Below are 56320 nucleotides of genomic sequence, written 5' to 3'. Positions count from 1 at the left end.
GCAGCGAGTTCGCGGCTTACAAGAGAGCAGAAGAACATCGCGCCAGTCTCGTTGCTGTAGCGCCAGCCGCGGCGTTCTTTGTTCCCGCGGCACTTGAAGGTTCGGCCATCCTGATGGGGTGGGTGGCAAGAGGGCTGGCGTTCACTGCCGTCGCCGACAGCATGCGGAAGCTGGTTGGCGTATTGTCTGTGGAGGGGGAGGGGACGAGCGATGCCAAGCCACCTCTCTCGGACTACAAAGACGCATTGGATAAGGTCCACGATGAGGTCGGAAAACTGCCTAAAGGGGAAGAAGGCAAATTTGGAAGCCCTCAAGCGGGCGATTCAAAGAAGGGATACCGACTAGACCCACCACACGATGGTGCTGCGCAAGGGGATGCCGAATCAAAACACCATTTCAATTGGTGGGACTACACCAACGGAAAACGAGGAAAAGGTGGGCGTAGCGGTGCCATTCCGATTGGAAACTAAATATGGAAAAGATAAAAATCGAAAACTTCTTGAAAGACCATTGCGGGAATAAGTTTCCTGAGTATGAGTCTTTGAGTAAGGTCGCTTGCTCCACTTTGGCTCAATCTATCTGCGAAAAACTTTCTTTGCCAAATTCCACGGATGGATTGACTTTGGTAAAAACCATTGACAGCATGGCAAGACCTTGTGAAGCCAAGGCAAACGCCAGCGAGAATTTCGATCTAAATGCACTGCTTGATTCTTGCGGAATCGATGCAGAGGATGCTGTATACATAAATTGGTATCGTTATGACCAAATCGACAGACTCAAGCGCAACGATGTGTCTAACAATTTTTATGATATATGGTATCCAAATGTTGACAGCATAGATATCTTTGATGATTCTCTCAGTTGGATTCTTTTGGTGAGGCATGATGGGTATATTAAGCTGCTGCGTTGAGTTGATGCGATGGACATAAATGGGGTCGCAATGAAAGTCGATGAAATTTGCGAACGCAATTCTGAAAAGAGAACGGACCTCACTATCCACCTTTTAGACGATGAAGATGGCGATCCGCCGTCTTCTGTATTGATTGAAGGCCCCGTAAGAGCATTGCGAATGCTTGCTGAACTATTGACTGCGGTAGCGGATGAGGCTGAGACCGATGGTTTCCCAATATCTCCGTTTAGTGCTGGAAAAGCTCACTTCTCAGCGGTCTCCCAATTGGGTGTCTACATCCATCGCTTACCCTAGTTCGGGTAGATGCCAGGATAAATAGGGTCAGATAAATAGGGTCAGACTCCATTTGTTCTACATGAAGACTGAAGAAATACTGCGGCTCGCTCTTGTAGATGATCTGCTTGCTATGAACGTGCCTCTCGAAGAGGCTATTCAACGACTTTCTGAAATGAAATGGGACTATGAGGGAATGGGAGTGGAGCTAACGAGGAGGCATCTTGCGAATGTGTTGCAGCGATATCTTCGAGGTGATATTCCACAGACCTCTGTTGAGCTATGGGCAAATCGGATTGAAGGGAGAGACGATGTCCGGATTGAGCTAGATTTTAAGCAAGAAATTGAGAGTTTGCTATTTGAACTTGCTAATCCGTTGCTTACTCAGTCGCTTGACTACACGCGTGCCAAACAGCTATTGGTTGATCTAAGGCAATGAAATAAGGCGCCCAATGCGATAAATAGGTCGCGGCGGAGTCAATCCCCAAGTGCAACACTAGTTTAATGAATTCAGTGCGCGAATAGATTTTTATATTTCGATGATGATCTCAAATGCAACTTCCGTTTATAAAAATGGGGTCAGATTTCATTAATGCGTATCGTAGGCAGTCCCCGCCGGTCACCTCCATCAACGGTTGTGCCTGCCTACGGTCAGCCAGGAGGTGGTACGAAAGAACGGAAGCTCCGCATAGAAGGAGAGGGGGCCTTTAGTTCGTCTATACACAGAAAACGGCAGCGTTCAGATTGATCTGAGTGCAGAGGCGGTGATATTGGAGGCCTTGACTGCATACCGGGATGATGGGGGTGGGATCCATAACCTTGGTGATTAAGCCGCAGTGTTGAGAGCAATACTTGTTGGAGTGCGCTGATGGGCAATAACTGCGAGCAATGTGGTACCCGGCTTCGTGGCATGACGCTGTTTCACGTGTCTTGTGAGGAATGCGGCGCGAGGCATCGAGCGGTGCGGAATAAAAAATACTTCTGGCTTTCTGCTCTGTATGGCTCACTTGTCTTTTTTCTTCTTCCACTGGGATTATTAGGGCCGGGGCCATTCTGGGCAAAGATATTCATCATGCCCCTTATATATATTAGGGGAGGGATTTTGGTTGCTATTGCTACACAAAAATGGGAATTGAGGAAATAAGTTTGTTTAATTCGACTCGAACGATCTCCTTGCTCAAGGACGGCAAGCTCTTCGATGACGACCTGGCTTCTCCTTTGGAAAGTGACGGGTACCACACCGCCATCGATTTCACCGAGTGGGCCGTGCGGGAGTAAAGGGGTCTTTGCGAATGAACACGGAACACCTCTTTTCGGTGCACGCCTCCAGCTCGTCTCAGCGCCTGCTCTTGCGAGACCCTTCGGGATGCCCTGGCTTGTTTGAAAGGATGCATCGCGCGTCCTTGCTTCCTACGTGGAAACCCCTGGAATTTGCCTTCCAGCCGGCCGGCAAGAAGGGGGTATCCCTGCCGGAGATCTGCACGATTTACGCGCGCGGGATTCTGGCGATGCGGAGCGACGTGAAGGATGCGCTGTTTCCGTGGGTCGCGCTGGATGCGCATTGGGAGTTTTTGCCCATCGTGGTGGCGCAGGAGCGCTGGTGGTTGTTGAATTGTCTGGTCACGGTGACGGAGATCGACGAAGAAGGCTCCGCGGCCATGCATGCTCTGAACGGGGAGGCGGTGATGATGCAAACGCTGACGGTGTGCGATCCAAAAGCCTGGCGGCATGAGCTGTTTACCCTGGCGAGGCCTTCCTGTGCGCAACAGTTGTTCGCGCGGCCCGCGTTCAAGTCGCGCGTGGAACGGTTGCGGCTCAAAGGTCTCGAGTTCAAGCGCATGGGCAGGCTGATCGCGCAGGCGGCCTGAGCAACGGTCCCCAGATCCTCGGAGCGGTTTCTCGATGCCATTGCAGCCCCTTTCCCATCGGCCCATCGGAGTCCACTTCTTGGGAGGTCTGGTGCTTTGCGCTGCAGCTGGTGCTGCGGTGCTTTTGATCACGAATGCGAGTCAGCGATGGGTGGCGCACACGCAGCGGGCACTGGCGGACACGACGCTTCAGCTTCAAGCAGACAGACTTGCCTCCCTCGAAGGCGTGAGCGATGTGCGGCTGGCCGCGACCTGGCCGGAGCGTGTTTCTGTCGAGGCCTTGACGCAAGCCATGAGCGAGCAGGCGATCGTGAACGGGCTGGTGTTGCGCACGCTGTCCTTGTCTCATGGGGCATCCTCCGAAAGGGCCTGGGGTCGGGTGAGCCTGGAGGTGGCGGCTTCGGGCCGCTATGCCGATCTGAAGAATTGGCAGGGTGGGTTGCTGGCCCGGTTTCCTTCGCTGGCGGTGCAGTCGCTGCGGCTTCAGCCGGTGGCGGGTGGTCCCATGCCGATGGGCGGTGTCGAGGCACACATGGTCTGGGTGCTGTATGTGCGGGATTGAGCGTGTGGTGCTGACGGTCGTTGGGTCGATGGTGCTGTCGCTGGCGAGCGCGGAACCTCAATACCTGCTTCAGGCAACTGCCAACGCCATGCCGCACCACCCACTTCGCGCGGACATCCGGCCGGCGCAACGCGATCCTTTCGAACTGGCGCCTGTCGCCGCGAGCGGGCCGCCGTTGCCTCCGGTGGTGCTGCAGCCGCTCGTGCTGGAGGCCGCCCCCATTCAACCGGTGATGCCACCTCCGCCCACCCTGGCGTACGTGGGTCGCATGCGCACGGCCGATGGGCGCTGGCTGGTGATGGTCCAGCTGGAGGATGGCCGCCCCGTCGCGCTGGAGGTGGGCAAGGAGCTGGGCAACGGTTACCGGGTCGAGCGCATGTCGGACCGCGTGGTGGAGTTGCTGAACCCGCAGACGCAGCACCTGATGCAACTGGCGGTGCCCGCAGCGCCCCGCTTTGAAACCTGGTAGGTCGAACAGAACCATGACGACAAGCATTGAGGGAGAGGGCGTGCCCGTGCGCGGCTGGTGGTGGTGTCAGCCGCTGGGGGTGGGGTTGTTGTTGCTGGGTCTGGGTGGCTGCGCCCAGCAACTGATCCGCGATGAGGCCACGGCGCAGTTGCGCGAGGGGCGATACGAGTCGGCCATCAAGACCTTGCAGGATGGCGTGGTGCAGTACCCGGAGAGTGTGACGTTGCGCGCCGGGCTGGTGGCCGCACGCAGCGATGCCGTGGCGCGGCTGGTGGCGCAATCGACGCAGGAGCGTCTGCGCGGCCAGCACGATGCAGCCGCAGCCACGCTGGAGCGCGCTGGGCAACTGGATCCTGGGAACATGCGCGTGGCCGACCTGCAGGCCGATCTGGTTCACGAGCGGCGCGCTCAGGGTGTGCTGCAGTCCGCGCGCGAGATGCTGGCGGCTGGCAACCGGGGGGGCGCCTTGGCCGCGTTGCAGACGGCCTTGGCGGACATGCCGCGTCACGCCGGTCTGCAGGCGCTCAAGCGGCAACTGGACGCCGAGAATCAGGCCAGTGCGGGCGATGGTTACCGGCTGGCCCTGGCCGAGACGCGGCCAATCAGCCTGGACTTTCGCAATGCGCCGCTGTCGTCGCTGCTGGAGGCCTTGCGCGACGGCAGCGGCATCAGCTTTGTGCTGGACCGTGATGTGCCGATGGACCAGCGGGCCAGCGTGTTCATCCGCACGGCACGGGTGGAAGACGCGATCGACCTGGTGCTGGGCGCCTTTCAGCTTTCTCGCCGCATCGTGAATGCGCGCACCGTGCTGATCTACCCGAACACGCCGGAGAAACACCGCCAGCATCGCGAGCAGGTAGTGCGTGTGTTCCATCTGGCGCATGCCGAGGCCAAGACCACGGCCACGCTGTTGCAGAACATGCTGCGCATCCAGCCGCCCTTCGTGGACGAGCGCGCCAACCTGATTGCGCTGCGCGAGCCGCCCGAGATCGTGGCCCTGGCCGAACGGCTGGTGGCTCTGCACGATCAGGGTGAAGCCGAGGTGATGCTGGAGGTGGAGGTGCTGGAGGTGAAGACCTCGCGCCTCACGGAACTGGGCGTCAACTTCCCCAGCAGTTTCTCGCTCACACCACTGGCCGCGCAGGGACAGACCGGGCTCACGGTGGACAGTTTTCGCAGTCTCGATTCGAGCCGCGTGGGCCTGACGGTGGCCGGGCTGATGGTGAACCTGCGGCGCGAGGTGGGTGACTTCAACACGCTGGCCAACCCACGCATCCGCACCCGCAGCAAGCAGAAGGCCACGATCCTGATTGGCGACAAGGTGCCGGTGATCACCACCACCGCTGGTGCCAACGGCTTTGTTTCGGAGAACGTGAGCTATCTGGACGTGGGTCTGAAATTCGACGTGGAGCCCACCGTGTCGCCAGACGATGAGGTCACCATCAAGCTCGGCCTGGAGGTGAGCGCGCTGGCTGGCGAAGTGCGCACCGCCGGCGGTTCGGTGGCCTACCAGATCGGCACGCGCAATGCCAACACCACGCTGCGGCTTCGTGATGGCGAAACGCAGGTGCTGGGTGGCCTCATCAGCAACGAAGACCGCGCCACCGCCAATCGTGTGCCGGGTCTCGGAGACCTGCCTCTGGCCGGGCGCCTGTTCTCCAGCCAGAAGGACGACAGCCGCCGCACCGAACTTGTATTGGCCATCACGCCGCGCATCCTGCGCAGTGCCGCGCGACCCGATGCGGACCAGGCCGTGATGTGGGTGGGCACGGAAAACTTCACCCGGCCCCGCATGGCGCCAACGCATGCCGTGGCAAGTGCCTCAGCGCCGTCGGGGTCCGTGGTCTCGACGACGGAAAGCGCGAAGCAGAAGGCAGCGGCAGTGCCCGGGACACTGAGCGTGAGCTTGAAGGGGCCTGATCAGGTCAAGGTGGGCGATGTGTTCACCGTGGCGGTTCACGCGACCTCGGGTTTGCCGCTCAAGGGCATGCCCATGGATCTGCGCTATTCGAACAAGACCTTGCAGGTGGAGGGCATTGCCGAGGGTGCTTACTTCAAGCAATCGGAAGCGGCCAGCAGCTTCACGCATGCGGTCAACACCAGCGAAGGGCGCGTCAGCGTCGGTTTGCTCAGCAACGCAGAAGGTGGCGTGACGGGCGAGGGGGATGTGGTGCTGGTGCGCTTCAAGGTGTTGGAGGCGGGCAAGGCGGAGTTGAGCTTCCAGAAGTTCGAAGCGCTGGGCGTGAATGGTGTGGTGCCGTCCACGAGCCCGCCGGTCTGGAGCGTGCAGGTTCCATGAGGGGGAAGGGCATCCAGCGCGGCTTCACCCTCATCGAACTGCTGGTGGTGATGGGCATCCTCGGCATCCTGGCTGCGGCCATCCTGCCGCTGGGCGAGAGCCAGGTGACGGCGCAGAAGGAGCGCGAACTGCGCCGCGCGCTGTGGCAGATCCGGGATGCGATCGACGAACACAAGCGATCCGTCGACCGGGGCGAGATTGCCCGCGATGGGACCGGCTCGGGATACCCGCCCACGCTGCAGTCGCTCGCACTTGGCGTGAACGACGCCCGCTCACCCGGCAGCCCACGACAGGTCTACTTCCTGCGCCAGATCCCTCGCGATCCGTTTGCCGACCCGGCGCTGCCCGCCGAGCAGACCTGGCGCCTGCGCAGCTACGCGTCCACGCCCGATCGGCCCGAGCCCGGTGCCGACGTGTTCGACGTGCGCTCGTCGTCCGATGCCATCGCCCTGGACGGAACCCCGTATGTGTCGTGGTGAGCGTTTCTTCCTCGCCCGTGGTTTCACGCTCATCGAGCTGCTGGTCGTGCTGGCCGTGCTCGCGGTGCTGGCCGCCATCGTCACGCCGCTGTACCTGGACCGTGTGGACGATGCGCGCGAGACCGTGCTGCGGCAGAACCTGGTGGGCCTGCGCCAGACCATCGACCAGTTCCACCGCGACAAGGGCCGCTACCCCACCCAGCTCGCCGAACTGGTCGAGCAGCGCTACATCCGGGCCATTCCCGAAGATCCCATCACCCAGCGGGCGGACACCTGGGTTCTGGTGCCCACCCGGCAGGGCGACGCCCGCAGCGGCGTGTTCGACGTCAGGAGCGGTGCAATGGGCCGGGCGCGGGACGGTTCCGAGTTCCAGCAATGGTGAAGACATGAGCCGCCGACACCCGCACCCGCATCCGCCCTCGGCACGCCAGCACGGTTTCACCCTGTTGGCGGTGCTGGCTGCCATGTTCCTGCTCGCGCTGGCTTCACAGCAGGTCATGAGCGTGGTCTCGCAACAGGCCCAGCGCGATCGAGAAGCCGAACTGCTGCGCATCGGCGCGGCGTACCAGGCCGCCATCGGTGCGTACCACGACCAGTCCCCCGGCAGCGTGAAGCGCTGGCCGCCTTCGCTCGAAGCCTTGCTGGACGATCGGCGCTTCGTCACGCTGCAGCGGCACCTGCGCCGGCTCTACGCAGACCCCATCACCCGCACGAACACCTGGGGGCTGGTGCCCGCGCCCGATGGCGGCATCGCCGGCATTTACAGCCTGAGCGAGGACCGCCCCATCCGCACCGGCGGCACCGAGCTGGCCCGGCTTGGCCTGGCCGAAGCCGACCGGTACAGCGAGTGGGAATTCGTTCATCGGCCCAGCGCCGAGGTGGTGCGATGACCACCGCCGCCACCTTTCACGTGCGCAGCGTGCGCCTGGGTGATGCCACGGTGTCGGAACAGACTCTGCAGGCCACGTCTGAAACGGCCCTGCGCCAGACCCTGGCCGGGCAGGGTCTGACCGTGCTCAGCGTGAAGGCCGCCAAGGCACGCGCCTCCCATGCGGCCGCGGGCGGGCGGGGTCGCTACGCGCTGTTCTGCCGCGAAGTGGGCACGCTCATCCAGGCCGGCATGACGTTGGTGGAGGCGGTCGACACGCTCTCGGCGCGCGAGCGCCTGGCCGGCCGGCACGACAGCCTGGCCGCCCAATTGCTGCAACGCCTGCAACAAGGCACCGCGCTGTCCCAGGCGCTGGCGTCGATGCCCGGTGCACCCGCCGTGCTGGTGGCGGCTGTGCGCGCGGGTGAGCGCACCAGCGACCTGGCGCAAGCCTTGAACGACTACCTGAAGTTCGACACCCTGGTCGAGCAACTGCGGCGCAAGGTGGTCAGCGCCTCGATCTACCCCGCGTTGGTCACCACGCTGGGCGTGGGCATCTCGCTGTTCCTGCTGCTGGTGGTCATGCCCAACTTCGCGCGCATGTACACCAACCTGCGCGGCGCGGCCGGGGGCGCCACAAGCTGGATGATTGGCCTGAGCCAGTGGGTGAGCGAGCACCAGGCGGCCACGCTCGCCGCCGTGGGCCTGACCCTGCTCGCGCTGGCCTGGTGGGTCTGGCGCGGCACGGCGCGCCGGCAAGTGATGGCGCTTGCCCAGCGCCTGCCCTGGATGCGCCGGCGCATCGACGACTTCCAGCTGGCCATGATGTACCAGGCCCTGGCCCTCATGCTCAAGGGCGGCTACCCGCTCACCGAAGCCCTGGCCGTGGCCAGCCGTTCTGCGCTGGATGCGCGCCTGAGCCAAGCCCTGCAGCAGGCCCTGGGCCGCATCGCCCAGGGCAGCGCGGTGGCCCCGGCGCTGGCCGATGCCGGGCTGTGCGACGAAGTGGGCCGGCGCCTGATGGCCGCGGCCGAGCGCAACGGGCAGTTCCACCTGGCCGCCGACGTCGTCTCACGCCTGCATGGCGAGCGCTTCGAGCTCTTTGTGGAGCGCCTCACCCGCATCGTGGAGCCGGTGCTGCTGATGGCGGTGGCGCTCATGGTGGGCACCATCGTCGTGATGATGTACCTGCCGGTGTTCGATATGGCGACGAGGTTGAAATGAAGATGGAGCAACACCCTCCTGCGCCGCTGCAGCCCGCCATGGCCACGCTGTCCGATGCCGAGCTGCAGGCCGCGAAGGGCAGTGCCGTGCCGCTGGCCGGCGAGCCCCCGGGCTGGCGCCTGCAGGTGGATCAGCAGACCGTGCTGCTGTACGAAGACCCGTGGAGCCCGGGAGCGACCCAGACCTTGCTGCGCCATGCGCACCTGCAGGCGCGGCTGGGTTTGGCGCGGCCAGGGCAGGTGGCCCAACTGCGCCAGGGGGCGGGTAAAGCGGTGTCTTCGAGCGCCCCATCGGCGCAGACCAGCCCCGTGGTGGCCTTCGTCGACGCGGCCATCGCGCGCGCCTATGCCGACGGCGCGAGCGACATCCACTTCGAGACCGACCGCCAGGGCGTGCAGGTGAAATACCGGCTCGACGGCGTCATGTCGCCCGGCGAACAGCTCGCCGATCCCCAGCGGGCCGAGGAAGTGATCTCGCGCATCAAGGTGATGGCACAACTCGACATCACCGAGCGGCGCCGCCCGCAGGACGGGCGCATCCACTGGCAGCCGCCGCAGGCGGCCGATCCCATCGACCTGCGCGTGTCCATCATGCCCAGCATCTTTGGCGAAGACGCGGTGCTGCGCCTGCTGGACAAGGCACAACTGCGCCACAGCGACCATGGCGTCACGCTCGACGGCCTGGGATTCGAAGGGGCCGTGGCCCAGCGCATCCGCCATCTGGCCCGGCGGCCCCACGGCATGCTGCTCATCACCGGCCCCACCGGCAGCGGCAAGACCACCACCGTCTACGCCGCACTCACCGAGGTCAACGACGGCCTGGAGAAGATCGTCACCATCGAGGACCCGGTGGAGTACGAGCTGCCCGGCGTGCTGCAGATACCGGTGAACGAACAGAAAGGGCTCACGTTCGCCAGCGGGCTGCGCTCCATCCTGCGGCACGACCCGGACAAGATCCTGGTGGGCGAGATCCGCGATGCCGAGACCGCGCAGATCGCGGTGCAGTCGTCGCTGACCGGCCACCTGGTCTTCACCACCGTGCACGCCAACAGCCTCTTCGACGTGCTGGGGCGGTTCCAGCATTTCGGCATTGAAGCCTTTGCCCTGGCCTCCGCGCTCAATGGCGTCGTGGTGCAGCGCCTGCTGCGGCAGGTGTGCCCGCACTGTGTGGGTTGGCGCGCCACCAGCGAGCCCGAGCAAGCCCAGTTGCAGGCGCTCGGTCTGCAGGTGCCCGATCGATTGCCCAGGCCCACCGGCTGCCCGCATTGCCGCCAGACCGGCTACCGCGGCCGCTTCGTGCTGGCCGAAGTGCATGTGCTGAGTGACGCAGTGCGCGACCTCATGGTGGCCAAGGCCAGCATGACCGAGTTCAAGCAGACCGTGTACGCCAACGAGAGCGAGCGGCTGCTGGTGCAGGCCATCGCATTGGTGGCGCAGGGCCGGACAACGCTGGAGGAGGTGGGCCGTGTGGTCGGGCTGGCCTGAGCGCGTGGACGTCTACCTGGGGGTCGGCACGGTGCTGGTGAAGCGCCGCTCCCATGCCCTGGTGAGCCTGCAGCCGTCCGCCACGCTGCCGCTGGGCGACGTGCTGGCGCAGGTGGACGAGGCTTGCAGTCGGGTGAAGGGCAGACCGTGGAGCCTGCATGTGGCGCTGAGCGCTGCGCTGTGCCCGCCGGTGCCGTTCACCCTGCCCCAGGGTGTGAGGCGCTGGAGCGAAGTCATGGCTTTGGCACAGGCGGCGGCAGTGCAGGCCTGGGGGCTGCCCGCTGGTCAGGCCGACGCGCTGGTGTGCGCGCTGGACACCGGGCGCGCGGGTCTGGCCGCCGCGCTCATGAAGGGAACGCAGGATCGGCTGGTGGAATGGGCAGGACGGCATCGCGGTCATCTCGTGTCGCTGGTGCCCTTGTGGGCCGCTGCCACGCAGGCGCCAGGGTGTCGAGCCAAAGAAGTTCGACAGTTCACGTTGCACGAGCCTGGAGCGATCGCGGTGGTGCAGGATGCGGTGGCGTCGGGCGTGGCACCAACCACGCCGGGCGAAGGCATCGAGGTGCGCTTCTCCCCCGAGGTGTTGCCTGTTCAGCAGCATTGGCGAGAAGGCCCTGCGGTCTGGGCCGGTCATTGGGAGCGTTTGCCATGAAGCCGGTGCAGATCCAGTTCGTGGCCCCGCGCGCCTGGAAATTCATCTGGGCGATCACGGCGGTGGTGCTGGTCGCGCTGCTGGGCCACACCGGCTGGCGCCTGTGGCAGCAGCATCAGGTCCGGTTGGGCTTGCAGGCAGAGCTGGCGCAGCTGCAGCAACAGCTCAGGGAGCGCTCGACACCGAAGCCTGCCGTGGTCGATCCTCGTCATGCGAGCGAGCAGGCGGCGCTGCGGCTGTTGCGGCGCGACTGGAACCGCGTGTTCGATGCGGTGGAAAGTCCCGAGCTGGCGCAGGTTCGCCTGGTGCAGATGAGCGTGGATGCAGAGACGGGCGAAACCCGGCTGGAATACGAGCTGGAGAGCTTTGCCTTGACGTCAATGGTGACGGCGGCATTGAATGGCCCGGGCGCTACCACGGTGTGGCAGCTTGAGCGCGTGGACGCTGGTGCGTTTCGGCAGGTCTCGAACAGCGGGAAGGCGCGGGCAGTCTGGGCGTCCAGGCAGGATTGATCAGTCCGCCCCGGTCGTGAACGTGAACGTCTTGAGAAACGACACGCCGTTGTTCCTGCCGCTCAGGGACACCCGGTAGGTGGTGTGGGCAGTCAAGGGGGCGTCGGCGGCCACGTAACCCTGGTGCGCTCCGAACGCGCCAAGAGGGTCGTTGGCGCCCGTGATGGGTGAGCGCAGCGGCACGGGGAAGCCGCTGCTGGTGTTGGTGAGGACGGTGCTGTCGATCGTGAGCGTGCGTCCTTCCTTGAGGCTGATCATGATCGAGGTGCCCAGTGGGCTGGTCGAAAGATCGCGGCCCGGCACCGGATTCGGTTCCTCGTGGTACAGGGCTCGGGTGACGTTACTGTCGCCATCGCAGGGGTAGGTGAGCACGGTGTTGTCGTCCTGCGCAGCGGCCTGGCTGCCCGCGCTTTTCTGGTAGCCGGTGTTGAAAACGATGGCCCTGCGGCCGGCCCCCGGGTGGGTGGCGTCGGGTGCGCCGGCATCGATGGCGTTGCGAATCGCCACGCCCACATCGCGGTAGCCATCGAGCAGGGCATTGGCGTGGTAGGGCGCATTGAGCAGGCCACGCGTGCCCTGAATGCCGAAGCCGATGGTGTCGTTGCCGTCGGCGCCGCTGGTGAAGTAGGCGAGTTGCTCCGACACCGCCGCTTGCGACGCGCTGGGGAGATAGCCTGCCGCGATCATCCGGTCCAGAGGACTTGCGCCAGTGAAATGCAGGGAGCCCGTGGTTTGCTCGTGGCCGAAGGTCGCGTGGTAGGTGAGCCACCGGGCGTGCCCGGCGCTGCTGAGGTCGAGCGCTGCATGCTGGGCAAGCTGGCCATGTCCACAACGGCTGCGGATCTCGTTGAGCGTGTTGAACGCCTGCAGCTCTTCCGACAGCGCGGTGTAGGTCGGCGTGGGCACGGTGAGTTGCAGCCCGGCGTTGGTGGAAGGTGTGACGCTGGTGGCGTCTTCATTGCCGCCGCCACCGCAGCCCGCGAGTGCGAAGACCAGCGCGAGTGCGGGCAGAAGTCTGTGGTTCATGGGGTTCCCTGGTTCGCGTTGCCTCGGTGGGCCACATCGCTCAAAAGGGCGAAATGATAACAAAAGTACTCATTCAATCGGACGCGTTAACCCTCTGTGCAGCCGGATTCGGTACCGGTATCCTTCATAAAAGAACGATCGTTCTTTTAACAACAATCACCGGAGACAACCCATGTTCCTGCGCACCAGTCTGGCCGCGGCGGTGGCCGCTTTGCTTCTTGTCGCTTGCGGTGGGGGCGACGATCCCGCTCCGCAGCAACCCCGAACCTCATCGGTGAAGGTGGTGGGGGACAGCCTGAACGACAGCGGTACTTTTGGCATCAAGTTCACGGTGCAGGGCAGCCCAACGACGCCCAGCCAGATCTGGACCGACCGTGTGGCCACCGCCGTCGGTGTGACGGGACTGTGCGCTCGCTACCAGGCCACAGGGCCCAGCACGGTGGTGCTGAATCCGGCCGCCACCTCTTGCACCAGCTATGGCGTGGGCGGAGGGCGCATCAACCCCAGCGGCCTGGCGGGAGACACCACGCCGTTCTCGGTGGTGCAGCAACTCCGCGACCTGCGGACGCAGCGGCCCTACAACCCGGAAGACCTTTTGCTCGTGGACGGCGGTGGCAACGACCTGGCCGACCTGACGGGGTTGTACCTGGTGGCGGGCGGCGACATGGGCGCTGCCTTCCAGGGTCTGGCGAGTGAGTTGCTGACGCCTGCGGAGATGATGGCTGCAGGCACCCTGCCGGCGATTGGAGTTGCCTACACCACACGGTTGGCCGACGTGCTGGCGAACGCGATTACCACCGAAGCCTTGAACCGCGATGCGCAGCGCGTGGTGGTGCTCACCGCGCCCGACATCACCCGCACGCCCCGGTTCCTGGCGGTGCTCGCTGGAGTGGAGTTGGCCAATGGCCCGGTCAATGGCCCGGTCGTGGCAGCCCAGATCAAGGCCCTGGTGAAGCAGTGGGTGGTGGCGTTCAACACCCAGCTGAAAACCCGCTTCGCCGGTCACAGCCGCGTGGCGGTGGTGGACTTCTACGCCGAGTTCAACAAATGGCTGGATACCCCTGCCACCTACGGCCTGACCAACGTCACGCGGCCGGCTTGTCCCGCCACCGGCGTGGACGGCCAGGGCCTGCCCACCTACGACATTGCCAGTTGCACCGTGGGCTTCCTCAGTGCGAATCCGCCGGTGGGTGAAACCGGGCCCAACTGGTGGACGAGCTACGTGTTCTCGGACAACTTCCACGGCACGCCACGCACCAACGAGCTGATGGGCAACATCGTGGTCCAGGCGCTGGAGGCCAAGGGCTGGAAGTAACGGAAGGCTGCGCAGCGGGTGTTCAGGCCGCTGCGCGCTGAAGGCGGTCGCGCACGCCGTCCCAGGCCGCGTCGGCCGGCGGCGTTTCCACCCAGATCAGGCGCACACCGGTGGCGTCGAGTTCGCGCAGCACGGCAAAGAGTTCCTGTGCGCAGCGCGCCGCGTCCAGCGGCATGCGGCGCACGGACACGCCGCGTGACGCGCGCAGCGTGCTGTGCGCGTAGATGGCGATGTGTCGCGCGTCGCTGCCGAGCACGTCGAGCGCAGCCTGCAGGGGCTGGGTGTCCATCAACCGCACCTGGGCGCGTGGCGCGTAGTGCGATTCGAGCGTGCCCGATGCGCGTGGGGCGGCCTCGTCGCGCGAGCGCACCGGCTGACCGCAGACGGCTTCGAGTTGCGCGGTGGTGATCATGCCCGGGCGCAACAGCACCGGGTGGCCGCGTGTCGCATCGACGATGGTGGACTCGATGCCCACCGGACAGGCGCCGCCGTCAAGGATCAGCAATTCGTCTTCGGTGAGGGCGGTGAACTCCTCCGCCACGTGGGCCGCGGTGGTGGGGCTCACGCGGCCGAAGCGGTTGGCGCTGGGCGCGGCCACGCCGTTCACGCCGTGCCGTGCAGCCGCCACCAGCAACGCCTGCGCCACCGGATGGCTCGGGCAACGCAGGCCCACCGAGTCCTGTCCACCGGCGGCCACGGCGGCCACTTCGCTTCGGCGCGGGAGGATGACCGTGAGCGGGCCGGGCCAGAAGGCCTGCATGAGCGCGGCGGCAAACGCCGGCATTTCGCTCGCGTAGTGGTCCACACCGGCGCGCCAGCCCGAGGCACCCGCGCCTGCGGCCACGTGCACGATCAGCGGATGGTCGCTGGGACGGCCCTTGGCCTCGAAGATGCGGTGCACCGCCGTGGCGTTGTCGGCGTCGGCCGCGAGGCCGTACACCGTTTCGGTGGGCAGGCCCACGAGCGAGCCGGCGGCCAGGCGCTGGGCCGCGGCTTCGATGGCGCGGTCGTCGCTGGCGGGCAGCAGCAGCGGCATGTGATCGATCAGGCTTCGAGCGCTGGCAGGCCGAGCAGCGTCAGCACGTTGGCCGTCGTCTCGCGCACCTGCGCCACGCTGGGCGCCGTGATGTTCAGGTGGCCCATCTTGCGGCCGGGGCGCGCGCTGAGCTTGCCGTACAGGTGCAGGTTCGTGCCCGGCAGCGCGAGCACCTGCGCCCAGGGTGGTGATGTGGGTCGCTCGCTGCGCTGCGTGCGCACGGCGTTGGGTTTGAACCAGAGGTCGCCCAGCAGATTGACCATGATGGCCGGGCTGTGCTGGCGCGGCGTGGGCAGCGGCAGGCCGGCGAGCGCGCGCACCTGTGCCTCGAACTGCGAGATGTCGCAGGCGTTCTGCGTGTAGTGGCCGCTGTTGTGCGGGCGCGGCGCCATCTCGTTGACCACGAGGTCGAGCGCGCCTTGGGCGTTCTCCACCACGAAGTACTCCACGCACAGCACCCCCACGTAGTGCAGGTGGTTGGCAATGGCCACGGTGCTGGCCTGCGCACGCTGCGCCAGCGCCGGGTCCAGCGCGCCCTCGAACACCTCGGTCAATGCAAGGATGCCGTCGTGGTGCGTGTTCTTCTGTACGGGAAAGCTCACCGTGGCGCCGTCGGCGCCGCGCGCCACGATCACCGAGCATTCGGCGCGCAGCTTGAGCATTTTTTCCAGCACGCAGGGCACCTTGTCCATGGCGTCCCAGGCGGCGGCGAGTTCCTCGCGCGTGTTCACCCTGGCCTGGCCCTTGCCGTCGTAGCCCATGCGCGCGGTCTTCAGGATGCCGGGCAGCAGGTCGGCAGGCACGGCGGCCAGCGAGGCGTCGGTGGTGATGACCGCGTGCGGGGCCGGACTCACACCGCTGAGCGCAGCGCAATCCACGAAGTGCGCCTTCTCCTTCACGCGGTCCTGCGCCACCGCCACGCAGGCGGCCGATGGCGCCACCGTGCGTTGTGCCGCCAGCGTCTGCAGCGCCGGCGCCGGCACGTTCTCGAACTCGGTGGTGATGGCATCGCAGCGTTGCGCCAGTTGCGCCAGGCCTGCTTCGTCGGCGTAGGGCGTCTTGATGTGGTGGTGGCTGATGAGGCCTGCCGGGCTGGCCGGATCGGGGTCGAGCACGGCGGTGGTGTAGCCCATGGCCTGCGCCGCCTGCACGAACATGCGGCCGAGCTGGCCGCCACCCATCACGCCCAGCGTGACCGGTTGGCCGGCGGGCGATGTTCCGCCGGGAAGAAAGGTCTTGAGGCTCATGTCGAGGGCAGGCTCATGGCGCGGGCGGCGGCGGTCTGCTGGGCGCGGAAGGCCTCCAGCTTCTCGCGCAGCGCAACGTCGTGGCTCGCCAGCATCGCCACCGCGAACAGCGCCGCGTTGGCGGCACCCGCCGCACCGATGGCGAACGTGGCCACCGGCACACCCTTGGGCATCTGCACGATGCTGTGCAGGGAGTCGACCCCGCTCAGGTGCTTGCTGGCCACCGGCACGCCGAGCACCGGCACCACCGTCTTGGCCGCCAGCATGCCCGGCAGATGGGCCGCACCGCCGGCGCCGGCAATGATGGCCTTCAGACCCCGCGCTGCGGCGGATTCGGCATAGGCGAACATGTCGTCGGGCATGCGGTGCGCCGAGACCACCCGCGCCTCGTGCTCGATGCCGAAGTCCTGCAGGATCTGCACGGCATGCTGCATGGTGTCCCAGTCGCTGCTGGAACCCATGAGCACGCCCACTTGGATGGGATTCATGAAGGTGCGCTCTCCGGTAAAGTGTCGATTTTACGTTTGGCCTGCGCCGCCTCCGCGCGCACGCTTTCCTCAGGTTCCTCCCCATGATCAACGTCACCGTCGCCAATTTCGAAGCCGAAGTCATCCAGGCTTCGCAGCACACGCCCGTGCTGGTGGATTTCTGGGCGCCCTGGTGCGGCCCCTGCAAAGTGATCGGCCCGCTGCTGGAAAAGCTGGAAGTGGATTACGCCGGCCGGTTCAAGCTGGTCAAGATCGATTCGGACCAGGAGCAGCAACTCGCTGCGGCTTTCGGCATCCGCAGCATCCCCACCTGTGTGCTGCTCATGAATGGCCAGCCGGTCGATGGGTTCATGGGCGCGCTGCCCGAAGGCCAGATCAAGGCGTTTCTCGACAAGCACCTGCCCAGCGCCGAAGAGGTCGAGGCCGAAGAGGTGGAAGCCGAGGCGCTGGATGCGCTGGCCGAGGGCGACATCGAAGGCGCGCTGGAAAAACTCCAGCAGGCCGTGCAGACCGATCCGAACAACGACGATGCACGCTTCGACCTGGTGAAGCTCCTGCTGGAACTGGGCCAGGACGACGACGCCAAGGTGGCCTTTGCGCCCGTCATTGCCAAGGCCGCGGGCGTGCGCCGGCTGGACTCCCTGCAGCGCTGGATGGCCGCGCGCGATGCGCAGGCCAGCGTGACCGACCCCGAGGCGCGCGCGGCCGAACTGCAGACCGCCATTGCCGCGAACAAACGCGACTTCGATTCGCGCTTCGCACTCGCCCAACTGCTCATGGCTTACGGACAGTGGGTGCCCGCCATGGACGAGCTGCTGGAGATCCTGATGCGCGACAAGGCCTGGAGCGAAGACCTGGCCCGCAAGACCTTCATCGCCATCCTCGACATCATCGAACCACCCAAACCCAAGGTGGCCGAAGGCCAGGTGCCGCCGGAAGACCCGACGGTAGCGACGTACCGGCGCCGCTTGTCTTCGGTGGTTTTGAGTTAGATCCGGCGCCGGGCCTCAGCCCATCAGCCGCGTCAGCGCTTCCTGGTATTTGGCGGCGGTCTTCTCGATCACATCCTTGGGCAGGCGCGGCGCGGGCGGCGTCTTGTCCCAGGGCTTGCCGCCCACCTGAGCAGATTCCAGCCAGTCGCGCAGGAACTGCTTGTCGTAGCTGGGCGGGTTCTCGCCCACCTGGTAGCTTTCGGCCGGCCAGTAGCGCGAGCTGTCCGGCGTGAGCACCTCGTCCATGAGCACCAGCTTGCCGGCCTTGTCCAGGCCGAACTCGAACTTGGTGTCGGCAATGATGATGCCCTTCTTCAACGCGATCGCCGCCGCGGCCTTGTAGAGCGCGATCGACACGTCGCGGATCTGCGCGGCCAGTTCGGGGCCGATCATCTCGACCGTGCGCTCGAAGGTGATGTTCTCGTCGTGCTCGCCCATGGCCGCCTTGGCCGCCGGCGTGTAGATCGGCTCGGGCAGCTTCGACGCGTTCTGCAGGCCTTCGGGCAGCTTCACGCCGCAGACGGAGCGGCTTTCCTGGTACTCCTTCCAGCCGCTGCCGGCCAGGTAGCCGCGCACCACGGCTTCCACGGGAATCGGCTTCAGGCGCTGCACCAGCATCGAACGGCCCTTCACCTGCGCGACTTCCTGCGCCGAGACCACGCTCTCAGGTGCATCGCCGGTGAGGTGGATCGGGCAGATGTTCAGGCCCTTGGGACCGAGCTGGTCGAACCAGAACAACGAAAGCTTCGTCAGCAGTTCGCCCTTACCAGGAATCGGCTCACCCATGATCACGTCGAACGCGCTGATGCGGTCGCTTGCCACCATGAGGATGCGGTCGTCGCCCACGGCGTAGTTGTCGCGCACCTTGCCGCGCGCCAGCAGGGGCAGGGAGGTCAGGGCCGAAGTGTGCAGGGCTGAGGTCATGGTCGGATCGGGAAATGGCAGGCACAAGAAAAAAGCCCGTTGAAGGTCCAACGGGCTTCCGGGGGATTATCGCAAGTTGGCGAGGAGATGGTCTGCCGGCCATCCCCACCCGGCGCGGGGCTACTTGGCGGCCAGGCCCAGGCGCTCGATCAGCGCCTTGTCCTTCACGAAGGTCTCGGCCGCCCACTTGCGGTAGTCGTCGCCGTTGCGGTACCACATGGCCTGGTTGAGCTGGCTCAGCACTTCGGTGTGCTTCGGATCGTCCATGGCCTTCTTGAAGGCGTCGTGCAGCGTCTTCACCACGGCCGGGTCCATGCCCTTGGGGCCGGCCAGGCCATAGGGCGATGTGGACACCACGCCATAGCCGAGTTCCTGCGCGGTGGGGACCTCGGGCCAGCGTTTGGTGCGCTGCTCGCCGAAGGTGACCAGCAGGCGCATCTCGCCGCTGTCGACGAACTTGTCCCAGCCGCTGGCGTCGCTCTGTGCCATCACATGGCCGCCGAGCAGGGCGGCCTGCAGGTCGGCGTTGCCCTTGAACGGCACGTGCGTGAGCTGCACCTTGGCGTTGCCGGCCAGTTCTTCCATCAACAGGTGGGGGCTGCTGCCGGTGCCGGTGGAGCCGTAGTTGATCGCGCCGGGCTGCTTGCGTGCGGCCTCGATGTAGTCCTTGAACGTCTTGTAGGGCGAGTCGGCTTTCACCGTCAGGCCGAAGGTGTAGCCGGAGACGCCGATGATGTAGCTGAAGTCGGTGAGCGGATCCCAGTTGGTCTTCTGCATGTGCGGCATGCGCAGCAGACCCAGCGGGAACTGGGCGATGGTGTAGCCGTCCGGCTTGGCCGTCTGTGCCATGGTGGCGGGGCCGAGCGTGCCGCCGGCACCGGGCCGGTTCTCGATCACGATGGGTTGCCCCAGGTTCTTGCTGGCGAGCTCGGCCAGGGTACGCAGATGGCGATCGGTCGAGCCACCGGCTGGCCACGGAATGATGAGTGTGATCGGCCGGCTGGGATAGGCCTGCGCCTGAGCGGCACCCCAGGGGGCCACGCTGGCGCCGGCCGTGGCGGCGGCGGCCAGCAACAACGATCGGCGGCGTTGCGATGGGGGTGGGCTTGTCGTCGTGTGTTTCATGGTGTTGTCTCCTGCGGGTGGCGAAAGATGCCGCGCCGGGGCGCAGCGCGGTTGCTCAGGGGGGATGGGGTTGTGCGTCGCGCGCGGCCTGCTGCTCCTGCAGTTCGCGCCACATGACCTTGCCGCTGCCGGAACGCGGCAACGACTCCACGAATTCCACGGTGCGGGGGCTTTTGTAGGCGGCCATGTGCCCGTGCGCCCAGTCGATCACATCCTGTTCGCTGACCTGGCCGCGCCGCTCCGGGCGCAGCACCACGAGGGCCTTGACGCTCTCGCCGCGTCGCGCATCGCGCACGCCGATCACGCAAGCCTCCTGAATGTCCGGGTGGTGGTACATGAGCGCCTCCACCTCGGCCGGCCAGACCTTGTAGCCGCTCGCGTTGATCATGCGTTTCAAGCGATCGGTCATGAAGAAATAGCCTTCGCCGTCCACGTGGCCCAGGTCGCCGGTGCGCAGGAAGCGCTGGCCATCGATGTCGACGAACACCTCCTGCGTGGCCCGCTCGTTGTGCCAGTAGCCCTGCATCACCTGCGGCCCGTGCACGAGGATCTCGCCGGTCTCGCCCGCAGGCAGTTCCCGCATCGTGGCTGGATCCACCACCCGCGCTTCCACATCGAACACCGGCAACCCGAGGCATTGCCGTTTGGGCCGGTGCATGGGGTTGATGTGGGTGGCAGCCATGGTCTCGGACATGCCGTAGCCCTCGATGTAATCCAGCCCGGTCAACGCCTTGAGCCGGGCGGCCAGCGCATCCGGCATCGCCGCTCCGCCACCGCGAATGCACGCCAGGCTGGAGAGGTCGATCTGCTCGATGCCGGGGTGGCCCAGGAAATCGATCACCATGGTGGAGATGGCCTGCCAGACCGTGACGCGGTAACGCTGCATGCAGATGGCGGCGACTTCGCGGTCCCAGCGCGAAAGCACCACCAGCGTGGCGCCGGCATAGAGTGGTCCGTTCAGGCTGCCCGAAAGGCCGGTGACGTGGAAGAAAGGCAGCACCGACAGGCAGACCGAATCCTGCGAGGTGCCGAACCAGCGCACGCCACCCACGAGCGTGCTCATCACGCTGCGGTGCGTGTGCATGCAACCCTTGGGCAGGCCGGTGGTGCCCGAGGTGTAGGGCATGGCACAGAGGTCGTCCGGCCCGGCGGTGAAAGGGCCCGGCGCCAGTGCGAGGGCGACCGCGTCGGCCCAGGCGATGAGGCCGGGTTCTTCCAGCGGTTCGCGCGCGGCCACCACGAAATCGGGCACGCGCAGATCGGTGGGCGCGCGAAGGTGGTCGCTGTAGGTGGCCACGATCGCATGGCGCAGGCCGCCCTGCGGTGCCACCAGCGGGCGCAGTTGCGGCAACAGGTCCTGGGCCACGAGTGCCACGGTGGCGCCACTGTCCTCGATGCAGTGGCGCAGTTCCTCCACGCGGTTCATGGGATTCACCGGCACCACCACCGCGCTGGCGCGCAGGATGGCGTGAAAGGCCAGCGCCCACTGCGGGCTGTTCTGCATGCACAGCAGCACCCGGTCGCCGGGTTTCACGCCACACACCTGCTGCAGGTGGCCGGCCAGATGCTCGGTCTCGCGCAGGGCTTGCGCGTAGGTGATGACGGTGTCGTAGTAGACGATGAAGGGCTTGTCAGGGTAGCGCCTGGCCGAGACCTCGAGGTTGTGGAAGACGTGGGTCTGCGGCAGCGTGAGATGACGCGGGAGGCTGGACGGCCAGTGGGCCGAATGCAAGGACGACATGTCGATCTATGAATTCCGCCAAGCGGAAAAATGAAATGGCGAATTCAATATACGGCGGGCTTTCCGGCGATGTAAATGCCCATCAGGGAAATCGAGCATGTCGATCTGTCACCTGGGGTTCATGAATTCCGACTCGCGGAATATCATTCGGCCCGCGCCGGCCTTTTATTCCGGTGTGCAGAAAAAGGAGTCCTGATGGGCCGCCAGCGCCACACATCCACCACCACCGAGGCTGAAACCGATCCGGCGCAGGACCGCCGGTTCGTCACCGCGCTCGCGCGCGGGCTTTCGCTGCTGCGCTGTTTCGGCCCGTCCGATCGCTGGCTTGCGCATCAGGAGCTGGCGCGCCGCACCGGCCTGCCGCAGGCCACGGTGTCGCGTCTGACCTTCACCCTGACGGGGCTGGGCTACCTGCGCCACCGCGCGGCCAGTGGCGAGTACGCCCTGAGCCCGGCGGTGCTCTCGCTGGGTTTCAGCGTGTTGTCCAACTTCCAGGTCGGGCGCATCGCACGGCCGTTCATGGAAACGCTGGCGGAACACACGCAGGCCGCCATATCGCTGGGTGTGCGTCACGACACCTCGGTGGTCTACGTGGCGCATTGCCGCAGCACGGCCCGCCTCATTCTGGGGCTGGACGTGGGCACCCGCCTGCCGTTTGCCGAGACGGCGATGGGGCGAGCGATCTGGTGTGCGGCCACCGAGGGCATGCAATCGCTGATGGCGCGCCGCCTGCAGGCCGAATCGCCCGAACGCTGGCCCGAACGAGAGGCCGGCTTGCGGCGCGCCCAGGCCGAGTGCGCGCAGCGCGGCTACGCGGTCTCAGCGTCGGAATGGGAGGCAGAGATCGCCGCCATCGGCGTGGGGCTGGATCTGGGGGATGGGCGCGAACCGATGTCGCTCACCGTGGGCGGGCCGGCTTCGCGATTGCACGGCGCCCTGCTCCACGAGGATTTCGGCCCGGCGCTGGTGCGCACCGGGCGCGAAATCGTGGCCGCCATCCAGGCCGCCGAATGGGAAGATTGAACCTCCATGCTCAAGAATTTCCTCAAGCTGCTGTCCGGCAAATCCTCATCCGGTGAACAGCCAGTGGGCGGGTTGTCGGCAACCCGCCCACTGGCCGAGCTCACCGCTCCAGGTGTTCCGCCCTTTGATTTCGCGGCGTCCTTGCAATTCGTCCATGGCCTGCCGGTTCCCGACTGGCCTGCTGTGAGCGCCTGGGTGGCTTCCCTCGCCGAGCCCGAAGACCAGGCCGATGCCTGGGCTGCCGCAGAGCTGGCCTGGCTGGCTCATCTGCAACAAGCACTCGGTCCGCGTTACCACCTGATATCCCATGAATCCGCGATGCTCCTGTCGCCTCTGGCGCCCAAGGTGGCCAGCGCAACCGTCGAGTTCATGACGAAGACGCTCACGCGCATCGAGAGGATGTTGGAGGGTGTGGGTGAGGCACCCGAGTGGGGCAAGGACATCATGCTGGTCTTCGAGGACGGCGACAGCTACTACCGCTATGTGTCTCGCTACTACCCCGACGACGGTGAGTTCGCATTCAGTGGTGGCATGCATGTCAATTTCGGGTGCGGCCACTTCGTGACCTTTCAAGCAGAGCTCCGTGACATGGAGCCAGTCATCGTGCATGAGATGACACACGGCTGCCTGAGCCATCTGGACATTCCCGCCTGGCTCAACGAAGGGCTGGCCGTCAACACGGAGCGCCGGCTTTCCCCGCCAGCGGGGCAGCAGCACACGCCGCAGGAGCTCCATCGCATGCACCAGGCGTTCTGGACCGAAGAGACCATTCAGGAATTCTGGAGTGGCAAGTCGTTTCTGCGCCCCGACGAAGGCAATCTGCTGTCGTATGAGCTCGCGCGGATCCTGGCCGAGCAGTTCTCGCGCGACTGGGATCGCTTCAAGGGTTTCATCCTTCGCGCCAGTCCGACCGATGCGGGGCGCGCCGCGGCCATGGAGGAGATGGGGGTCGATCTGGGCGAGGCGGTGTCGGCCCTGTTTGGCTTCGAGGACTCGGCGTCGTGGTCGCCGGACCCCGTGCATTGGGAAGGTCGGCCTGAGCGGGGTGCCTTCTAGCAGGCCGCTTCGCCCAAGAAAAACGCCACCGCGAGGGTGGCGTTTTTGCAGAAACGAAAGACGGGTCAGTTCACGACCTGGGCCAGCTCGCCCTTGGCGTACTTGGCCGCCACCACCTGCAGGCTCTCACCCTTGATCTTGCTGCCCTGGCCTTCGCAGCCGAACTCGATGTAGCGCTGCTTGCAGACCGCCTTGGCGGCCTCACGAGCGGGCTTGAGCCATTCGCGGGCGTCGAACTTGTCGGGGTTCTCGGCCAGGAACTTGCGCACCGCGCCGGTCATGGCCAGGCGGATGTCGGTGTCGATGTTGATCTTGCGCACACCGTGCTTGATCGCTTCCTGGATTTCCTTGACGGGCACGCCGTAGGTTTCCTTCATCTTGCCGCCGTACTGGTTGATGATGGCCAGCAGTTCGGGCGGCACGGACGAGGAGCCGTGCATCACCAGGTGGGTGTTGGGAATGCGCTTGTGGATTTCCTTCACGCGGCTGATGGCCAGGATGTCGCCGGTGGGCGGGCGGCTGAACTTGTAGGCGCCGTGGCTGGTGCCGATGGCGATGGCCAGGGCATCGAGCTGCGTGGCCTTCACGAACTGAGCCGCCTCTTCGGGGTCGGTCAGCATCTGGCTGTGGTCTAGCTTGCCCTCGGCGCCGATGCCATCTTCCTCGCCGGCTTCACCGGTTTCCAGGTTGCCCAGGCAGCCGAGTTCACCTTCCACCGTGACGCCGACCTTGTGCGCCATCTGTACCACCTTGCGGGTGACGTCGGTGTTGTAGTCGAACGAAGCCGGCGTCTTGCCGTCTTCCATCAGCGAGCCGTCCATCATCACCGAGCCGAAGCCCAGGTTGATCGCGCCCTCGCAGACCTTGGGCGAGGTGCCATGGTCCTGGTGCATCACCAGCGGAATGTGGGGATAGGCCTCCATCGCGGCCTGGATCAGGTGCTTGATGAAGGGCTCACCGGCGTACTTGCGGGCGCCGGCACTGGCCTGAAGGATCACAGGCGCACCGACTTCGTCGGCCGCGGCCATGACGGCCTGCACCTGTTCAAGGTTGTTGACGTTGAACGCTGGAATGCCGTAGCCATTGGCCGCAGCGTGGTCGAGCAGTTCGCGCATGGAAACGAGCGCCATGTGATTCCCCTAGTTCAGTTGGTAACCGTGGTGTAACCCGGGAGTTTAACTTTTGGGGAAAGGGCACGGGCCGTGTGCGGCGCGCCAAATGTCACGCGATGCGTCAGCTTGTGGTCCTGGGGGGCTCGAGCAGGAAAGCGCTTACGCGGTTGAGCACCGGAGCAAGCCCGCGCAGTGGCGGAGCGAAAGCGCCGATCAGGGTGGTGTGGCTCACCCGGTCGAAGAGCTCGACCTCTACCGGTGTCCCCTGGCGCTTCAACGTCTCGGCCAACGCAAGGGTGTTGCGCTGGGGGTTGACCAGCGTGTCGCTGCGCGCGGCCATCAACAGCGCGGGGCGTGAGGGGGCCATGTAGGCCCTCGCATGAAACAGCGGCTGCGAGTCGGCGGGGGTGCCCGGCCATTCGAATGCCACCTGCACGTCGGGATTGCCGATGGGCAGGAAATCGTAGGGACCGGCCAGGCCGGCCCAACCGGCAATGCGTTCGCTTCCGAGCCAGCGCGGGTCCAGCGCCAGCATGGCCGCGTTGTAGGCGCCTGCGCTGTGACCCACGATGAACAGCCTGTCGCGCGACGCGCCGAACGCCGTGGCTTGTGCGCCGGCCCAGCGCACCGCCAGCGCACAGTCTTCCAGAAACACGGGATAGCGCACGTCGGGGCTCAGGCGGTAGTCGGCCACCACGGTGACGATGCCGCGCGAGGCCAGCGCTTCACCGACGAAGCGGTAGTCAGCGCGCGCGCCGCTGCTCCAGCTGCCTCCGTAGAAGAAAACCGCGATGGGTGCGCCCCGGACGGTCGGCGCTGGCAGGTAGATGTCGGCTCGCTGGCGCTCGGCACGGCCATAGGGCAGATCGCGTTTCACGGTGTGGGTGTGCGAAGGCACCGTGGCGTTGATGAGGCGCAGTGGCGAGCAGGCCTGCAGCAGAGGGGCAAGGCCCAGCAAGCCCAGCCAGCGGCGGCGCAAAGGAGCGTGGAAATGCGGCGGTGTCATGAACCATTTACGCACGCCGGACCGCGCCGGATTCAAGCGCTCGAAACCAATCGTCACAAATCCGGCGGAACTGCAACGGCTTCGGGGTGAACCCTCTGTGTGAGAAGCCAGAACCACCTCCCTCCCAACAAGAAAGGAATCGCCATGCCCGCTCGTCCACTGAACGTGACACTCGCCGCCGCCGCGCTGCTCTCACCGGCTCTCTCAATGGCGCAGGTCACGCTCAAGCCCGATGGGCAGTGGCGCTACCTGCTGACCGCCGGTGCCAACGTCTCTTCAGGCAACAACGATGCCCGCTCGCTCAACCTCTCGGCCGAGGGCGCGCGCCAGACCGAGATCGACAAGTGGACCTGGAACGCCCGCGCCGACCAGGCCAGCAACGCCGGGGTGTCCACCACCGATCGCTATGGCCTTCGCACGCAGTACGACCGCAACATCTCACCCGACTGGTTCGGCTTCGGATCGGGCGAGACCTTGCGCGATCAGCTGGCCAACATCGACGCCCGCTACTCCGTGGCCAGTGGTGTGGGTCGCCACATCTGGCGCGAAGAGCGTGGCTACTTCGACGTGTCGGCCGGTCTGGGCTACACCTACGACCGGTACATCACGTCCACCGACATTGCAGGCGCCATGCGCGACCGCTACGGCCGCCTGGAGCTGGTGCTGGCGGAGGAGTCCAGCCACAAGCTGACCGAGACCACCAGCCTGCGCCAGAAATTCACGCTGTATCCGGACCTGCGCGATTCGGGCAAGTACCGCGCGGTGCTGGACATGGGTCTCACGGTGGCGATGACAGAGGCAATCAACCTCTCGGCCGGCTTGAGTTACCGCTACGACAGCGATCCCGGCACGAATCTCAAGAAGGTTGATGCGATGTTCGTGACCGGCGTTTCACTGCGCTTTGATTGACCCCACGCTCACCCGGCGCGGCAGATCTTCAGCGTGTTCGTGCCACCCGGTTGACCCATGGGTTCGCCCACCGTGATCGCGTAGACATCACCGGTCTCGACAATCCCGCGCTTCTTCAGGTGCGCCTCGGCGTCCGACAGTGCGGAGTCGCGGTCGATGCTGTTGTCCATGAGCAGCGGGCGCACATTGCGGTAGAGCGTCATGCGGCGCTGGGTCGAGAGATTGGGCGTCATGGCGTAGATCGGCATGCGCACGTTGTGCCGGCTCATCCACAGCGCGGTGGAGCCGGAGTCGGTCAGTGCCACGATGGCCTTGGCGCCCAGATGGTGTGCCGTGAACAGGGCGCCCATGGCGATCGACTGGTCGATGCGCTTGAAGGTCTTGCCCTGGAAATCCGCGGTGAGTTCGCGGTACTCGGCCTTTTCGGCCTCGAAGCAGATGTTGGCCATTTCCAGAACGGTCTCCAGCGGGTACCGGCCCGCAGCGGTCTCGGCGCTGAGCATCACGGCGTCGGTGCCGTCGAGCACGGCGTTGGCCACGTCGCTCACCTCGGCTCGCGTGGGCACCGGGTTGACGATCATCGATTCCATCATCTGCGTGGCGGTGATCACCACCTTGTCCATCTCGCGCGCTAGTCGGATCATGTGCTTCTGCAGGCCCGGCACGGCTGCATTGCCCACCTCCACCGCCAGGTCGCCGCGCGCCACCATGATGCCGTCGGACACCTTGAGAATGTTGGCGAGCTCGGGAATCGCCTCGGCGCGTTCGATCTTGGCGATCAGTGCGGGCCGGTGGTTCAGGTGCGCGCCGGCCACGTTGCAGAGCTGGCGCGCCAGTTCCATGTCGGTCGCGCTCTTGGGAAAACTCACCGCCACATAGTCGGCCTTCAGACCCATGGCGGTCTTGATGTCGTCCATGTCCTTGGCCGTCAGCGCGGGCGCGGTCAGCCCGCCGCCCTGCTTGTTGATGCCCTTGTTGTTCGAGAGCTCGCCGCCGAGTTTCACCGTGGTGTGCACGGCCGGGCCAGCCACCTTGTCCACCGTGAGCACGATCAGTCCGTCGTTGAGCAGCAGCGTGTCACCTGCCTTCACGTCGCGGGGGAGCTCCTTGTAGTCCAGCCCCACGCCTTCGATGTCGCCCGGTTCGGTGCGCGAGGCGTCCAGCACGAAGGACTGGCCGGGTTCGAGCATCACCTTGCCTTGAGCGAACTTGCCCACGCGGATCTTGGGCCCCTGCAGGTCGGCCATGATGCCCACCTCGCGGCCAGCACGCTGGGCGGCTGCGCGCACCAGCTCGGCCCGGTCGATGTGGTCCTGCGCGACACCGTGCGAAAAATTGAGCCGCACCACGTTGACGCCGGCGCGGATCATTTTTTCGAGAAGGGCGGGATCGCTGGAAGCAGGGCCGAGAGTGGCGACGATCTTGGTGGCGCGACGCGGGTTCATGGAAAGGGTCTCCTGAAAATGAGTGGCCAGCGGCGCCGGCTTGTAATTTGGTTTCAATTGTCCATGAAACTGGTTACCAGGTGGTTACGGCCTGCGGTGTACGGCTCTGGGATAGAGTGACCCCATGCACTTCGACTTCCACAATCCCTATCCCACCACCCGCATTCCTGTCTTCGCACGCAATGTCGTCTCAACCTCGCATCCCCTGGCTGCGCAGGCTGGCCTGCGCATGCTGTGGAAGGGCGGCAATGCGGTGGACGCCGCCGTGGCCGCCGCTGCGGCCATGACGATCTGCGAGCCGGTGAGCAACGGTCTGGGCAGCGATGCCTTTGCGATCCTCTGGGACGGCAAGGCCCTGCACGGCCTCAACGCCTCGGGGCCGGCGCCGGCCGCGTGGTCAGCCGCGTACTTCCAGCGCAAGTACGGTGCCGATGCGAAGGCGCCGCCCAAGCGCGGCGCCGATTCGGTGTCCGTGCCGGGCGCGGTGGCATCCTGGGTGGCGTTGTCGGAGCGTTTCGGCAAGTTGCCCTTTGCCGATCTCATGGAGCCGGCCATCGAGATCGCCGAGCGCGGTTACCTGCTGCCGGTGGTGGTGCAGCAGAAGTGGGCGGCCGCGACGCCGGAGCTGGGCGGTCTGCCGGGCTTCGCGCAGGCTTTCCTGCCCTGGGGCCGCGCGCCTCGCGTGGGTGAACTGTTCCGCTTCCCGGCGGCAGCGCGGGGCTTGAGACTCATCGGCGAGACGCGTGGCGCGGCGTTCTACGGCGGCGAGATCGCCAAGGCGCTGGAACGCTTCGTGAAGGAGAGCGGCGGCGCCCTGACGGCGCAGGATCTGGCTGCCTACCGCCCGGAGTGGGTCACGCCCATCGAAAAGAACTACCGGGGCCACACGCTGCACGAGATTCCGCCCAGCGGCCAGGGCATTGCGGCGCTGATCGCGCTGGGCATCCTGGAGCAGTTCGACCTGGCCAGCCTTCCGGTCGACGGTGTCGACTCGCAGCACCTGCAGATCGAGGCCATGAAGCTGGCCTTTGCCGACACCTACCGCTTTGTGGCCGAGCCTTCCAGCATGGAAGTGACGCCCGCGCAGATGCTCGACGACGCCTACCTCGCCAGCCGCGCGAAGCTCATCGACCGAAAACGTGCGCAGAATTTCGGCGCCGGCAACCCGGTCAAGGGCGGCACCATCTACCTCACCGCCGCCGATGAGGACGGCATGATGGTCAGCTTCATCCAGAGCAATTTCATGGGCTTTGGCTCCGGCTGCGTGGAGCCTCAATTCGGCATCAGCCTGCAGAACCGCGGCCACGGCTTCTCGCTGCAGCCCGGACCCAACCAGGTGGCACCGGGCAAGCGGCCTTTCCACACCATCATTCCCGCCTTCCTCACGAAAGATGGCCAGCCCGTCATGTCTTTTGGCGTGATGGGCGCCAACATGCAGCCCCAGGGCCACATGCAGACGCTGGTGCGCATGCTCGATTACCGGCAGAGCCCGCAGGCCGCCTGCGACGCACCGCGCTGGCGCTTCAACCATGGCCTGGAGATCAACGTCGAGCAGCAGATGGACAAGGCGACGGTGCAGGCGCTGCTGGACCGGGGCCATGTGGCCGAGGTCATCAACGACAACTACCAGGACTTCGGCGCCGGCCAGTTCATCTGGCGCGCAGGCGATCCGAAGCGCGACGGCTATGTGGCGGCGTCGGACTCGCGCCGGGATGGCGCGGCCGTGGGGTTCTGACCATCTCATGGCCGGTAGGTATCGGATATCGATACCTGAATCATCTTGAATGAACACCGGTGGGGTTTGGCGATGCTTTTTGCGCGCCAAACCCCGACCATCGCGCCGTGTTCAACAACCACCCAAGGTGATTCATGGCTTCGAACCGTTCTCCCCTCATCGTGATGCGCGACACCCGCGCCTGGCAGCTCCAGGTCTGGGTGTCCTTCGGTATCGCCGTCTTCCTCTGCGCCACCGGGCTGGCCTGGCTGCCCAGGCAGGACCTGGACCGCGCGTTCATGGTGATGGGCTATGTGTTCTGTCTGTCCACGGTGTTCGTGCTGGCGAAGTCGGTGCGTGACAGCCAGAAGGCCGCGCAGGCCGGCGTGCCCGAAACGCCGATGTGGCGCATGGTGGTGTGGGGCGGCTTTGCGGTGGCCATGGGCCTGACCGGCTGGGGCCTGCTGCGCATGGAGATTAACGACACCTATCGTGCCTACCTGGGCGTGAGCTGGCTCTACCTGGTCACGTCCGCCTTCACGCTGGCCAAGACGCTGCGCGACCGCCACGAAGCCGACCTGCTGGAGCGCTCCACTTCTGCTGCCGCCGAATGAACCACTCTGCAAACCTTCCCGCATTCAGGAGTCTCGTCATGAAGAAATGGCAATCCCTTTCCCTGGCTGCCGGCCTCGCATTCGCCCTTGCCTGGGGCGGGCCGGCCCGTGCCCAGAGCGAAGCTTCCGTGGCCCTCTCGGCTCTGCCGGTGGCATCTGTGGTGGTGACCGCTTCGACCGCTGCAGCGGCTGTCAGCGTCGTGCCGGTGGCCCTGTCGGTCGCGGGCTCGGTGGTGGTGATCAAAGCCGTCGAGGTCACAGCGCGCGGCACGATCTACGTGCTCGAGCGCGTCTCCGACGGGGCCCGCGCCAGTGTGGAAGTGGGCGCTCGCGGGGCAGTTGCCGTCTCCGTGGGCTTGGGCACCGCGCTCACGGTCAGCGTCATTGCCACGGGCGTGCTGCTTTCAGCAGCGGGCGAGGTGATTGCCTTCATCCCCAACGAGCTGGGCCGCGCGCTGTTGCACAACGAACGCGTCACGCACTGAAAGGACGCGACATGAAGAAGCTGTTGGCCGCTGTGACCACCTGCCTGGCCCTGCTGATCGCTCCCGCCGCACAGGCCGGGCGATCGTGCGAAGCGAAACCCCTGAATGCGCAGGGTATCGAGCGCGGCATGGCGCTGGCGCAGCGCACCGCCGAGGCGCTGGATGCCGAGCACCAGCGCAGCGGCGCGCGTGTGGTGGTGCTGGCCCGTGCCGGCCAGGACCTGGGCAAGTACGGCCTGCGTTACTCGCACCTGGGCTGGGCCTATAAGACGGCCGAAGGCCCCTGGCGCGTGCTGCACAAGCTCAACCAGTGTGGCTCGTCCGTGGGTTCCCTCTACCGCCAGGGCCTGGGCGAATTCTTTCTGGACGACCTCTGGCGCCATGAAGCCGCCTGGGTGGTGCCCGCGCCCTCGCTGCAGGCGCCGCTGTACGCGCTGCTGACCGATCGTGCACGTGGCATCGCGCTGCACACGCGCGACTACAACATGGTGAGCTACCCCTGGAGCACGCGCTACCAGCAGTCCAACCAGTGGGCGCTGGAGACCCTGGCCGCCGCGGCTGAGCCCGGAGTGACCACGCGCGAACAGGCCCAGGCCTGGTTGCGCTTCAAGGGCTACCAGCCCACCACGCTGCGACTGGGTGCCATGACGCGGCTGGGTGCGCGGGTGAGTTCGGCCCACATTGCTTTTGATGACCACCCCAACGAAAAACGGTTCTCCGACCGCATCGAGACCGTGACCGTGGATTCGGTGTTCGAGTGGCTGGCGCGCTCGGGGATGGCGTCGACACCTCAACGCTTCGAACTGCCACGGGCGTACTGAACGGCCATGGCGTGGCGGTAGGACAAATCCGACACGGTGTTGCACCGTCGTCCTGCCTGGCGAAGGCGGCGGGGCGCCTACATTGGATTCATACGGAATCAGGTCCACCCCCGCCGGAGCCCACCATGTCGCTGCCATCGACCGCCATCGCCGCCTACGCTGTCACGCTTGTCGTTGCACTCGCCAGCGCGGTCGCGCATCCCTGGTACGACGCCGAAAGCCGGTTCCTGAATGCCCTTACCACGCTGAACGCAGACACGGCCGCCGTGCTGATCTCGGCCGACGCGCCCTAATGACCGGCGCTGGCGAATACGTTCACCGCCGTGGCGAGCACACCCAGGTTGAACGCGAACGACAGCAGCGCGTGCATCAGCACCAGGTGCCGCATGGGGCGGCTGCGGACCGATACGTCAGCCACCTGCGATGTCATGCCGACCACCATGCTGTGGTACAGCAGGTCCAGGTAGTCGGGATCGCGGCCACCGGGGAACGCCAGGCCGCGATCGAGCGAACCGGCCTCGATGCCTTCGCGGTAATACACGCGCGCGTAATGCAGTGTGAACACACACTGGATGAGCAGCCACGCGCCCGCCAGCGACAGCGCCATGAGCGCAAGCTGCAGGCCTCGTTCGCCTCCCTCCAGGGTGCGGGTGCTGCCGACATTGATGGCCACCGCCAGCAAGCTGACGCAAGCCGCCGCCGTCACGAACACGAAGAGCATGGCCGCGCCCGGGTCTTCCCGTTGCGCCCATTGCTGCGTGGTCTCAGCGTCCAGGCGGGCAGCGAGGTGCCAGACCAGCGCGACGTAGGTGGCGCAGTAGGTGATCCAGCCGATCAGCCACAAGGCCGCGGACGACTCGGGCAGCCAGGCCGCGCTGAGGGCGCATGCCAATGCCGCAGGCAGCAACGCCAGTCCCTGGCGCTGCCACGCGGTGAGGTGAAAAGGCCATTTCATTATATGAATTTCAATAATTTAAAGTTGATTAAAATGCAAATATTGATATAATCACCATTCTCACCATCTTTCAACCCGCGTGCACCTGAGGCTCGCGGAACGATGGAAGCCCGTTCAGCCGGCTTCCCGGCCCCACGCCCTGTGGTGTCCGTTCCGTCGGTCGTGCACCAGCCGATCCGCCCATCCCCGTTGACCCCGCCCCGGCATCACCCGGCCAGTATGGCGCTCAACCGTTTTCCACTCCAGCGGCGATCGGCCTGTCCAGCAGGAGGGCACAACACCCATGTGTGGAATCGCAGGAGAAATCCACTTCGACGGCACCCCCGTCGATATCCAGGCGCTGGCGCGCATGAACGAACGGCAGCAGGCACGCGGTCCCGATGGGCAGGGCCTGAACGTGAGCGATCGCTTTGGCTTTGGCCACCGTCGGCTCAAGATCATGGATCTGTCCGATGCCGCGCAGCAGCCCATGTTCGACCCGGCCCTGGGGCTCGGCGTCGTGTTCAACGGCGCGGTCTACAACCACGTCGAACTGCGCCACGAACTGGAGGCCAAGGGCTACCGCTTCTTCTCCACCGGTGACACCGAGGTGTTGCTCAAGGCCTACCACGCGTGGGGCAACGACTTCGTCAAACGCCTCAACGGCATGTTTGCTTTCGCCATCTGGGATCGGGCCAGTGGTCGCGTGCTGCTGGGGCGTGACCGCCTGGGCATCAAGCCGATGTACCTTGCGCCATTGCCGGGCGGTTTGCGGTTTGCGTCCTCGCTGCCGGCGCTTCTGGCCGCGGGAGGGGTGGACACCGCCATCGACCCGGTCGGCCTGCACCACTACCTCTCACTGCACGCCATCGTGCCGCCGCCGCACACGTTGTTGCGCGGGGTGCGCAAACTCGCGCCGGGCACGCTGCTGCAGATCGAGGCCGACGGCACCACGGAAGAGCACCGTTTCTGGACGCTCAGCTACGAGCGCGACGGCGCCGACGAGGCGCGCTCGTTTGACGAATGGCGAGAGATGCTGCTCGATGGCCTGCGCGCAGCGGTCAAGCGCAGGCTGGTGGCCGACGTGCCGGTGGGCGCGTTGCTCTCGGGGGGCGTGGACTCCAGCCTCATCGTGGGCCTGATGGTCGAGGCCGGCGTGCGCGACCTGCGCACCTACAACGTTGGGTTCGAGGATGTGGGCGGCGAGAAGGGCAACGAGTTCGAGTATGCCGACATCGTGGCGCAACGCTTCGGGACGACGCACGAACGCATCTTCGTGCCCGAGGCCGAACTGCTGCGCCGCCTGCCCGAAGCCATCGGTGCCATGAGCGAACCCATGGTCAGCCACGATTGCATCGGCTTCTACCTGCTCTCTGAAGCCGTGTCGCGCCACAGCAAGGTGGTGCAGAGCGGGCAGGGCGCCGACGAGGTGTTCGGCGGCTACCACTGGTACCCCAGGCTGCAGGGCAGCCAGAACCCGGTGGCCGACTACATGGCGGCGTTTTGCGATCGCGACCACGCCGACATGGGCGAACTGTTGCGCGAGCCCTGGCTCGGCGATGACCACACCGGCCGCTTCGTGGCCGATCGACTCACCGCCGCAGGTGCCAGCGACCCGGTGGACCAGGCCCTGCGGCTGGACACCACCGTGATGCTGGTGGACGACCCGGTCAAGCGCGTGGACAACATGACCATGGCCTTCGGGCTGGAGGCCCGCGTGCCATTCCTGGACCACGAGCTGGTGGAACTGGCTGCGCGCATTCCCGCGCGCCACAAGCTGGCCGGGGGTGGCAAGGGCATCCTGAAGGAGGCCGCGCGCCGCGTGATTCCTTCTGAAGTGATCGACCGGCCGAAGGGCTATTTTCCGGTGCCGGCACTCAAACATCTGAAAGGCCAGGTGCTGGAGAGCGTGCGCGACGCGTTGTCCAGCCGCGCAGCGCGAGAGCGTGGTCTGTTCCAGGCGGCGTATGTCGACCGCCTGCTGGCCGACCCCAGCGCCCACCTCACGCCGCTGCGCGGCTCCAAGCTCTGGCAGCTCGGCCTGCTCGAGCTCTGGCTGCAGAAACACCTGACCTGAAAGGAGACATCCCCATGATGCGCAAGCAAGCCCAACGCGCCCTCCGGCTCAGCCGCACCAGCACGCCCCAGGCCGAGAGCCGTGGCCAGGCGCCCGCGCGTGCCAGCGTGGTGACCGAATGCGGCTGGGGACGCCTGATCGCCGGCCACACCTTCGCCGATCCCGCCGACATCGCCGCCGCCCTGCTGCAGGAAAAGCCGGGGCAGCGCGACATTGCCTTCTACATCGACAAGCCGCACGTGGTGGTGTCGCACGCACCGGCGCAACTGTTCGTCGACCCGTCGGAGACCTTCCGGCTGCGGCTCAACCACTACACGCCCCAGCGCGCCGTGCGGCGGGGCTTCACCATCCGTCGGCTGCGCTCGCGCGCCGACGTGGCCGCCATCAATGCCATCTACCGTGCGCGCCGCATGGTGCCGGTGGACCCCGTGCATGTGTGGGGCCAGCGCAGCGAACGGCAGACCGTCTACGCGCTGGCGGAAGACCGCCACACCGGCGAGGTGATCGGCGTGGCCATGGGCCTGGATCATGCGGATGCCTTTGGCGACGCCGAGCCCGGCGCCAGCCTGTGGGCGCTGGCGGTGTCGCCGCAGGCCAGCCACCCCGGCATCGGCGAGGCGCTCACGCGCTACCTCGCCGAGCATTTCCAGGCGCGCGGCCGGGCGTTCATGGATCTCTCCGTGCTGCACGACAACGCCTCGGCCATTGCGCTCTACCGCAAGCTCGGTTTCCAGAACATCCCGGTGTTCGCGGTGAAGCGCCGCAACGCCATCAACGAGCCGTTGTTCACCGGCGGCGGCGCGCAGGCTGACGGGCTCAACCCGTACGCGCGCATCCTGGTGGACGAGGCGCAAAGGCGCGGCATCCGTGTGGAAGTCATCGACGCCGAGAACGGCTACTTCAAGCTCAGCCTGGGCGGCCGCAGCGTGGTCTGCCGAGAGTCGCTGAGTGAGCTTACGAGTGCGGTGGCCATGAGCCGCTGCGCCGACAAGCGCGTGACCGTGCGGCTGTTGTCACAGGCAGGCCTGAAGGTGCCACAACAGGCGCTGGCAGCGGACGCCGAACACAACGCCGCATTCCTTCGCGAGCACGGTGCCATCGTCGTCAAGCCGGTCGACGGCGAGCAGGGCAAGGGCATTGCCGTGAACCTCACCGACGCGGACGACGTGGAGGCCGCCATCGAGAACGCGAGCCAGTATGGCGAGCGTGTGCTGCTCGAACAGTATTGCGAAGGGCAGGACCTGCGCGTGGTCGTCATCAACCACCAGGTGGTGGCCGCCGCCCTGCGCAAGCCGGCCACGGTGGTGGGCGATGGGCAGTCCACCATTGCGCAACTGATCGACAAGCAGAGCCGGCGTCGCGCGGCGGCGACCGGGGGCGAGTCGCGCATCCCGGTGGATGGCGAAACGAAACGCTGCATCGGCCTGCAGGGCTTCAAGCTCGACGATGTGCTGCCTTTCGGCGAATCGCTGGCGGTGCGCAAGACCGCCAATCTGCACACCGGCGGCACCATCCACGACGTCACCGACCAGCTGCACCCCACGCTGAAGAACGCCGCCGAACACGCCAGCCGCGTGCTCGACATTCCCGTGACCGGCCTGGACTTTCTGGTGCCCGCTGTCGACCAGCCCGACTATGTGGTGATCGAAGCCAACGAGCGCCCCGGCCTGGCCAACCACGAACCGCAACCGACCGCACAGCGTTTCATCGATCTGCTGTTTCCCGGCTCCGCCACCCAACAGGTGCCCGCATGAAGAAGACCCCGCTGCCCCCGATCGACTACGCCTTCCTGGAAGAAACGCTTCTTCAACTGCTGGCCATACCGAGCCCCGTGGGCCTCACCGACGCGGTGGTGCGCTACACCGCGAGCCGGCTCGATGCCATCGGCATTCCCTACGAGATCACGCGCCGCGGCGCCATTCGCGCCACCCTCAAGGGCCGCGAGGCACGACCCGCCCGCGCCATCGTGGCCCACCTCGACACGCTGGGCGCCATGGTTCGCGAGATCAAGCCCAACGGCCGTCTCGGCGTGGTGCCCATCGGAAGCTGGTCGTCGCGCTTCGCCGAAGGCGCGCGACTCACCGTGTTCACCGACACGCAGCAACTGCGCGGCACCTGTCTGCCGCTCAAGACTTCGGGCCACGCCTTCGGCGGCGAGATCGACACCCAGCCCTCCGACTGGGACCATGTGGAGGTGCGCGTCGATGTGCCGGCGCACAGCGCAAAAGACCTGAGCGAAGCAGGTATCCACGTGGGCGACTGGATCGCCTTCGACCCGCAGACCGAGGTGCAACCGGGCGGCTACATCAACTCGCGTTACCTCGATGACAAGGCCGCCGTTGCCGTGCTGCTGGCAGCGTGCAAGGCGCTGGTGGACAGTGGCGTGACGCTGCCGGTGGATGCGCATCCGCTGTTCACCATCACGGAGGAAGTGGGCTCCGGTTCGTCGGCCGCGCTGCATGGCGACATTGCCGAAATGGTGAGCCTGGACATCGCCATTGCCGCGCCCGGGCAGAACACCGACGAGCGCGCGGTCACCATCTGCCTGCAGGACATGGCCGGTCCGTTCGACTACCACCTGACACACAAGCTGATCGACCTGGCCAAGGCCCATGGCATCGAGCACCGGCGCGACGTGTTCCGCTTCTACCGGTCCGACTCCGCCGCCGCGGTGGAGGCCGGCAACGATATCCGCACAGCGCTCATCGGCTTTGGCGCCGACGCGTCCCACGCGCAGGAACGCACCCACCGCAATTCGCTGCAGGCGCTGGCCGAACTCAGTGTGGCCTACCTGATGTCGGATCCCGTGGCCCGGCGCGACCGCAAGTCCATGGGCTCGCTCGAAGGCTTCACCGAACAGCTCAAGCCCGAAGAGATGCAGGTGTCCACCACTTCGCTGCCCGACCCGCAGGCGTTTCTGGAGGCAGACGGGACCGTGTCACCCGACAACTGAGCGGGTGGATCCTGAATCCAGATTCCTGCATGCGTTTCGCTTCTATGCACTTGGCGGGAGCACAATACCGCCATGCCAGTGCCGCAGGATTGCCCACCCCACCAGGAATCGGGACATGCAGAAAACCCGATAGCGTCCCTGGATGGTGACCAGGGCTGGCGACTCCTTTTCGATGCCCATCCGCAGCCGATGTGGGTGACCGAGCAGAGCAACGGATGCATTCTTGCCGCCAACGCGGCGGCAGTCGCGCGTTACGGATATGCCCTGGAGGAGTTTCTGCGGCTCAACGAAAGGGATATCCAGTACGGGGAGCTCGATCCGGGCGCGACAACGCGTTGCCGGCACCGGTTGAAGAATGGCGACGTGATCGATGTCGACGTCACAACCAGCCTGGTGCGCTGGGAGGGCCGGGCGTCGCGCCTGGTGGTGGCGAACGAAACGACGGCTCATGCGGCGCTGCAGCGCGAGGTGGAGCAGGCGAGGCGGGAGACAGGTGCCGCCCGCGAATTGCTCGACCATGTGATCCATCGGGTGGACGACGCGATTTTCGCGCTCGACAAGGAACTGCGGTTCACCTACCTGAATGAGCCTGCCTTGCGCCTGCTTCAGCGCGACCGGGCCGAACAACTGATCGGTCGATACATCTGGGACGAGTACGAGCTGGAACATGCGCGGGACTTTCACCGCCCGTACGACAGGGCGCTGCGAACACAGCAGTCGGAAGTCTTCGAGGCGTTCTATGCGCCCTGGAACAAGTGGTTTGAAGGGCGTGTATTTCCTTCCCCGGAGGGGATCTCCATCTTCTGCAACGACATCACGGAACGCAAACTGTTCGAACGCCTGGTGCTCGATCGCGAGAGGGATTTTCGACTGCTGACCGAGCAGACTCCAGCGATGATCTACCGAGCGTCACTGGAACCGCCCTATCGCTCGCTGTACGTCAGCCCGTCCATCCGCATCCTCGGCTACTCCGCCAGCGAATGGTTGGCCGATCCCCTGGCCTGGACCAAGGCGCTGCATCCCGACGATTGCGAACGTGCCGTGGCGGCGCTGTCGGATGAATACGTGGATGGCGTTGACCATCAGATCGAGTATCGATTGCGCGATGCGCAGGGCCATTGGCGACATTTCCGTGACCGCTCATGCCGGATCGATCCCTCCGACGGGAGCCCTCCCTATGTGCAAGGCATTGCGCTGGATGTCACCGATCTGGTCGAGAGTGAACAGGCCTTGCGCGCCAGCGAAGCGAGTTTGCGACGCAGCGAGCAACGCTACCGCCTGGCCGCTGCCAGCGGTCAGGTCTGGGACTGGGATCTGACCAGCGACCGGCTCAACTTCAGCGACGATTTCTGGTTGCAGCTCGATGAGGACCCGCTGTCGTTCTCGGACTATTGCAGCCGCCACCTGAGGGCCAGAATTCATCCCGAGGACCAGGTTCACCACCAGGATGCCGTGCGGCGCCATCTCGGGAACCGAGAGCCGTTTGACGTCGAAATCCGCTTCTGCGATGCGATGGGCGAATGGCGATGGATGCAGATACGCGGACAGGCCGAGTGGAACGACGCCGGACGGGCCGTCTACATGGCAGGAACGACGATCGACATCACCCTGCGCAAGAGGGCTGAAACCGCGCTGCGCGAATCCGAGTCCTACCGGCGCAAGCTTTTCGACCAACTGGCCGATGGTGTGTTGCTGATCGACGCCTGCAACTGCATCCTGGATGCCAATCCGGAAGCCCTGAAGATGCTTGGCGACACAGGCGACAGCCTGATCGGCACGCCGCTCCAGGCCCTGCTGGCAGGCCCGCAACCGGCCATTTCATTCGACACCCTGAAGACGGAGTCGCCCGACGCGGTGCTGCTGAGCGAATGGAACATCCTCCGTCGAGATGGAAGTGTTGTTCCGGTGGAGGTGAGCACGCGTGCGCTCGACGAGAGGCGCTACATCGCTGTGCTGCGCGACATCACCGATCGCCGTGCCGCACAGGCAGCCCTGCTGACGCACGAGTTTGAACTCTCTGAGCTCAACCAGCGGCTGATGCTGCAGGAGAGGAGCACCACCCAGCGCCTGGCCCAGGCGTTGCATGACAACCTCGGCCAGTCTCTGGCGGTGGCCCGTTTGAACCTTGAATCCCTGCTGATCACAGCGGGAGCAACCTTGCCGCCGGTGCTGGCCGAGCAGTGCCAGCAGCTCTCGGGCGTGATGGCGCAGGCGGTGCAGGATGTGCGCAACGTGCTGGCCGATCTGCGCCCCCCACTCCTCGAGGAACAGGGCCTGGCTGCTGCGCTGGACAACGAAATCCGCGTGGCGCTGTCTGCGTCGGGTTCCGATGTGCTGCTGGAGGTTGCCGATGGCCTGCTCCGGCAGCGTTGGCCATCCGACGTGGAGTACAGCGCCTTCATGGTGGTGCGCGAGGCCATCACCAATGCCCGTCTTCATGCCGATGCGTCGCTCATCCGGGTGTTGATGGAAGGTGATGCGCACCGGCTCCATGTGGATATCGTCGACGACGGTGACGGCATTGCACCGGACATGCAGCATGGCCGTGCAGGCCATCTGGGCATCGTGGGCATGCGGGAACGTGCCATTTCCATGGGCGGACGCTGCACCATCGCTGCAGAACCGGGTGGGGGCACTCGCGTCAGCCTGAGCTGGGCGCCGCCAGGGCCATGAGCAATCTATACCTGATAGACGACCACACGCTGATGCGCGATGGTCTGCGGTCGCTGCTGCACGCTGCCGGTCACCAAGTGGTGGGCGAGTCGGCCGATCCGACGCAAGCGCTGGCCCAGTTGCGTGAACTGGGCCCGGTGGTGGTGCTGCTCGATCTGCACCTCGGCCAGCGCTCGGGCTTTGAGCTGCTGGCAGAGCTGCAGCGTCGGACGCCAGAGGCGCGCACGATCGTGCTGACGATGTCGGCCCAGCCGCGCAACGTGGCCGAAGCGCTGAGGTTGGGTGCGGCTGGTTATGTGCTCAAGGGCTCGCCCGCCTCCCAACTGCTGCAAGCGATCGATGCGGTCAGCGAAGGTCGGCGTTTCCTGGGGCCCGATGTGGCGGACCTGGCGGTGCAGGGGTTCACCTCGCCGGGCGACGATGCCCTGGGAACGCTCTCGGTTCGCGAGCGCCAGATCGTGTTGATGGTGGTTCAGGGGCAGTCCAGCACCGAGATCGGACGCGCGCTGCACCTGTCCCCCAAGACGGTGGACTCGTACCGCAGTCGCATCATGACCAAGCTGGCCACCCCCGACGTGCCCGCCCTCGTTCGATTTGCCATCCGTACCGGCTTGATCGACGCTGGGGACGCCTGACTCGGGGCGCACTCCTGCATCGTCTGGCGCCATGGCATGCGCAGACGGACCGACGACACGATCGACCCACGGGCCGCGTCGAGAACTCCCCACAGACCGCGACCAGCGTCCTTTTTACAGTCCAGCGCAGACGTGGTCGGCGTGCCCGTCCTGTCCCAACCCACCGATTCAACGTCATGCAATCCGCTCCCCTGACTCCCGGCGAAGCCCGGCGTCTGGACATCCTCGACTCCTTGGGCGTTCTCGACACACCAGCCGATCCCGTGCTCGATGGCATCGTGCGGGCCGCCGCCCATCTCACCGGGTGCCCCATCTCGCTGGTGAGTCTGATCGATGACAGACGCCAGTGGTTCAAGGCGCGTTTGGGTCTGGACGTGCAGCAGACGCCTCGCGAACTGGCGTTTTGTGCCCATGCCATCTTGCAGGCCGATGTGTTGGAAGTGGTCGATGCGCGGCTGGACGCACGATTCGCCGACAACCCGCTGGTGACTGGCGATCCCCATGTGGTCTTCTACGCAGGCGTGCCGCTGTCGGTGGAAGGTCATTCCATGGGCACGCTGTGCGCGATCGACCACGTTCCGCGCGAACTGTCCGACGTGCAGCACCAGACGTTGAGAGACCTGGCACGTGCGGCCGAACACTGGCTGCAGACGCAGCTGGCCAATCGACAGGCCCAGAGGGCCAGTGCCGAGCACCGCCATCTGTTTGACCAGATGGGTGACGGCATCCTGGTCGTCGACCACCACCACCGCGTGATCGAGGCGAACCCCTCAACCGGGCGCATGCTCGGTTACGGCGTCGACGAACTCCAGCAGATGCACCTGCGCGATCTGTTGCCGGCATCTGAACACCGCCGGATCACCCGCGCTGCGTTGCGGGCACTCAAGGGAGGCGAGCAACTGGCTGAATGGCAGGTTTTGCGCAGCGATGGCAGCAGCTTCATCGCGGAGGTCAGTATTCGAGTGGTCGGCCAGTCGCGTTTCGTGGTGGTCATGCGCGACATCACAGCGCGGCACGCGCAGGAACAGGAGCTGCGGCTGCTCTCCATGGCGGTCGAGCAAAGCGTGCAGAGCATCGTCATCACCGACCTGCAGGGCAACATCGAGTACGTCAACGCGGCGGTGCTGACGAGCTCGGGTTACGCCATGCAGGAGTTGCTGGGGCAGAACCCTCGCATGTTGCAGGCGGGGAAAACACCGCATGAGACCGTTGTCCAGATGTGGCGGCAGCTCACCGCGGGCAGTCCCTGGCGTGGCCTGCTGTTCAATCGTCGCAAGGACGGCGTGGAGTACGTGGTGGACGCGACGATCACGCCCATTCGAGATGCTCTGGGGAACGTGACGCAGTACCTGGCCTTGATGCTGGATGTGACCGAGAAGCGGCGCCTGATCGAAGAACTCGAGCGTCATCAGCTCCACCTGGAGCATCTGGTGGGGCAGCGCACTGCGGCACTGGTGGAAGCGCGCCAGGCGGCCGAGGCGGCCAGCGAGGCCAAGAGTGCGTTTCTTGCCACCATGAGCCACGAGATTCGCACGCCCATGAATGGCGTGGTGGGCAGCCTCGACTTGCTGCAGCACTCCGAGCTCACGGCCTATCAGCGTGACCTGATCGACACCGTCTGCGAATCGGCGCTGGGCCTGCTGACCATCATCGATGACATCCTGGACTTCTCAAAGATCGAAGCTGGCCAGCTTCGACTGCAGAACGAAGCGGTCTCGCTGGTGCGGCTCTCCGACAGCGTGTGCAATGCCCTGCGTCCCACGGCCACCAGCCATGGAGTTGGGCTGCTGGTGGACGTCGCACCGGACTTGCCAGACTGGATGCTCGGTGACGCAACGCGGTTGCGGCAGATCCTCAACAACCTGATCGCCAACGCCATCAAGTTCTCGACCGGCGTAGGTCGGGCAGGGCAGGTGCTGCTCCGCGTGCAGGCGTGCGGACCGGACTTGCCCAGGCACCTTCAGTTGATCGTGATCGACAACGGGATCGGCATGAGCGCTGAAGTGCTTCAGCGCATCTTTCAACCCTTTGTGCAGGCTGAAAGCACCACCACACGGCGTTTTGGCGGTACGGGGCTGGGGCTGTCGATCTGCAAGCGGCTGACCGCACTGATGGGCGGATGGATCGAGGTCGACAGCGAAGCGGGCAAGGGTTCCACCTTCACCGTGACATTGCCATTCGAACCTGCGCTCCCCCCTCAACGGCCGGCCGACGAAAACCTCGCCATGACCACGAGCACCAGACCACGCTTTGCCCGTTCCGGAGGACCACTCGTGTTGGTGGCCGAAGACAACACCGTCAACCAGAAGGTGATCGGACATCAGCTCAGGCTGCTGGGATTCGAGGCGGAGATGGTCAGCGACGGAATCGAAGCACTGGCGTTGTGGCGCGCCGGTCGGGCCACGCAGCGACACGCCTTGCTGCTCACGGATCTGCACATGCCAGGCATCGATGGCTACACGCTCGCGAGCACGATTCGCGCAGAGGAAGCCAGTGGGGCGCGCCTGCCGATCGTGGCATTGTCGGCCAATGCCTTGCACGGCGAGGTCGAACGCTGTCGAGCCGCCGGCATGGACGACTACCTAAGCAAGCCGGTTCGGGCCGAGCAGTTGGGCGAAGTCATCAGGCAATGGTGGCCGGTGGAGGATCTCCAGGCGCCGGCTTTGTCCGCTCCGGTGGATTGTGAAGACCTCGAGGTGCTCGATGTCGATCTCGGTCGATGCGACTATGACGACCAGGCACTGGAGCGGCTCATCGGCGACGACGCTGAACTGCTGGCCGATTTCCGTCAGCGTTTCGTGGTCTCCGCTCTCAACACCGTCGACGAGATGCGTCGCGCCGCCCGCAATGGCGACACGGCCACCTTGTCCGGTCTCGCTCACCGCCTCTCTTCGTCCTGTCGCCTGATCGGTGCCATGGCGTTGGCAGACTGTTGCAACCGCATCGAGCACGCCCGCCCTCGTTCCAGCTCTGGAGAACTGCACGGCCTCATGGTCCGGTTGGAGGAGGCGCTGGCACATGCCCTGACCCGCCTGTCCGATCACGAGGGATCGCGGCGTTGAAAGGCCGCAGGTGAAGTCGCGCGAATCACGAGGACCTGATCATGAAGCACCGAGAAGCCCGCATCCTGGTGGTGGGCGACAACGCCATGGACGCAGAGCAGGTCTGCGACATGCTGCGAGATCGTTACCCGCATGTGCAGGCGACCACCGATCCGAAGAGCTGGGACTCGGCGTTCGACGCGCTCAAACCTCAACTGCTGGTGCTGGCCTTCAAGTTGCTGGAGGCGAGCGAACGCTTTTACCTCGGCCTGTACCGGCGCAGTGAGGTGATTCAGTCGCTGGCGCACCGTACGCTGCTGCTGTGTGACAAGGAAAGCGTGCGGCGCGGATTCGAGCTTTGCATGCAGGAGGTTTTCGACGATTACGTGCTGTTCTGGCCCCTGGTGCACGACGCCAAGCGACTGGCCATGTCGGCACATCTGGCGCTGTGCGCCCTGGAGCAGAAACAGGCGCTCGAGCCGCTGTCCGAGCTGGCCAGCCTGGCCCGCCGTGCCGAGGCTCTGGAGGAGCAGCTTGCTCAGCAGGTCAAACTGGGGCGGGTGCACGTCCAGCACGCCCAGACCACGGCACGCCTGGCCCAGGCATCGATGAGCCGTGCAATGGGTGGCCTGTCAGAGCGCATCCTGGCCAACGGCCTGGACAATGCACTCACCGTGCGCGACGCCTCCCGTGTGGAGCAGGCCTTTGGCAATCTGCAGCGCGAGACCCTGATTCCGACGCTGGAGGATGTGGTCCAGGCGGCTCAACCCGTGCAGGACTGGGTGGACACCATCACGAGTGAACTGGCCGAGCCGCTGAAGGCCACCAGGGCCATGGTGCACCGTGCCAGGCTGAGCCGCCCGCAGCTTCTGGTGGTGGATGACGATGTGTTCATGCGCCGTTTGCTCAAACAGGTGCTCACCAGCGCTCAGTACGATGTCGAGGCGGTTGGAACTGCGGCGGACGCGCAGCTCTTTCTGACCACGAACCGGCCAGACCTGATCCTCATGGATTTCCTGTTGCCGGACTCCAACGGCATCTTGCTCACGCGCGAGCTCAAGAGCGGTCAGTTCAGTGGGGACATTCCGGTGATCATGCTCACTGGCCAGACCGAACGAAAGGTGATTGTGGAGAGCCGCAAGGCCGGCGCCGTGGGCTTCGTGGCCAAGCCCTTCAACCGAGACCTTCTGCTGAAGAAGGTCGCTCATCATCTCGCTCTGTGAGGGGCATCAAGGGTGAGCGGTTTCCTCGCGCCATAAAGGGCGCAACGCCCACAGCCCCAGGGCGGGGCCGATGGCCAGCCAGGGCAGCAATGCGCTCAGCGCCATGCGCTCGGCCAGCGAGACGAACAGGAGGATGCTGACGATGGAGATCGCGAAGCCAATGCTGTTGGTCAGCGTGAGCACGCTGCCCACGGCTTGCGGTGGCGCGTTGCGCGCGGTGAGCGTGGAGAACTGCGGCGAATCGCCCGAGACGGTGATGCCCCAGAGCACCAGCCAGCTGTAGAACGCCAGCGCAGGTGCGTCGATCAGCAGGGGCGAAGCGAGACAGCAGGCGCCGCTGACGGCGAGCTGGCTGCCGGCCACGCGCGCGCTGCCCCAGCGTTGCGCCATCCATCCGCCACCGGCGCAGCCGATCACGCCCGCCCCGAGCACGAGGAACGCCGCCCACGACAGCGCCGTGCCCTGCAGCCGCGTGGCCAGCACCAGTGGCACCATCACCCACATGGTGTAGAGCTCCCACATGTGCCCGAAATAGCCCAGCACCGAGCTGCGCACGCGCGCGTCGGTCCACAGCGTGGCCAGTGCGCGCCACTGCAGCGTGGTCACGCGCGGCTGCGCGCCCGGCGGGTCGGTGGTGCCGAAATACAGCAGAAGCCCACCGGTGGCGGCGAGCGCAGCCACCCCCAGCATCAGCGTGGGCCAGGGCAGAGCACCGCTGATCGCGCGCAGCGCGTGCGCGCTGGCCGAACCCAGCACCAGCGCGCCGATGAGCAAGCCCAGCGCGCCCCCCAGGCCGCGCGAATACCACTGCGCCGCGATCTTCATGCCGACGGGGTAGATGCCAGCCAGGAAGAAGCCGGTGGCAAAACGCCAGGCCAGCAGCGCGGTGAAATCGCGCACCGTCCACCAGGCCCCCACCGTGCAGGCCGCGCCCGCGAGCGAGCAGATCAGAAACACCAGGCGCGGCGGGAAACGGTCGGCCAGTGCCAGCAGCGCGAACACCAGCGTGCCGACGATGAAACCGAACTGCAGCGAAGACGTGAGCGTGCCGACCGAGGACGTGGACCAGCCCAGTTCGCGCTGAAGGTCGGGCATGACGGCATTCACCGCGAACCACAGCGAGGTACCCAGCAGCTGGGCCAGGACCAGGATGGGCAGGATGTGTGCGGGAACGGTGCGCTGCGTCACGCTGTCCTGGCTTCGTATGGCCGCAGGGGCCTGGGATGGGTCAGCGCACGGTGGAGATGTCGTCGTCCGGCTCGGCCAGGGGTTTGAACTGGGCCGCGTCGCGGATGTTCTTCTGCACCGTGACCGAGCCGAACAGCGACAGCAGGAACGCCATGGCGTAGAAGCCTTTCTCACTGTTGGCAAGGGTGGCGTTCCACAGGCCCACGGTCAAGAGCAGCACGGCCAGCCCCAGCGACAGCCAGCAAAGACCGTAGTAGATGCCTGTGACGGGAATGCCCTCGAGCCGGTCGCGCACGGATTTCTGCAGCGATACGGCGGAGAACAGCCCATACATCAGCAGCGTGAAGTAGTAGCCCTTCTCATTGAGTTGCATCTGGGCATTCCACAGCCCCGACAGGTAAGTGATGGCACCGACCAGCATGGCGGCCCAGGCGGCGGCGACGAAGGCGCCAGTGGGCTTGTGGATGTTCTTCTGCATGAATGCCTCCTCACGGGTTTTGGAAGCCACCAATGTAGTGGATTCGGCCGGTGCACCCGGCGCCGTCCGGCTGCGCCCGCTGCCGCTCAGACGCCGCGTGCGCGGTCGGTCCTGAACCGGGCGCGGAAGGCCTCGAAATGTCCGGCGTCCAGCGCCTCGCGCACCTCGCGCATGAGGTTCAGGTAGTAGTGCAGGTTGTGGATGGTGCACAACATCGGGCCGAGCATTTCGCCACAGCGGTCCAGGTGGTGCAGGTAGGCGCGGCTGAAGCCCTCGCGCCCGCCGTCGTTCCAGCTCACACCGCTGCGGCCGGCGCAGGCGTGGCAGGTGCAGGTGGGGTCAAGCGGCTGGTGGTCGGTCTTGTGGCGGGCGTTGCGGATCTTCAGGTCGCCGAAGCGGGTGAACAGCGTGCCGTTGCGCGCGTTGCGCGTGGGCATCACGCAGTCGAACATGTCCACGCCGTCGGCCACACCCTGCACCAGGTCTTCGGGTGTGCCCACGCCCATGAGGTAGCGCGGCTTGTGCGCGGGCAGGCGGTGCGGCGTGTGCGCCATGATCTGCAGCATCTGGTCCTTGGGTTCGCCCACGCTCACGCCGCCAATGGCGTAGCCGGGGAAATCCATGTCCACCAGCGCGTCCAGCGATTCCTGCCGCAGGTGTTCAAACATGCCGCCCTGCACGATGCCGAAGAGGGCGTTGGGGTTCTCGAGCCGCGCGAACTCGTCTTGCGAGCGCTTCGCCCAGCGCAGACTCATTTCCATGCTCTTGCGCGCCTCGGCCTCCGTGGTGATGTGGCCGTTGGTCTCGTACGGGGTGCACTCGTCGAGCTGCATCACGATGTCGCTGTTCAGGCCGGTCTGGATCTGCATGCTCACTTCAGGCGACATGAACAGCTTGTCGCCGTTCACGGGTGATGCGAACGTCACGCCGTTTTCGGTGATCTTGCGCATGGCGCCCAGCGACCACACCTGGAAGCCGCCCGAGTCGGTGAGGATGGGCTTGTGCCACTGCTCGAAGGCGTGCAGCCCGCCGAAGCTGGCCATGACGTCACGGCCCGGCCGCATCCACAGGTGGAAGGTGTTGCCCAGGATGATCTGTGCGCCCATGTCTTCCAGACTGGCGGGCATCACGCCCTTGACGGTGCCGTAGGTGCCCACGGGCATGAAGATGGGGGTCTGCACCACGCCGTGGTTGAGCGTGAGGCGGCCACGGCGCGCGTGGCCTTCGGTCTTGAGCAGTTCGAACTGGAGCATGGTGTGACTCGTTGGGTGAGCAGGTTCAGGGTCGGCGCGCGATGACGATCACGCTGCGGTTGCGGTCTTCGACGATCCACAGGCGGCCTTCCTCATCGAAGGCGGCGCCCGCTGGCGTACCCAGAGGCCGCACGCCAGCCTGCGCATGCCAGCCGCTCACGAGGTCTTCGCGCGTGCCCGCGGGGCGGCCTTCTTCGTCGAGTTGCCAGGCCACGATGCGGTGACCGCCGGTGCGGTAGCCGTGCCACACGGCCAGAAGGCGGCCGGCGAAGGGGCCGTCGGCAATGGTGGGAGGTGCCGTGAGCAGTTGCAGCGGTGCGACGTGCGCTGGCCACGCCGCGTGAGCCGGTGTGTGGGATCTGCAGCGCACGCGCCCTTCGTAGCCGCGCGCGGGAACCGCGCGGCCTTTCGCATCGCTCACGCAATACGGCCAACCGTAGGACGCACCGTCCTTCAGTTCGTTGAGTTCTTCGGCTGGCAGGGTGGCATCCGTGTAATCAACCGAGTTCTCGGCCTGCCACAGACGCAGCGTGCCGTCCTGCGCCTGTGTGCTGGCCAGGCCGAGCGAGTTGCGCAGACCCGTGGCCAGGGGCCGCAGGCTTTCCAGCTTGAGGTCGGGGCCGCCGAAGCTCGCGACGTACACCGCTGCGCGCGGCTGCGGGCCGGTGGACTCGGGGCAGGGGATCGGCTGCTGTTGCGCCGCATCGCGGCAGGCGTCGGTTTCCGAACCCAGGTTGATCAGCAGCCGGCCATCGGGTAGGAAGGCCAGTTCCTTCAACGGATGGGCGCCGCCCGAGGGAAGGCCGGTGATCACGTCCTGCCGCTGCACGGTCTCGCCCACGGGAGTGCGCCACACCGTGGCAGCTTCACCGATGTAGATGCGTCCGTCGGGACCTCTGGCGAGACCGTGTGGGCGGTCGAGCCCGGTGGCCAGCACCCGAATGCGCCCCGGCTGGCCGCGCGTGATGTCGGTGCGCAGCTCCAGCAGGCGGCCTCGGCGAGGCTCCCAGTTGCCCATGTCCACGATCCACAAGCGGTCGGGTGCCACGGCCAGGATGCGCCTGGGCATGCGCAGCCCATCGCGCGCATCGGCCACCAGCCCCGCGCACCAGCCTTCGGGCACCTTCAGCGCGATGCCGGGATGGCCCGCGCAGGCGGCCTGTGGCGCGTAGAGAGGGTCCGCCGCCAGTGAAGCGCGCGAGAGCAGCAGACTCAGCAGGGCGATGGCAGCGAGGCGCATCGTGATGCTCAGGCGCGTTGCAACAGCATGGCGTCGCCATAGCTGAAGAAGCGGTAGCGCTGCGCGATGGCGTGGGCATACAGCGCGCGAATGGCATCGAAGCCGGCGAAGGCGCTGACCAGCATCATCAGCGTGGACTGGGGCAGGTGGAAATTGGTGACCAGCCGGTCCACCACGCGGAAGTCGAAGCCGGGCGTGATGAAGATGTTGGTGTCGCCCTGCGTTTGCCCCGAGCGTGCCCAGCTCTCCAGCGTGCGCACGGTGGTGGTGCCCACGGCCACCACGCGGCCGCCGCGCGCGCGGCAGTCGGCAATGGCTTGCAGCGTGGCGGGCGGGATGGCGTAGCGTTCATGGTGCATCACGTGGTCGGCGATGCGCTCGACCTTCATGGGCGCGAAGGTGCCTGCGCCCACGTGCAGCGTGACGCTGGCGCGCTGCACGCCGCGCGCCTCCAGCGCGCCGAGCAGGGCGTCGTCGAAATGCAGTGCGGCGGTGGGCGCAGCCACCGCACCGGGCACGCGGGCAAACACGGTCTGGTAACGGCGCTCGTCGTCGGCGTCATCGGCGTGTTCGATGTACGGCGGCAGCGGCACGTGGCCGTGGCGCGCCATCAACTCATAGGGTGTTTCGTCCGCCGGTCCGTGCAGCCGGAAGCGGAACAGCTGGCCTTGTGCATCGGGCCAGCGGCCGAGAAACACGGCGTCGAAACCCCCACCCTTCAAGCCGCCCGCCATGTGCAACCGGCCACCGGGCAGCGGCTTCTTGCTCACGCGCAGGTGGGCCACCACCTCATGGGCAGAGCCGTCGCTGGCCTCCAGTGGCAGCAGCACGCGCTCGATCAGCATCTCCACCTGGCCGCCCGTGGCTTTCTGGCCGAAAAGGCGCGCCTTGACGACCTGCGTGTCGTTGAACACCAGCAGGTCGCCCGGGTTCAGCAGGTCGGGCAGCTCGCGGAAGACGCGGTCCACCGGCGGGTTGCCGGTGCCATCGAGCAGGCGCGAGGCGCTGCGCTCGGGCGCGGGGTGCTGGGCGATGAGCTCGGGCGGGAGCTGGAAGTCGAAATCGGCGACGCTGAATTCGCGTGCGGCGGCGGGATGCGGAGCGTTCATGCTGCTTGAGGGCCGTACAAGGCCCGTGCCAAGTGGATCGGGAGGGGAATGGAACCGGGCAGAATTGTCCCATGCCCGAAGCCACCCCCGAACGCAAGCCCCTGTCTGCCCCGCAGAAGGCCTTGCGCAAGCTCGGGCTGGTGCGCGACATCGACCTGGCCCTGCACCTGCCGCTGCGCTACGAAGACGAGACCCGCATCGTGCGGCTGCGCGATGCGCGCGACGGGCAACTGGCGCAGATCGAGGGCACGGTCACGCGCAGCGAGATCAGCAGCCGGCCACGACGCCAGTTGCTGGTGACACTGGACGACGGCAGCGACACCTGCACCCTGCGCTTCTTCACGTTCTACCCCACGCACCAGAAGGCGCTGTCGGTGGGCCAGCGCGTGCGGGTGCGCGGCGAGTTGCGCGGCGGCTTTCTGGGCTGGACCATGGTGCATCCCGCCTTCCATCAGGCAGGCGGCGAACTGCCCGACGCACTCACACCGGTCTACCCCACCAGCGCGCAGTTGCCGCAGGCCTACCTGCGCAAGGCCGTGGCCAGCGGCCTGAACCGTGCCGATCTGAGCGAGACGCTGCCCTCGGAGTTGTTGAAAGAGCTGCAGCGCGTGGTGCGCACGCCCTGGGATCTGCGCGAATCGCTGCGCTACCTGCACCACCCAGGGCCGGACGTGTCGCTCGATGCGCTGGAAGACCGCAGCCACCCGGCCTGGCAGCGCCTCAAGGCCGAAGAGTTGCTGGCCCAGCAGCTCTCGCAGCACACCGCCAAACAGGAGCGAGCCCAATTGCGCGCGCCGACCCTCGATGCCCGTATCGGTGGGCTGCATGAGCAATTGCTGGCCGTGCTGCCCTTCAGCCTGACCGGTGCCCAGCGCCGCGTGGTGGAAGAGATCGCGCGCGACCTGACACGCCAGGTGCCCATGCACCGCCTGCTGCAGGGTGACGTGGGTTCCGGCAAGACCGTGGTGGCTGCACTCTCGGCCGCCGTTGCCATCGACGCCGGCTGGCAGTGTGCGCTGATGGCGCCCACCGAGATCCTGGCGCAGCAGCACTTCACCAAGCTCATCGGCTGGCTGGAGCCCTTGCTGGCCCCACTGGGCAAGCGCGTGGCCTGGCTCACCGGCAGCCAGAAGAAGAAACAGCGCGGCGAGATGCTGGCCCTGGTGGCCAGCGGCGAAGCCGCGCTGGTGGTGGGCACCCATGCCGTCATCCAGGAGCAGGTGCAGTTCCACCGCCTGGGGCTGGCCATCATCGACGAGCAGCACCGCTTCGGCGTGGCGCAGCGGCTGGCGCTGCGGGGGAAGATGGGGCAGGGTGCCGATGGCCCTCTGCAGGAGCCGCATCTTCTGATGATGACGGCCACCCCGATCCCGCGCACGCTGGCGATGAGCTACTACGCAGACCTCGACGTCTCCACCATCGACGAGCTGCCGCCCGGGCGCACACCCATCGTCACCAAGGTGGTGGCCGACAGCCGACGCGCCGAGGTGATCGAGCGCATCCGCAGCCAACTGGAGCAAGGCCGGCAGGTGTACTGGGTGTGCCCACTGATCGAAGAGAGCGAGGCTCTGGATCTCTCCAATGCCACGGCCACGCACGCCGAACTGAGCGAAGCCTTGCCCGGCGTGCTGGTCGGTCTTCTGCACTCGCGCATGCCGGTGGCCGAGAAAAAGGCGGTGATGTCGCTCTTCACCGCTGGACAGATGGGTGTGCTGGTGTCCACCACCGTGATCGAGGTCGGCGTGGACGTGCCCAACGCCTCGTTGATGGTGATCGAACACGCCGAGCGCTTCGGCCTGAGCCAGTTGCACCAGTTGCGTGGCCGTGTGGGGCGCGGCGCGGCGGCCTCGGCCTGCGTGCTGCTCTACACGCCACCCGACGGCGGGCGCCTGGGCGAGACCGCGCGCGAACGTCTCAAGGCCATGGTGGAAACCAGCGATGGGTTCGAGATCGCTCGCCGCGATCTGGAGATCCGAGGCCCGGGTGAGTTCCTGGGCGCTCGTCAGTCCGGTGCGCCGCTGCTGCGTTTTGCCGATCTGGCCACCGACACCCACCTGCTCGAATGGGCCCGTCAGGCGGCACCGCAGATGCTCGCACGCCATTCCGGCCTGGCCGAAAAGCACATCGCGCGCTGGCTGGGTGGCAAGGCCGAGTTCCTCAAGGCCTGATCCGTGCCGGCCGCTTCGTTTGCAGAAAGGCAGTTCTGATGCCGCTGTGGCGCGCGCTCGTGCTCCCGCACGCGAAGCCGCAGCCCCCGTGGCAAAGTGACTTTTCCGTCACTTGGAGGAGGGCGCATGACCGAAGACATCTCAGCACTGGCCCGCGACGAGGTCAGAATCCGGCAGATCGACAGCCTGCGGCGGATGGGCCGGCTGGATCCTCGCAGTGCCGACGCGCAAGCCCTCTTGTTCACCAGCGTGCGTGACGGTTTTTCAAGATCCGCATCGGCCCTGCTGGCCATGGGCGTGCCACCCAAGTACGTGGGATGGACGCAACAACAGGCCGACAGGTACCTGGCGGGCGATGCCCAGGTTGCCAGTGAGATGGCCGTGCCCAATCAGGTGGCATCGACACGCCGGTCGGTGCATGCCGGGCTGAGCCGCCATCCGGGGCGAACCGCTCACTGCGCCTAGGTATCGGCCCCACTTCGAAGGGCGCAGGGAGCGGGTGCAGAATACCCCCATGACGCTCACCGAACTCAAATACATCGTGGCGGTGGCGCGCGAGCGGCACTTCGGCAAGGCGGCCGAGGCCTGTTTCGTGTCCCAGCCCACGCTCTCGGTGGCGATCAAGAAGCTGGAAGAGGAGCTGGAGCTCAAGATCTTCGAGCGCAATGCCACCGAGATCAGCGTGACGCCGCTGGGCGAGGAAATCGTTCGCCAGGCGCAGACGGTGCTGGAGCAGGCCGCCTCCATCAAGGAAATCGCCAAGCGCGGCAAGGACCCGCTGGCCGGGCCGCTGCGGCTGGGCGTGATCTACACCATCGGGCCCTACCTGCTGCCCGACCTGGTCCGCCACGTCATTGACCGCACGCCGCAGATGCCGCTGATGCTGCAGGAGAACTTCACCGTCAAGCTGCTGGAGCAACTGCGCCTGGGCGAGATCGACTGCGCCATCCTGGCCGAGCCGTTTCCCGACACCAACCTGGCCATTGCGCCGCTCTACGACGAGCCGTTCCTGGCGGCGGTGCCGCACACCCACCCGCTGGCGAAACAGGGGCACATCACCAATGAAGAGCTCAAGCGGGAAACCATGCTGCTGCTGGGCACGGGTCATTGCTTCCGCGACCACGTGCTCGAGGTCTGCCCCGAATTCGCGCGCTTCTCCAACGACACCGAGGGCATTCGCAAGAGCTTCGAAGGCTCTTCGCTGGAGACCATCAAGCACATGGTGGCCTCCGGCATGGGCGTGACGCTGGTGCCGCGCCTGTCGGTGCCCGCGTCGGCGCTGGACGGTACCGCCCGGCCGGGTGCGGACTTCGGCGACTCTTCCTACGTGCGTTACCTGCCGTTCAAGGGCGACCCGCCCACGCGCCGCGTGGTGCTGGCCTGGCGCAGGAGCTTCACGCGCTACGAGGCCATCGCGGAATTGCGCAACGCCATTTATGCGTGCGAATTGCCCGGCGTCAAACGCCTTTCGTGAAGCGCTGCGTAAACTTGCACCGTTTCCTTCCGACTTCTCCAGGAGTTCCTCATGGCCAAATCACCTGCCAAATCTCCCTCAGCGCCCGCCATCAACATCGGCATCGGCGAAAAGGACCGCGCCGCCATTGCCAAGGGCCTGTCGCACCTGCTGGCCGACACCTACACGCTGTACCTGACCACGCACAACTTCCACTGGAACGTGACGGGCCCCATGTTCAACACGCTGCACGCGATGTTCATGACCCAGTACACCGAACTCTGGGGCGCGGTGGACCCGATTGCCGAACGCATCCGCTCGCTGGGCCATCCCGCACCGGGCTCCTATGCCCAGTTCGGCAAGCTGGCCTCGGTGCCCGATGCACCTGCCATCTCGCCCAAGGCGCTGGAGATGGTGCGCATCCTCGTGCAGGGTCATGAAGCCGTGGCGCGCACCGCGCGTGGCCTGTTCCCCCTGGCCGACAAGGCCGGCGACGAGCCCACCGCCGACCTGCTGACGCAGCGCCTCACGGTGCACGAGCAGACCGCCTGGATGCTGCGTTCCCTGCTTGAAGAATAAGCTCGCGCTTTACCTCGACCTGATCCGCTGGAACCGCCCGGCGGGCTGGTTGCTGCTGCTCTGGCCTTCGCTGTCGGCGCTGTGGATTGCGGCCGATGGGTTCCCCGGCTGGCATCTGCTGACGGTGTTCGTGCTCGGCACCATCCTCATGCGCAGCGCCGGCTGCTGCACGAACGACGTGGCCGACCGGGAGTTCGACAGACACGTCAAGCGCACGGCGCAGCGCCCGGTGACCTCGGGTCGGGTCTCCCCGCGCGAGGCGCTGGTGGTGGGCGCGGTGCTGGCGCTGGCCGCCTTCGGGCTGGTGCTCACCACCAATGCGTTCACGGTGAAGCTGTCGTTCGCGGCGTTGGCCATCGCGCTCATCTACCCCTACGCCAAACGCTTTGTTTCCATGCCACAGGCGGTGCTGGGCGTGGCCTTCAGCTTCGGCGTGCCGATGGCGTTTGCAGCCGTGCAGGCGCAGGTGCCAGTGCTGGCCTGGGTGCTGCTGGCGGGCAACCTCTTCTGGGTGCTGGCCTACGACACCGAGTACGCGATGGTCGATCGCGACGACGACATCCGCGTCGGCATGAAGACCTCGGCCATCACGTTGGGTCGGTACGACGTGCCGGCCGTGACCGCCTTCTACCTGGTGTTCCTGACGGTCTGGACGGTGGCCCTGTGGACGCGGGTGAATCTCTGGGTGTGGGCCCCCATGCTGGTCGTGGCGCTCGCCCAGGTGGTGTGGCACTTCCAGCTCATCAAGGACCGCACGCGCGAAGGCTGCTTCAAGGCTTTCCGGCTGAACCACTGGCTGGGCTTCACAGTTTTTGCCGGCGTGGTGCTCGGGCTGGTTTGACGTGCGCTGCGTTTCGTGTGTGGTGCATCGCTGGCCCACAGACGCGGCGTGCCCTGCTCCGCGGCTGTCCCCCGGCGGCTGGAGCCGCCTCCTCCTTTATGCCGCTCCGCAGGGCACACCGCGTCCGTGGGCAGACGGGCGAGTGAGCGCGCGTCCTATGGGTTTTGGCGCTGTACGATGGCGGCTATCGGCGGCGGATTCAACCGGTCGATGCAACACACTAACCACCGCGCAGGCGGAAGGAGTGTTGCAGATGAAACGGCGACCACGGATCTACTATTCAGATAGCCAGAAAGCGCTGATGTGGGCGCGCTGGAAGCAAGGCTGGACGTTGCATGAGATCGGAAAGCTCTTTGATCGACCCCACACGTCGATTCATCGAATACTCGCGGAGACAGGCGGCTTCCTGCCGGCACAGCGGTCGCGCGCATCGGATGCGTTGACCTTGGCCGAACGCGAGGAGATCTCGCGGGCGATGGTGGCAGGTGAATCGATTCGATCAACTGCTGCGCGGCTCGGGCGAGCACCATCAACGATCAGCCGGGAGATCAAGCGCAATGGAGGCGGTGAAGGCTACCGTGCCAACCAGGCCGATGCAGCGGCTTGGGATCGAGCGCGGCGCCCAAAGCGCTGCAAGCTCAGTGAGAACCGCGCCTTGGCTCGCACCGTGGCCGACAAGCTGCGCATGCTCTGGTCACCAGAACAAATCGCAGGCTGGCTCAAGCATACTTATCCGCGCGACGAGAGCCATCACGTGTCACACGAGACCATCTACCGCAGTCTGTTCATTCAAGCG

At 65.8% G+C, this 56320-nt stretch carries 54 protein-coding genes (1 of these 54 cut by a window edge); 38 read left to right on the top strand and 16 right to left on the bottom strand.

Translation table 11 applies throughout. The annotated features are described in order from the left end of the window. The 15 genes from ACTIF6_RS24630 to ACTIF6_RS24560 form a co-directional block, all read left to right on the top strand. Positions 1-470, top strand: part of the annotated coding region (locus ACTIF6_RS24630; RefSeq protein WP_439590393.1) for an RHS repeat-associated core domain-containing protein (this coding region is incomplete at its 5' end). The annotated region extends 932 nt beyond the left edge of the window; 470 of its 1402 annotated nt are in view. 2 nt (positions 471-472) lie between these two features. Beyond that, positions 473-910: a hypothetical protein gene (locus tag ACTIF6_RS24625; RefSeq protein WP_439590392.1), complete on the top strand. Its 438-nt coding sequence runs from the start codon at positions 473-475 to the stop codon at positions 908-910. Between the two features lie 30 nt (positions 911-940). Beyond that, positions 941-1204 (top strand): hypothetical protein, encoded by a 264-nt coding sequence (locus ACTIF6_RS24620; RefSeq protein ID WP_439590391.1) that lies wholly within the window; start codon positions 941-943, stop codon positions 1202-1204. Between the two features lie 61 nt (positions 1205-1265). Further along, a complete protein-coding gene (locus tag ACTIF6_RS24615; protein WP_439590390.1) occupies positions 1266-1622 on the top strand; it encodes a hypothetical protein in 357 nt (118 codons plus the stop codon). A gap of 853 nt (positions 1623-2475) precedes the next feature. Further along, positions 2476-3051, top strand: a complete 576-nt coding sequence (locus tag ACTIF6_RS24610; protein ID WP_439590389.1) for a hypothetical protein — start codon at positions 2476-2478, stop codon at positions 3049-3051. 118 nt (positions 3052-3169) lie between these two features. Beyond that, positions 3170-3613, top strand: a complete 444-nt coding sequence (locus tag ACTIF6_RS24605; protein ID WP_439590388.1) for a hypothetical protein — start codon at positions 3170-3172, stop codon at positions 3611-3613. A 7-nt stretch (positions 3614-3620) separates the two neighbouring features. Then, positions 3621-4082, top strand: coding sequence for a hypothetical protein (locus ACTIF6_RS24600; RefSeq protein ID WP_439590387.1), 462 nt, complete (start codon positions 3621-3623; stop codon positions 4080-4082). Positions 4083-4095: 13 nt separating this feature from the next. Next, entirely contained in the window at positions 4096-6381 is a 2286-nt protein-coding gene (locus tag ACTIF6_RS24595) for a cohesin domain-containing protein (protein ID WP_439590386.1), read from the top strand. After that, on the top strand, positions 6378-6860 hold the full coding sequence (locus tag ACTIF6_RS24590; protein ID WP_439590385.1) for a type II secretion system protein: 483 nt from the start codon (positions 6378-6380) through the stop codon (positions 6858-6860). The genes ACTIF6_RS24595 and ACTIF6_RS24590 overlap by 4 nt, the downstream gene beginning before the upstream one ends. Then, positions 6847-7242 carry a prepilin-type N-terminal cleavage/methylation domain-containing protein gene (locus tag ACTIF6_RS24585; protein WP_439590384.1) on the top strand — a complete coding sequence of 132 codons (396 nt, stop codon included), beginning with the start codon at positions 6847-6849 and terminating at the stop codon, positions 7240-7242. Before ACTIF6_RS24590 ends, ACTIF6_RS24585 begins: the two co-directional genes overlap by 14 nt. Before the next feature lie 4 nt (positions 7243-7246). Continuing rightward, positions 7247-7750, top strand: coding sequence for a prepilin-type N-terminal cleavage/methylation domain-containing protein (locus ACTIF6_RS24580; RefSeq protein ID WP_439590383.1), 504 nt, complete (start codon positions 7247-7249; stop codon positions 7748-7750). After that, entirely contained in the window at positions 7747-8952 is a 1206-nt protein-coding gene (locus ACTIF6_RS24575; RefSeq protein WP_439590382.1) for a type II secretion system F family protein, read from the top strand. The genes ACTIF6_RS24580 and ACTIF6_RS24575 overlap by 4 nt, the downstream gene beginning before the upstream one ends. After that, positions 8949-10436, top strand: a complete 1488-nt coding sequence (locus ACTIF6_RS24570) for a GspE/PulE family protein (protein ID WP_439590381.1) — start codon at positions 8949-8951, stop codon at positions 10434-10436. Before ACTIF6_RS24575 ends, ACTIF6_RS24570 begins: the two co-directional genes overlap by 4 nt. Next, positions 10417-11088, top strand: a complete 672-nt coding sequence (locus tag ACTIF6_RS24565; protein WP_439590380.1) for a hypothetical protein — start codon at positions 10417-10419, stop codon at positions 11086-11088. The genes ACTIF6_RS24570 and ACTIF6_RS24565 overlap by 20 nt, the downstream gene beginning before the upstream one ends. After that, entirely contained in the window at positions 11085-11600 is a 516-nt protein-coding gene (locus ACTIF6_RS24560) for a hypothetical protein (protein WP_439590379.1), read from the top strand. Before ACTIF6_RS24565 ends, ACTIF6_RS24560 begins: the two co-directional genes overlap by 4 nt. On the opposite strand, the gene ACTIF6_RS24555 is transcribed toward ACTIF6_RS24560, so the two are convergent. Continuing rightward, positions 11601-12626: a CAP domain-containing protein gene (locus tag ACTIF6_RS24555; RefSeq protein ID WP_439590378.1), complete on the bottom strand. Its 1026-nt coding sequence runs from the start codon at positions 12624-12626 to the stop codon at positions 11601-11603. 172 nt (positions 12627-12798) lie between these two features. On the opposite strand from ACTIF6_RS24555, the gene ACTIF6_RS24550 reads away from it, so the two are divergent. Then, positions 12799-13941, top strand: a complete 1143-nt coding sequence (locus tag ACTIF6_RS24550; protein WP_439590377.1) for an SGNH/GDSL hydrolase family protein — start codon at positions 12799-12801, stop codon at positions 13939-13941. Positions 13942-13963: 22 nt separating this feature from the next. On the opposite strand, the gene ACTIF6_RS24545 is transcribed toward ACTIF6_RS24550, so the two are convergent. From ACTIF6_RS24545 to purE, 3 genes are read right to left on the bottom strand one after another with little or no spacing between them, the layout of a single operon-like run. Continuing rightward, positions 13964-14971 (bottom strand): L-threonylcarbamoyladenylate synthase, encoded by a 1008-nt coding sequence (locus ACTIF6_RS24545; RefSeq protein WP_439590394.1) that lies wholly within the window; start codon positions 14969-14971, stop codon positions 13964-13966. Positions 14972-14985: 14 nt separating this feature from the next. Next, complete coding sequence (locus ACTIF6_RS24540) at positions 14986-16224, bottom strand: 5-(carboxyamino)imidazole ribonucleotide synthase (protein WP_439590376.1); 1239 nt, start codon at positions 16222-16224, stop codon at positions 14986-14988. After that, positions 16221-16712: a 5-(carboxyamino)imidazole ribonucleotide mutase gene (gene purE, locus ACTIF6_RS24535; protein ID WP_439590375.1), complete on the bottom strand. Its 492-nt coding sequence runs from the start codon at positions 16710-16712 to the stop codon at positions 16221-16223. The genes ACTIF6_RS24540 and purE overlap by 4 nt, the downstream gene beginning before the upstream one ends. An 83-nt stretch (positions 16713-16795) precedes the next feature. Here purE and trxA point away from each other — a divergent pair, with 83 nt between their 5' ends. Beyond that, positions 16796-17704, top strand: coding sequence for a thioredoxin (gene trxA, locus ACTIF6_RS24530; RefSeq protein ID WP_439590374.1), 909 nt, complete (start codon positions 16796-16798; stop codon positions 17702-17704). Positions 17705-17719: 15 nt separating this feature from the next. Here the strand turns inward: trxA and ACTIF6_RS24525 are convergent, their stop codons facing one another. The 3 genes from ACTIF6_RS24525 to ACTIF6_RS24515 form a co-directional block, all read right to left on the bottom strand. Continuing rightward, positions 17720-18628 (bottom strand): phosphoribosylaminoimidazolesuccinocarboxamide synthase, encoded by a 909-nt coding sequence (locus tag ACTIF6_RS24525; RefSeq protein WP_439590373.1) that lies wholly within the window; start codon positions 18626-18628, stop codon positions 17720-17722. A gap of 120 nt (positions 18629-18748) precedes the next feature. After that, positions 18749-19753, bottom strand: coding sequence for a tripartite tricarboxylate transporter substrate binding protein (locus ACTIF6_RS24520; RefSeq protein WP_439590372.1), 1005 nt, complete (start codon positions 19751-19753; stop codon positions 18749-18751). Positions 19754-19808: 55 nt separating this feature from the next. After that, positions 19809-21494, bottom strand: coding sequence for a long-chain fatty acid--CoA ligase (locus tag ACTIF6_RS24515; RefSeq protein WP_439590371.1), 1686 nt, complete (start codon positions 21492-21494; stop codon positions 19809-19811). A gap of 195 nt (positions 21495-21689) precedes the next feature. Between ACTIF6_RS24515 and ACTIF6_RS24510 the strand changes: the two genes are divergently transcribed. Further along, on the top strand, positions 21690-22517 hold the full coding sequence (locus tag ACTIF6_RS24510; RefSeq protein WP_439590370.1) for an IclR family transcriptional regulator: 828 nt from the start codon (positions 21690-21692) through the stop codon (positions 22515-22517). A 6-nt stretch (positions 22518-22523) separates the two neighbouring features. Next, positions 22524-23573, top strand: coding sequence for a hypothetical protein (locus ACTIF6_RS24505; protein WP_439590369.1), 1050 nt, complete (start codon positions 22524-22526; stop codon positions 23571-23573). 65 nt (positions 23574-23638) lie between these two features. On the opposite strand, the gene fba is transcribed toward ACTIF6_RS24505, so the two are convergent. Beyond that, the gene (fba, locus tag ACTIF6_RS24500; RefSeq protein ID WP_439590368.1) at positions 23639-24703 is read right to left on the bottom strand and encodes a class II fructose-bisphosphate aldolase; all 1065 of its coding nucleotides are present in this window, start codon (positions 24701-24703) and stop codon (positions 23639-23641) included. Positions 24704-24806: 103 nt separating this feature from the next. After that, entirely contained in the window at positions 24807-25691 is an 885-nt protein-coding gene (locus ACTIF6_RS24495) for an alpha/beta hydrolase (RefSeq protein WP_439590367.1), read from the bottom strand. 144 nt (positions 25692-25835) lie between these two features. On the opposite strand from ACTIF6_RS24495, the gene ACTIF6_RS24490 reads away from it, so the two are divergent. Next, positions 25836-26600 carry a DUF481 domain-containing protein gene (locus ACTIF6_RS24490; protein WP_439590366.1) on the top strand — a complete coding sequence of 255 codons (765 nt, stop codon included), beginning with the start codon at positions 25836-25838 and terminating at the stop codon, positions 26598-26600. An 8-nt stretch (positions 26601-26608) separates the two neighbouring features. On the opposite strand, the gene pyk is transcribed toward ACTIF6_RS24490, so the two are convergent. Then, positions 26609-28045 carry a pyruvate kinase gene (pyk, locus tag ACTIF6_RS24485; RefSeq protein WP_439590365.1) on the bottom strand — a complete coding sequence of 479 codons (1437 nt, stop codon included), beginning with the start codon at positions 28043-28045 and terminating at the stop codon, positions 26609-26611. A gap of 124 nt (positions 28046-28169) precedes the next feature. On the opposite strand from pyk, the gene ACTIF6_RS24480 reads away from it, so the two are divergent. The 5 genes from ACTIF6_RS24480 to ACTIF6_RS24460 all read left to right on the top strand — a co-directional run bounded on the left by ACTIF6_RS24480 (position 28170) and on the right by ACTIF6_RS24460 (position 31972). Then, positions 28170-29780, top strand: a complete 1611-nt coding sequence (locus tag ACTIF6_RS24480) for a gamma-glutamyltransferase family protein (RefSeq protein ID WP_439590364.1) — start codon at positions 28170-28172, stop codon at positions 29778-29780. Positions 29781-29914: 134 nt separating this feature from the next. Continuing rightward, positions 29915-30373, top strand: a complete 459-nt coding sequence (locus ACTIF6_RS24475) for a YiaA/YiaB family inner membrane protein (RefSeq protein WP_439590363.1) — start codon at positions 29915-29917, stop codon at positions 30371-30373. 38 nt (positions 30374-30411) lie between these two features. Continuing rightward, on the top strand, positions 30412-30858 hold the full coding sequence (locus ACTIF6_RS24470) for a hypothetical protein (RefSeq protein ID WP_439590362.1): 447 nt from the start codon (positions 30412-30414) through the stop codon (positions 30856-30858). Between the two features lie 11 nt (positions 30859-30869). After that, positions 30870-31679 carry a DUF2145 domain-containing protein gene (locus ACTIF6_RS24465; protein WP_439590361.1) on the top strand — a complete coding sequence of 270 codons (810 nt, stop codon included), beginning with the start codon at positions 30870-30872 and terminating at the stop codon, positions 31677-31679. A gap of 125 nt (positions 31680-31804) precedes the next feature. Then, positions 31805-31972: a hypothetical protein gene (locus ACTIF6_RS24460; RefSeq protein ID WP_439590360.1), complete on the top strand. Its 168-nt coding sequence runs from the start codon at positions 31805-31807 to the stop codon at positions 31970-31972. On the opposite strand, the gene ACTIF6_RS24455 is transcribed toward ACTIF6_RS24460, so the two are convergent. Continuing rightward, positions 31969-32634 (bottom strand): DUF1345 domain-containing protein, encoded by a 666-nt coding sequence (locus ACTIF6_RS24455; protein ID WP_439590359.1) that lies wholly within the window; start codon positions 32632-32634, stop codon positions 31969-31971. The genes ACTIF6_RS24460 and ACTIF6_RS24455 overlap by 4 nt on opposite strands. Before the next feature lie 283 nt (positions 32635-32917). Here ACTIF6_RS24455 and ACTIF6_RS24450 point away from each other — a divergent pair, with 283 nt between their 5' ends. From ACTIF6_RS24450 to ACTIF6_RS24420, 7 genes are all read left to right on the top strand, one after another. Beyond that, positions 32918-34690, top strand: coding sequence for an N-acetylglutaminylglutamine amidotransferase (locus tag ACTIF6_RS24450; RefSeq protein WP_439590358.1), 1773 nt, complete (start codon positions 32918-32920; stop codon positions 34688-34690). Between the two features lie 14 nt (positions 34691-34704). After that, the gene (ngg, locus tag ACTIF6_RS24445; protein ID WP_439590357.1) at positions 34705-36444 is read left to right on the top strand and encodes an N-acetylglutaminylglutamine synthetase; all 1740 of its coding nucleotides are present in this window, start codon (positions 34705-34707) and stop codon (positions 36442-36444) included. Next, positions 36441-37643 (top strand): osmoprotectant NAGGN system M42 family peptidase, encoded by a 1203-nt coding sequence (locus tag ACTIF6_RS24440; RefSeq protein ID WP_439590356.1) that lies wholly within the window; start codon positions 36441-36443, stop codon positions 37641-37643. Before ngg ends, ACTIF6_RS24440 begins: the two co-directional genes overlap by 4 nt. Before the next feature lie 72 nt (positions 37644-37715). Then, positions 37716-40316 (top strand): PAS domain-containing sensor histidine kinase, encoded by a 2601-nt coding sequence (locus ACTIF6_RS24435; RefSeq protein ID WP_439590355.1) that lies wholly within the window; start codon positions 37716-37718, stop codon positions 40314-40316. Continuing rightward, positions 40313-40951, top strand: a complete 639-nt coding sequence (locus ACTIF6_RS24430; RefSeq protein WP_439590354.1) for a response regulator — start codon at positions 40313-40315, stop codon at positions 40949-40951. Before ACTIF6_RS24435 ends, ACTIF6_RS24430 begins: the two co-directional genes overlap by 4 nt. 176 nt (positions 40952-41127) lie before the next feature. Further along, positions 41128-44013 (top strand): PAS domain S-box protein, encoded by a 2886-nt coding sequence (locus tag ACTIF6_RS24425; RefSeq protein ID WP_439590353.1) that lies wholly within the window; start codon positions 41128-41130, stop codon positions 44011-44013. A gap of 41 nt (positions 44014-44054) precedes the next feature. Further along, positions 44055-45215, top strand: coding sequence for a response regulator (locus ACTIF6_RS24420; RefSeq protein WP_439590352.1), 1161 nt, complete (start codon positions 44055-44057; stop codon positions 45213-45215). A 6-nt stretch (positions 45216-45221) separates the two neighbouring features. On the opposite strand, the gene ACTIF6_RS24415 is transcribed toward ACTIF6_RS24420, so the two are convergent. From ACTIF6_RS24415 to queA, 5 genes are all read right to left on the bottom strand, one after another. Then, on the bottom strand, positions 45222-46403 hold the full coding sequence (locus tag ACTIF6_RS24415; protein ID WP_439590351.1) for an MFS transporter: 1182 nt from the start codon (positions 46401-46403) through the stop codon (positions 45222-45224). A gap of 40 nt (positions 46404-46443) precedes the next feature. Beyond that, positions 46444-46881, bottom strand: coding sequence for an inner membrane protein YiaA (gene yiaA / locus ACTIF6_RS24410; protein ID WP_439590350.1), 438 nt, complete (start codon positions 46879-46881; stop codon positions 46444-46446). Between the two features lie 86 nt (positions 46882-46967). Next, a complete protein-coding gene (tgt, locus tag ACTIF6_RS24405; RefSeq protein ID WP_439590349.1) occupies positions 46968-48134 on the bottom strand; it encodes a tRNA guanosine(34) transglycosylase Tgt in 1167 nt (388 codons plus the stop codon). 25 nt (positions 48135-48159) lie between these two features. Beyond that, positions 48160-49374 carry a PQQ-dependent sugar dehydrogenase gene (locus tag ACTIF6_RS24400; protein ID WP_439590348.1) on the bottom strand — a complete coding sequence of 405 codons (1215 nt, stop codon included), beginning with the start codon at positions 49372-49374 and terminating at the stop codon, positions 48160-48162. 8 nt (positions 49375-49382) lie between these two features. Continuing rightward, positions 49383-50483 carry a tRNA preQ1(34) S-adenosylmethionine ribosyltransferase-isomerase QueA gene (gene queA / locus ACTIF6_RS24395; protein ID WP_439590347.1) on the bottom strand — a complete coding sequence of 367 codons (1101 nt, stop codon included), beginning with the start codon at positions 50481-50483 and terminating at the stop codon, positions 49383-49385. A 71-nt stretch (positions 50484-50554) separates the two neighbouring features. Here queA and recG point away from each other — a divergent pair, with 71 nt between their 5' ends. The 6 genes from recG to ACTIF6_RS24365 all read left to right on the top strand — a co-directional run. Beyond that, the gene (gene recG, locus ACTIF6_RS24390) at positions 50555-52651 is read left to right on the top strand and encodes an ATP-dependent DNA helicase RecG (RefSeq protein ID WP_439590346.1); all 2097 of its coding nucleotides are present in this window, start codon (positions 50555-50557) and stop codon (positions 52649-52651) included. A 126-nt stretch (positions 52652-52777) separates the two neighbouring features. Then, positions 52778-53116: a hypothetical protein gene (locus ACTIF6_RS24385; protein WP_439590345.1), complete on the top strand. Its 339-nt coding sequence runs from the start codon at positions 52778-52780 to the stop codon at positions 53114-53116. 49 nt (positions 53117-53165) lie between these two features. Then, positions 53166-54125 carry a hydrogen peroxide-inducible genes activator gene (locus ACTIF6_RS24380; protein WP_439590344.1) on the top strand — a complete coding sequence of 320 codons (960 nt, stop codon included), beginning with the start codon at positions 53166-53168 and terminating at the stop codon, positions 54123-54125. Between the two features lie 51 nt (positions 54126-54176). Then, positions 54177-54683, top strand: coding sequence for a Dps family protein (locus ACTIF6_RS24375; RefSeq protein ID WP_439590343.1), 507 nt, complete (start codon positions 54177-54179; stop codon positions 54681-54683). Beyond that, positions 54673-55524, top strand: a complete 852-nt coding sequence (gene ubiA / locus ACTIF6_RS24370) for a 4-hydroxybenzoate octaprenyltransferase (protein WP_439590342.1) — start codon at positions 54673-54675, stop codon at positions 55522-55524. The genes ACTIF6_RS24375 and ubiA overlap by 11 nt, the downstream gene beginning before the upstream one ends. Before the next feature lie 253 nt (positions 55525-55777). After that, the coding region (locus ACTIF6_RS24365; protein WP_439590341.1) for a transposase at positions 55778-56320 on the top strand (543 nt) is incomplete at its 3' end.

Source organism: Hydrogenophaga sp. (genome assembly GCF_051860785.1).
Taxonomy (GTDB): Bacteria; Pseudomonadota; Gammaproteobacteria; order Burkholderiales; family Burkholderiaceae_C; genus Hydrogenophaga.
Note: the sequence above shows the minus strand (reverse complement) of the source record. Positions and strands in the feature narration are given on the sequence as shown.

Excerpts from the sequence above, each read along its gene's own strand:
- ACTIF6_RS24585 (WP_439590384.1), top strand. The coding sequence starts at position 6,847 with ATGTGTCGTGGTGAGCGTTTCTTCCTCGCCCGTGGTTTCACGCTCATC.
- ACTIF6_RS24470 (WP_439590362.1), top strand. The coding sequence starts at position 30,412 with ATGAAGAAATGGCAATCCCTTTCCCTGGCTGCCGGCCTCGCATTCGCC.
- ACTIF6_RS24595 (WP_439590386.1), top strand. The coding sequence starts at position 4,096 with ATGACGACAAGCATTGAGGGAGAGGGCGTGCCCGTGCGCGGCTGGTGG.
- ACTIF6_RS24385 (WP_439590345.1), top strand. The coding sequence starts at position 52,778 with ATGACCGAAGACATCTCAGCACTGGCCCGCGACGAGGTCAGAATCCGG.
- ACTIF6_RS24570 (WP_439590381.1), top strand. The coding sequence starts at position 8,949 with ATGAAGATGGAGCAACACCCTCCTGCGCCGCTGCAGCCCGCCATGGCC.
- ACTIF6_RS24620 (WP_439590391.1), top strand. The coding sequence starts at position 941 with ATGAAAGTCGATGAAATTTGCGAACGCAATTCTGAAAAGAGAACGGAC.
- ACTIF6_RS24520 (WP_439590372.1), bottom strand. The coding sequence starts at position 19,753 with ATGAAACACACGACGACAAGCCCACCCCCATCGCAACGCCGCCGATCG.
- ACTIF6_RS24625 (WP_439590392.1), top strand. The coding sequence starts at position 473 with ATGGAAAAGATAAAAATCGAAAACTTCTTGAAAGACCATTGCGGGAAT.
- ACTIF6_RS24590 (WP_439590385.1), top strand. The coding sequence starts at position 6,378 with ATGAGGGGGAAGGGCATCCAGCGCGGCTTCACCCTCATCGAACTGCTG.
- ACTIF6_RS24440 (WP_439590356.1), top strand. The coding sequence starts at position 36,441 with ATGAAGAAGACCCCGCTGCCCCCGATCGACTACGCCTTCCTGGAAGAA.
- ACTIF6_RS24495 (WP_439590367.1), bottom strand. The coding sequence starts at position 25,691 with ATGACACCGCCGCATTTCCACGCTCCTTTGCGCCGCCGCTGGCTGGGC.
- ACTIF6_RS24480 (WP_439590364.1), top strand. The coding sequence starts at position 28,170 with ATGCACTTCGACTTCCACAATCCCTATCCCACCACCCGCATTCCTGTC.
- ACTIF6_RS24560 (WP_439590379.1), top strand. The coding sequence starts at position 11,085 with ATGAAGCCGGTGCAGATCCAGTTCGTGGCCCCGCGCGCCTGGAAATTC.
- fba (WP_439590368.1), bottom strand. The coding sequence starts at position 24,703 with ATGGCGCTCGTTTCCATGCGCGAACTGCTCGACCACGCTGCGGCCAAT.
- ACTIF6_RS24525 (WP_439590373.1), bottom strand. The coding sequence starts at position 18,628 with ATGACCTCAGCCCTGCACACTTCGGCCCTGACCTCCCTGCCCCTGCTG.
- ACTIF6_RS24515 (WP_439590371.1), bottom strand. The coding sequence starts at position 21,494 with ATGTCGTCCTTGCATTCGGCCCACTGGCCGTCCAGCCTCCCGCGTCAT.
- pyk (WP_439590365.1), bottom strand. The coding sequence starts at position 28,045 with ATGAACCCGCGTCGCGCCACCAAGATCGTCGCCACTCTCGGCCCTGCT.
- ACTIF6_RS24550 (WP_439590377.1), top strand. The coding sequence starts at position 12,799 with ATGTTCCTGCGCACCAGTCTGGCCGCGGCGGTGGCCGCTTTGCTTCTT.
- ACTIF6_RS24490 (WP_439590366.1), top strand. The coding sequence starts at position 25,836 with ATGCCCGCTCGTCCACTGAACGTGACACTCGCCGCCGCCGCGCTGCTC.
- yiaA (WP_439590350.1), bottom strand. The coding sequence starts at position 46,881 with ATGCAGAAGAACATCCACAAGCCCACTGGCGCCTTCGTCGCCGCCGCC.
- ACTIF6_RS24435 (WP_439590355.1), top strand. The coding sequence starts at position 37,716 with ATGCCAGTGCCGCAGGATTGCCCACCCCACCAGGAATCGGGACATGCA.
- purE (WP_439590375.1), bottom strand. The coding sequence starts at position 16,712 with ATGAATCCCATCCAAGTGGGCGTGCTCATGGGTTCCAGCAGCGACTGG.
- ACTIF6_RS24460 (WP_439590360.1), top strand. The coding sequence starts at position 31,805 with ATGTCGCTGCCATCGACCGCCATCGCCGCCTACGCTGTCACGCTTGTC.
- ACTIF6_RS24505 (WP_439590369.1), top strand. The coding sequence starts at position 22,524 with ATGCTCAAGAATTTCCTCAAGCTGCTGTCCGGCAAATCCTCATCCGGT.
- ACTIF6_RS24425 (WP_439590353.1), top strand. The coding sequence starts at position 41,128 with ATGCAATCCGCTCCCCTGACTCCCGGCGAAGCCCGGCGTCTGGACATC.
- ACTIF6_RS24450 (WP_439590358.1), top strand. The coding sequence starts at position 32,918 with ATGTGTGGAATCGCAGGAGAAATCCACTTCGACGGCACCCCCGTCGAT.
- ACTIF6_RS24455 (WP_439590359.1), bottom strand. The coding sequence starts at position 32,634 with ATGAAATGGCCTTTTCACCTCACCGCGTGGCAGCGCCAGGGACTGGCG.
- trxA (WP_439590374.1), top strand. The coding sequence starts at position 16,796 with ATGATCAACGTCACCGTCGCCAATTTCGAAGCCGAAGTCATCCAGGCT.
- recG (WP_439590346.1), top strand. The coding sequence starts at position 50,555 with ATGCCCGAAGCCACCCCCGAACGCAAGCCCCTGTCTGCCCCGCAGAAG.
- ACTIF6_RS24380 (WP_439590344.1), top strand. The coding sequence starts at position 53,166 with ATGACGCTCACCGAACTCAAATACATCGTGGCGGTGGCGCGCGAGCGG.
- ACTIF6_RS24615 (WP_439590390.1), top strand. The coding sequence starts at position 1,266 with ATGAAGACTGAAGAAATACTGCGGCTCGCTCTTGTAGATGATCTGCTT.
- ACTIF6_RS24420 (WP_439590352.1), top strand. The coding sequence starts at position 44,055 with ATGAAGCACCGAGAAGCCCGCATCCTGGTGGTGGGCGACAACGCCATG.
- ACTIF6_RS24465 (WP_439590361.1), top strand. The coding sequence starts at position 30,870 with ATGAAGAAGCTGTTGGCCGCTGTGACCACCTGCCTGGCCCTGCTGATC.
- ACTIF6_RS24510 (WP_439590370.1), top strand. The coding sequence starts at position 21,690 with ATGGGCCGCCAGCGCCACACATCCACCACCACCGAGGCTGAAACCGAT.
- ACTIF6_RS24580 (WP_439590383.1), top strand. The coding sequence starts at position 7,247 with ATGAGCCGCCGACACCCGCACCCGCATCCGCCCTCGGCACGCCAGCAC.
- ACTIF6_RS24375 (WP_439590343.1), top strand. The coding sequence starts at position 54,177 with ATGGCCAAATCACCTGCCAAATCTCCCTCAGCGCCCGCCATCAACATC.
- queA (WP_439590347.1), bottom strand. The coding sequence starts at position 50,483 with ATGAACGCTCCGCATCCCGCCGCCGCACGCGAATTCAGCGTCGCCGAT.
- tgt (WP_439590349.1), bottom strand. The coding sequence starts at position 48,134 with ATGCTCCAGTTCGAACTGCTCAAGACCGAAGGCCACGCGCGCCGTGGC.
- ngg (WP_439590357.1), top strand. The coding sequence starts at position 34,705 with ATGATGCGCAAGCAAGCCCAACGCGCCCTCCGGCTCAGCCGCACCAGC.
- ACTIF6_RS24400 (WP_439590348.1), bottom strand. The coding sequence starts at position 49,374 with ATGCGCCTCGCTGCCATCGCCCTGCTGAGTCTGCTGCTCTCGCGCGCT.
- ACTIF6_RS24575 (WP_439590382.1), top strand. The coding sequence starts at position 7,747 with ATGACCACCGCCGCCACCTTTCACGTGCGCAGCGTGCGCCTGGGTGAT.
- ACTIF6_RS24610 (WP_439590389.1), top strand. The coding sequence starts at position 2,476 with ATGAACACGGAACACCTCTTTTCGGTGCACGCCTCCAGCTCGTCTCAG.
- ACTIF6_RS24475 (WP_439590363.1), top strand. The coding sequence starts at position 29,915 with ATGGCTTCGAACCGTTCTCCCCTCATCGTGATGCGCGACACCCGCGCC.
- ACTIF6_RS24430 (WP_439590354.1), top strand. The coding sequence starts at position 40,313 with ATGAGCAATCTATACCTGATAGACGACCACACGCTGATGCGCGATGGT.
- ACTIF6_RS24540 (WP_439590376.1), bottom strand. The coding sequence starts at position 16,224 with ATGAGCCTCAAGACCTTTCTTCCCGGCGGAACATCGCCCGCCGGCCAA.
- ACTIF6_RS24555 (WP_439590378.1), bottom strand. The coding sequence starts at position 12,626 with ATGAACCACAGACTTCTGCCCGCACTCGCGCTGGTCTTCGCACTCGCG.